Origin of the sequence: Pedobacter gandavensis, from assembly GCF_032678745.1 — a bacterium.
Lineage (GTDB): Bacteria > Bacteroidota > Bacteroidia > Sphingobacteriales > Sphingobacteriaceae > Pedobacter > Pedobacter gandavensis_C.
This window is the reverse complement of the sequence record NZ_JAVTST010000008.1, coordinates 57,672-115,342: the sequence shown is the minus strand read 5'-3', so window position 1 is coordinate 115,342 and position 57,671 is coordinate 57,672. Positions and strand designations below refer to the sequence as shown.

General features: G+C 40.7%; 44 protein-coding genes and 2 tRNA genes (1 of these 46 only partly in view). 26 read left to right on the top strand and 20 right to left on the bottom strand.

What is annotated here, in order from left to right:
• The first annotated feature begins 155 nt into the window (after nucleotides 1-155).
• Nucleotides 156-1,184: a quinone-dependent dihydroorotate dehydrogenase gene (locus tag R2S10_RS20820; protein WP_316842345.1), complete on the top strand. Its 1,029-nt coding sequence runs from the start codon at nucleotides 156-158 to the stop codon at nucleotides 1,182-1,184.
• A 403-nt stretch (nucleotides 1,185-1,587) separates the two neighbouring features.
• Here R2S10_RS20820 and R2S10_RS20815 read toward each other — a convergent pair whose 3' ends face one another.
• From R2S10_RS20815 to R2S10_RS20805, 3 genes are all read right to left on the bottom strand, one after another.
• On the bottom strand, nucleotides 1,588-1,764 hold the full coding sequence (locus tag R2S10_RS20815) for a hypothetical protein (RefSeq protein WP_062550053.1): 177 nt from the start codon (nucleotides 1,762-1,764) through the stop codon (nucleotides 1,588-1,590).
• A gap of 37 nt (nucleotides 1,765-1,801) precedes the next feature.
• Nucleotides 1,802-1,872, bottom strand: a tRNA-Cys gene (locus R2S10_RS20810).
• Nucleotides 1,873-1,922: 50 nt separating this feature from the next.
• Nucleotides 1,923-2,672: an RNA methyltransferase gene (locus R2S10_RS20805; RefSeq protein ID WP_316842344.1), complete on the bottom strand. Its 750-nt coding sequence runs from the start codon at nucleotides 2,670-2,672 to the stop codon at nucleotides 1,923-1,925.
• Between R2S10_RS20805 and R2S10_RS20800 the strand changes: the two genes are divergently transcribed.
• A complete protein-coding gene (locus R2S10_RS20800) occupies nucleotides 2,663-5,068 on the top strand; it encodes a BamA/TamA family outer membrane protein (RefSeq protein ID WP_316842343.1) in 2,406 nt (801 codons plus the stop codon). The genes R2S10_RS20805 and R2S10_RS20800 overlap by 10 nt on opposite strands.
• 60 nt (nucleotides 5,069-5,128) lie before the next feature.
• Here R2S10_RS20800 and R2S10_RS20795 read toward each other — a convergent pair whose 3' ends face one another.
• Together R2S10_RS20795 and R2S10_RS20790 are read right to left on the bottom strand one after the other, a co-directional pair.
• Complete coding sequence (locus R2S10_RS20795) at nucleotides 5,129-5,659, bottom strand: hypothetical protein (RefSeq protein ID WP_316842342.1); 531 nt, start codon at nucleotides 5,657-5,659, stop codon at nucleotides 5,129-5,131.
• 79 nt (nucleotides 5,660-5,738) lie between these two features.
• Nucleotides 5,739-6,215, bottom strand: a complete 477-nt coding sequence (locus tag R2S10_RS20790) for a TspO/MBR family protein (RefSeq protein ID WP_316842341.1) — start codon at nucleotides 6,213-6,215, stop codon at nucleotides 5,739-5,741.
• A 141-nt stretch (nucleotides 6,216-6,356) separates the two neighbouring features.
• On the opposite strand from R2S10_RS20790, the gene R2S10_RS20785 reads away from it, so the two are divergent.
• The 4 genes from R2S10_RS20785 (at nucleotide 6,357) to R2S10_RS20770 (ending at nucleotide 10,739) form a co-directional block, all read left to right on the top strand.
• On the top strand, nucleotides 6,357-7,037 hold the full coding sequence (locus R2S10_RS20785) for an HAD-IA family hydrolase (RefSeq protein ID WP_316842340.1): 681 nt from the start codon (nucleotides 6,357-6,359) through the stop codon (nucleotides 7,035-7,037).
• Nucleotides 7,038-7,044: 7 nt separating this feature from the next.
• Nucleotides 7,045-8,382 carry a DUF5690 family protein gene (locus tag R2S10_RS20780; protein ID WP_316842339.1) on the top strand — a complete coding sequence of 446 codons (1,338 nt, stop codon included), beginning with the start codon at nucleotides 7,045-7,047 and terminating at the stop codon, nucleotides 8,380-8,382.
• Between the two features lie 26 nt (nucleotides 8,383-8,408).
• On the top strand, nucleotides 8,409-9,575 hold the full coding sequence (locus R2S10_RS20775; RefSeq protein WP_316842338.1) for a TIGR03364 family FAD-dependent oxidoreductase: 1,167 nt from the start codon (nucleotides 8,409-8,411) through the stop codon (nucleotides 9,573-9,575).
• 99 nt (nucleotides 9,576-9,674) lie between these two features.
• Nucleotides 9,675-10,739 (top strand): META domain-containing protein, encoded by a 1,065-nt coding sequence (locus R2S10_RS20770; protein ID WP_316842337.1) that lies wholly within the window; start codon nucleotides 9,675-9,677, stop codon nucleotides 10,737-10,739.
• An 89-nt stretch (nucleotides 10,740-10,828) separates the two neighbouring features.
• Here R2S10_RS20770 and R2S10_RS20765 read toward each other — a convergent pair whose 3' ends face one another.
• Nucleotides 10,829-11,803 (bottom strand): GlxA family transcriptional regulator, encoded by a 975-nt coding sequence (locus tag R2S10_RS20765; RefSeq protein ID WP_316842336.1) that lies wholly within the window; start codon nucleotides 11,801-11,803, stop codon nucleotides 10,829-10,831.
• 134 nt (nucleotides 11,804-11,937) lie between these two features.
• On the opposite strand from R2S10_RS20765, the gene R2S10_RS20760 reads away from it, so the two are divergent.
• The gene (locus R2S10_RS20760) at nucleotides 11,938-12,357 is read left to right on the top strand and encodes a VOC family protein (RefSeq protein ID WP_316842335.1); all 420 of its coding nucleotides are present in this window, start codon (nucleotides 11,938-11,940) and stop codon (nucleotides 12,355-12,357) included.
• A gap of 9 nt (nucleotides 12,358-12,366) precedes the next feature.
• Here the strand turns inward: R2S10_RS20760 and R2S10_RS20755 are convergent, their stop codons facing one another.
• A complete protein-coding gene (locus R2S10_RS20755; protein ID WP_316842334.1) occupies nucleotides 12,367-14,742 on the bottom strand; it encodes an ABC transporter permease in 2,376 nt (791 codons plus the stop codon).
• A gap of 110 nt (nucleotides 14,743-14,852) precedes the next feature.
• Nucleotides 14,853-15,197: a hypothetical protein gene (locus R2S10_RS20750; RefSeq protein ID WP_316842333.1), complete on the bottom strand. Its 345-nt coding sequence runs from the start codon at nucleotides 15,195-15,197 to the stop codon at nucleotides 14,853-14,855.
• A gap of 248 nt (nucleotides 15,198-15,445) precedes the next feature.
• Between R2S10_RS20750 and R2S10_RS20745 the strand changes: the two genes are divergently transcribed.
• On the top strand, nucleotides 15,446-15,826 hold the full coding sequence (locus R2S10_RS20745; RefSeq protein ID WP_316842332.1) for a DUF1801 domain-containing protein: 381 nt from the start codon (nucleotides 15,446-15,448) through the stop codon (nucleotides 15,824-15,826).
• Nucleotides 15,827-15,950: 124 nt separating this feature from the next.
• Here the strand turns inward: R2S10_RS20745 and R2S10_RS20740 are convergent.
• Nucleotides 15,951-16,022: transfer RNA gene (locus R2S10_RS20740), tRNA-Arg, on the bottom strand.
• A gap of 401 nt (nucleotides 16,023-16,423) precedes the next feature.
• On the opposite strand from R2S10_RS20740, the gene mgtE reads away from it, so the two are divergent.
• Complete coding sequence (gene mgtE / locus R2S10_RS20735) at nucleotides 16,424-17,797, top strand: magnesium transporter (protein ID WP_316842331.1); 1,374 nt, start codon at nucleotides 16,424-16,426, stop codon at nucleotides 17,795-17,797.
• 132 nt (nucleotides 17,798-17,929) lie between these two features.
• Here mgtE and ychF read toward each other — a convergent pair whose 3' ends face one another.
• Entirely contained in the window at nucleotides 17,930-19,024 is a 1,095-nt protein-coding gene (gene ychF / locus R2S10_RS20730) for a redox-regulated ATPase YchF (protein ID WP_316842330.1), read from the bottom strand.
• Nucleotides 19,025-19,125: 101 nt separating this feature from the next.
• Here ychF and R2S10_RS20725 point away from each other — a divergent pair, with 101 nt between their 5' ends.
• Nucleotides 19,126-19,596: a DUF5362 family protein gene (locus R2S10_RS20725; RefSeq protein WP_316842329.1), complete on the top strand. Its 471-nt coding sequence runs from the start codon at nucleotides 19,126-19,128 to the stop codon at nucleotides 19,594-19,596.
• Nucleotides 19,597-19,698: 102 nt separating this feature from the next.
• Here the strand turns inward: R2S10_RS20725 and R2S10_RS20720 are convergent, their stop codons facing one another.
• Together R2S10_RS20720 and R2S10_RS20715 are read right to left on the bottom strand one after the other, a co-directional pair.
• Nucleotides 19,699-20,388, bottom strand: coding sequence for an SRPBCC family protein (locus R2S10_RS20720; RefSeq protein ID WP_316842328.1), 690 nt, complete (start codon nucleotides 20,386-20,388; stop codon nucleotides 19,699-19,701).
• The gene (locus tag R2S10_RS20715; RefSeq protein WP_316842327.1) at nucleotides 20,385-20,636 is read right to left on the bottom strand and encodes a hypothetical protein; all 252 of its coding nucleotides are present in this window, start codon (nucleotides 20,634-20,636) and stop codon (nucleotides 20,385-20,387) included. Before R2S10_RS20715 ends, R2S10_RS20720 begins: the two co-directional genes overlap by 4 nt.
• A 192-nt stretch (nucleotides 20,637-20,828) precedes the next feature.
• On the opposite strand from R2S10_RS20715, the gene R2S10_RS20710 reads away from it, so the two are divergent.
• Nucleotides 20,829-22,253, top strand: coding sequence for an alpha-L-fucosidase (locus R2S10_RS20710; RefSeq protein ID WP_316842326.1), 1,425 nt, complete (start codon nucleotides 20,829-20,831; stop codon nucleotides 22,251-22,253).
• Nucleotides 22,254-22,256: 3 nt separating this feature from the next.
• Here the strand turns inward: R2S10_RS20710 and R2S10_RS20705 are convergent, their stop codons facing one another.
• The 5 genes from R2S10_RS20705 to R2S10_RS20685 all read right to left on the bottom strand — a co-directional run bounded on the left by R2S10_RS20705 (nucleotide 22,257) and on the right by R2S10_RS20685 (nucleotide 29,956).
• The gene (locus R2S10_RS20705; RefSeq protein WP_316842325.1) at nucleotides 22,257-25,373 is read right to left on the bottom strand and encodes a CusA/CzcA family heavy metal efflux RND transporter; all 3,117 of its coding nucleotides are present in this window, start codon (nucleotides 25,371-25,373) and stop codon (nucleotides 22,257-22,259) included.
• Nucleotides 25,374-25,401: 28 nt separating this feature from the next.
• Nucleotides 25,402-26,496 (bottom strand): efflux RND transporter periplasmic adaptor subunit, encoded by a 1,095-nt coding sequence (locus tag R2S10_RS20700; protein ID WP_316842324.1) that lies wholly within the window; start codon nucleotides 26,494-26,496, stop codon nucleotides 25,402-25,404.
• 49 nt (nucleotides 26,497-26,545) lie between these two features.
• Nucleotides 26,546-27,814 (bottom strand): TolC family protein, encoded by a 1,269-nt coding sequence (locus R2S10_RS20695; protein ID WP_316842323.1) that lies wholly within the window; start codon nucleotides 27,812-27,814, stop codon nucleotides 26,546-26,548.
• Nucleotides 27,815-27,901: 87 nt separating this feature from the next.
• Nucleotides 27,902-29,260, bottom strand: coding sequence for a sensor histidine kinase (locus tag R2S10_RS20690; protein ID WP_316842322.1), 1,359 nt, complete (start codon nucleotides 29,258-29,260; stop codon nucleotides 27,902-27,904).
• Nucleotides 29,261-29,272: 12 nt separating this feature from the next.
• A complete protein-coding gene (locus R2S10_RS20685) occupies nucleotides 29,273-29,956 on the bottom strand; it encodes a response regulator transcription factor (protein ID WP_316842321.1) in 684 nt (227 codons plus the stop codon).
• A 221-nt stretch (nucleotides 29,957-30,177) separates the two neighbouring features.
• On the opposite strand from R2S10_RS20685, the gene R2S10_RS20680 reads away from it, so the two are divergent.
• Nucleotides 30,178-30,624 carry a KTSC domain-containing protein gene (locus R2S10_RS20680; protein WP_316842320.1) on the top strand — a complete coding sequence of 149 codons (447 nt, stop codon included), beginning with the start codon at nucleotides 30,178-30,180 and terminating at the stop codon, nucleotides 30,622-30,624.
• 78 nt (nucleotides 30,625-30,702) lie between these two features.
• On the opposite strand, the gene R2S10_RS20675 is transcribed toward R2S10_RS20680, so the two are convergent.
• Complete coding sequence (locus R2S10_RS20675) at nucleotides 30,703-31,017, bottom strand: pyrimidine/purine nucleoside phosphorylase (protein WP_316842319.1); 315 nt, start codon at nucleotides 31,015-31,017, stop codon at nucleotides 30,703-30,705.
• A 332-nt stretch (nucleotides 31,018-31,349) separates the two neighbouring features.
• Here R2S10_RS20675 and R2S10_RS20670 point away from each other — a divergent pair, with 332 nt between their 5' ends.
• From R2S10_RS20670 to R2S10_RS20655, 4 genes are all read left to right on the top strand, one after another.
• Nucleotides 31,350-32,306 carry a transporter gene (locus R2S10_RS20670; RefSeq protein ID WP_316842318.1) on the top strand — a complete coding sequence of 319 codons (957 nt, stop codon included), beginning with the start codon at nucleotides 31,350-31,352 and terminating at the stop codon, nucleotides 32,304-32,306.
• Between the two features lie 673 nt (nucleotides 32,307-32,979).
• Nucleotides 32,980-33,438 carry a GNAT family N-acetyltransferase gene (locus tag R2S10_RS20665; RefSeq protein ID WP_316842317.1) on the top strand — a complete coding sequence of 153 codons (459 nt, stop codon included), beginning with the start codon at nucleotides 32,980-32,982 and terminating at the stop codon, nucleotides 33,436-33,438.
• 11 nt (nucleotides 33,439-33,449) lie between these two features.
• Complete coding sequence (locus R2S10_RS20660; RefSeq protein ID WP_316842316.1) at nucleotides 33,450-33,917, top strand: VOC family protein; 468 nt, start codon at nucleotides 33,450-33,452, stop codon at nucleotides 33,915-33,917.
• Between the two features lie 56 nt (nucleotides 33,918-33,973).
• Nucleotides 33,974-35,779: an alpha-L-fucosidase gene (locus R2S10_RS20655; RefSeq protein WP_316842315.1), complete on the top strand. Its 1,806-nt coding sequence runs from the start codon at nucleotides 33,974-33,976 to the stop codon at nucleotides 35,777-35,779.
• Nucleotides 35,780-35,837: 58 nt separating this feature from the next.
• Here R2S10_RS20655 and R2S10_RS20650 read toward each other — a convergent pair whose 3' ends face one another.
• Nucleotides 35,838-35,984: a hypothetical protein gene (locus R2S10_RS20650; RefSeq protein ID WP_316842314.1), complete on the bottom strand. Its 147-nt coding sequence runs from the start codon at nucleotides 35,982-35,984 to the stop codon at nucleotides 35,838-35,840.
• 239 nt (nucleotides 35,985-36,223) lie between these two features.
• Here R2S10_RS20650 and dinB point away from each other — a divergent pair, with 239 nt between their 5' ends.
• From dinB to R2S10_RS20630, 4 genes are all read left to right on the top strand, one after another.
• A complete protein-coding gene (dinB, locus tag R2S10_RS20645; RefSeq protein WP_316842313.1) occupies nucleotides 36,224-37,381 on the top strand; it encodes a DNA polymerase IV in 1,158 nt (385 codons plus the stop codon).
• A gap of 3 nt (nucleotides 37,382-37,384) precedes the next feature.
• Entirely contained in the window at nucleotides 37,385-40,327 is a 2,943-nt protein-coding gene (dnaE, locus tag R2S10_RS20640) for a DNA polymerase III subunit alpha (RefSeq protein ID WP_316842312.1), read from the top strand.
• A 38-nt stretch (nucleotides 40,328-40,365) separates the two neighbouring features.
• Nucleotides 40,366-40,944 carry a GDP-mannose pyrophosphatase NudK gene (gene nudK, locus R2S10_RS20635; protein ID WP_316842311.1) on the top strand — a complete coding sequence of 193 codons (579 nt, stop codon included), beginning with the start codon at nucleotides 40,366-40,368 and terminating at the stop codon, nucleotides 40,942-40,944.
• 280 nt (nucleotides 40,945-41,224) lie between these two features.
• Nucleotides 41,225-41,623 (top strand): PEGA domain-containing protein, encoded by a 399-nt coding sequence (locus R2S10_RS20630; protein ID WP_316842310.1) that lies wholly within the window; start codon nucleotides 41,225-41,227, stop codon nucleotides 41,621-41,623.
• Between the two features lie 69 nt (nucleotides 41,624-41,692).
• Here the strand turns inward: R2S10_RS20630 and R2S10_RS20625 are convergent, their stop codons facing one another.
• Nucleotides 41,693-45,820, bottom strand: coding sequence for a two-component regulator propeller domain-containing protein (locus tag R2S10_RS20625; RefSeq protein ID WP_316842309.1), 4,128 nt, complete (start codon nucleotides 45,818-45,820; stop codon nucleotides 41,693-41,695).
• A 400-nt stretch (nucleotides 45,821-46,220) separates the two neighbouring features.
• Between R2S10_RS20625 and R2S10_RS20620 the strand changes: the two genes are divergently transcribed.
• The 6 genes in view from R2S10_RS20620 to R2S10_RS20595 are tightly spaced (at most 41 nt apart) and all read left to right on the top strand, a layout consistent with a single transcriptional unit that may run on beyond the window.
• Nucleotides 46,221-49,091, top strand: coding sequence for a SusC/RagA family TonB-linked outer membrane protein (locus R2S10_RS20620; RefSeq protein ID WP_316842308.1), 2,871 nt, complete (start codon nucleotides 46,221-46,223; stop codon nucleotides 49,089-49,091).
• A gap of 18 nt (nucleotides 49,092-49,109) precedes the next feature.
• Complete coding sequence (locus tag R2S10_RS20615; RefSeq protein WP_316842307.1) at nucleotides 49,110-50,750, top strand: RagB/SusD family nutrient uptake outer membrane protein; 1,641 nt, start codon at nucleotides 49,110-49,112, stop codon at nucleotides 50,748-50,750.
• A 25-nt stretch (nucleotides 50,751-50,775) separates the two neighbouring features.
• Nucleotides 50,776-53,826: a TonB-dependent receptor gene (locus R2S10_RS20610; protein ID WP_316842306.1), complete on the top strand. Its 3,051-nt coding sequence runs from the start codon at nucleotides 50,776-50,778 to the stop codon at nucleotides 53,824-53,826.
• Between the two features lie 9 nt (nucleotides 53,827-53,835).
• Complete coding sequence (locus R2S10_RS20605; protein WP_316842305.1) at nucleotides 53,836-55,578, top strand: RagB/SusD family nutrient uptake outer membrane protein; 1,743 nt, start codon at nucleotides 53,836-53,838, stop codon at nucleotides 55,576-55,578.
• A gap of 41 nt (nucleotides 55,579-55,619) precedes the next feature.
• Complete coding sequence (locus R2S10_RS20600; RefSeq protein ID WP_316842304.1) at nucleotides 55,620-57,608, top strand: heparinase II/III family protein; 1,989 nt, start codon at nucleotides 55,620-55,622, stop codon at nucleotides 57,606-57,608.
• Between the two features lie 36 nt (nucleotides 57,609-57,644).
• Nucleotides 57,645-57,671: the 5' end (the start) of an alpha-L-fucosidase gene (locus R2S10_RS20595; protein WP_316842303.1), read on the top strand. Its footprint extends 1,413 nt past the window's final position; only the first 27 of its 1,440 coding nucleotides appear in the window; it begins with the start codon at nucleotides 57,645-57,647; its stop codon lies beyond the right edge, outside the window.

Below are 57,671 nucleotides of genomic sequence, written 5' to 3'. Positions count from 1 at the left end.
AGATGGTTTTATGGGCAATGAATTTTATAGCTATTGTTACTGCATTGTTAACATTACTATGTATTTTTGCGTTTTTGGGAGGGAAGATGTTGTGTCTCAGTATACAATAGCATACCGCCCTTTGTCCTATATCAAAACGTTTCTATATTCGTTACATGTACCGTCTAATTAAGCCTTTATTTTTCCAGTTTGATCCAGAAAAAGTACACCATTTTGTGGTGAAACAGTTAAAATGGTTCAATGATCACTTCCCAATGGGGAAAACAATTTTACGCAGCAGCTTTGATGTCAATATCAAAGGACTGGAACGCGAAGTCTTCGGAATTAAATTTAGAAATCCCGTTGGACTAGCAGCTGGTTTTGATAAAAACGGAGAATATATTGAAGCATTGAGCAATCTTGGTTTCGGCTTTATAGAAGTAGGTACAGTAACTCCTTTACCACAACCTGGAAATGATGCACCACGTATGTTTCGCTTGCAGGATGACTCCGCGATCATTAATCGTATGGGCTTCAATAACAAAGGGGTGGATACGCTTGCAGAGCGATTAAGACTGTTGAAAGCTAAAGATAAAAGCATTGTAATTGGCGGTAACATCGGGAAGAACAAGAATACACCAAACGAAGATGCAGTAAGCGATTACATCAAATGCTTTGATCGTCTGTTTGATGTGGTAGACTATTTTGTAGTGAATGTAAGTTCTCCAAATACTCCCGGCTTAAGAGAGTTGCAGGAGAAAGCACCGCTGATGAATCTATTGAATACCTTACAACAAAGAAACCTGACCCATAGTTTACAAAGGCCAATCCTATTGAAAATTGCTCCTGACTTGACTAATGAACAACTGGATGATATTGTTGAGATCGTTTTAGAAACAGGTATTGCTGGTGTCATCGCAACCAATACTACGATTGATAAAAGCGGATTGAATAGTCCGGCAGAACTGAAAGCTGAAGCTGGTGGTTTAAGTGGAAAGCCCCTGACTACACGTTCAACAGAGGTCATCAGGTATATCTCTACAAAATCGAAAAAAGCATTCCCTATTATCGGGGTAGGAGGAATTCATTCTCCACAGGATGCTAAAGATAAGCTGGAAGCCGGTGCGTCATTAGTACAGCTTTATACAGGCTTTATTTATGAAGGTCCGGGTATTGTGAAAAGAATATGTAAAGAACTCGTTTAAACGATTGTTTCGACTTTAAAATAAGGTCTTAAACGACCACAAAAAAACAGCAATGAATTGATTTCATTGCTGTTTTTTTTATGCCTAATAATTTGAGGGCTAACTAAGCTGCAGTAAGGGACATTGAAGAAAATCAGCGAGTCTGTGAGTGGGCCTAGGAAGGTTTGCCTCTTCCGGGCAAAGATTCCAGCATTAGAATAGATTTGCTGATTTTGTGAAGAGCAGGGGGAGACTGGTATAATGAAAGCCCGATGAAACCAGAGACTAATGAAAAAAAAGCTGCATAACAACTAATCCCGGGTTTAATTAAGGTTCCGTAACAACGAAAAACTAAAAAATCATAGCACAAAAAAAAGACCTTAGGAATATCCTAAAGTCTTTCTTTATTTCTTGAAACAGTAACTTATGCTCTAGCAGTAAGTTTGTCTAAAACAGCATTGTTTTTAGCCAATTGATCTGTAGTAGACTGTTTAGAACGGCTACCTAACTCAATGTTAGTCGCTAATTTTAAGTTTTTCACATCTAATTTAGCGAAAGTCTTATTTCTTCTGTCTTTTCTTTTTAATCTAGTAACTGCCATGGTGTAACCCTTTATTTTTTTATTTATTGTAAATCTGAGGTCGAGAGCGGATTCGAACCGCTGTAGGAGGTTTTGCAGACCTCTGCCTAGCCACTCGGCCACTCGACCTTTCTAAAAATTTAGAATGCAAAAGTAGCAATTAAATCTAAGTATGCAATTTATTTTTGAAAATTTCTGCTGATATCTGCGCATAGTATTGCAGCACAAACTGCTACGTTTAAAGATTCTGCTCCGCCAATCCTCGGAATTGTGACAGGTACCGTGATTAAATCCATAATTTCAGGAGAAATCCCCTGGCCTTCGTTTCCTAAAATAACCAATCCTTCAGTTCCCCAATTCACATCATACATACTTTTGCCATCTAATACTGCTCCAAATACCGGAACAGGAGGGGCAGATAGTAGTGGAGCGAGGTCCTGGTAGTAAATATCCATCCTGCTCAAGGAACCCATTGTGGCTTGGACCGTCTTCGGATTATAAACTTCTACCGTATTCGGGGAACAAATGATCTGTTTAAAGCCAAACCAATCCGCAGTACGGATGATTGTACCCAGATTACCAGGGTCCTGTATACCATCAAGGACTAAAGAAAAGTTGTTTTTGAGCTGTTTTGTATCCAGTACCGGGTTTTTAGGCAAATGAACCAATGCCAGGATCCCTTGTGGGGTTTGTAGCGTACTAATCTTATCCAGTTCCGTACTGTTTACTTCAAATAACTTTATATTTGTGGGTAATTCAGGGAGGAGAGACTGATATTGAGCCAGATAATAGATGCTGTGAACCTGGTAGGAAGATTGAATAAATTCTGCAATAGATTTTATACCTTCAATAATAAATATCCCATTTTCTTTACGGTACTTTTTTTGATGTAACGATTTAATAAAACCTATTTGAGATTTTGAAAGCATACTATAATTATAAAAAGAATGTCCAGTTTCTTGCAATATTACTACTTATTATTGTTTTTGTGGCAGGATGTTCTTCAACAAAGTACATCGAACCCTACCAATCCATCGTTAAGAAAGTAAAAATTGACAGTATAGATAAAGCTTTTGAAGAGGAGGCCTATAACTTCATTCAGAAGGATATTCGTCCTACATCAAAGCTAGGAATCAATGTGTTGCTTTATAATATGTTCAATACCAAGGACGGTCATTATAAAACCAATAACATCAAACCTCTGGGAAGTCCGCCGCCAATTTTGGACAGTGCGATTGTAGATATTTCCCGTGACCAAATTGAGAAATATCTAAAAAGTAAGGGTTATTTCAATGCCAAGGTAAAGTCTGATATTAAAGTAAAAGACAAGAAAGCCGAGGTAACTTTTGTGGCAAACACAGGGCCAGCTTTTAAAATATCTAAGTTTACTTATCAGATTCCGGATTCAGCAGTTAAGCAACTTTACTTATCGAGAGGGGATCTGGCTACACATGTAAAAGAAGGAATGCGCTTTGATGATGATTCACTTTCTTTTGAAAGAGATCAGATCTATCAGGTAATGAAGCAGAATGGATATTATGATTTCGCGAAACCTTATGTAAGGTTTGTGGTAGATTCGAATAGTAATGATAATAGAGCAAAAGTGACGCTTTTGATTGATAATCCAATCGATAAAACTCATCATCAAAAATATAATATTGGCGAAATAAATGTGATTATTGCACCCAATTCAGATGGTTATCCCGATTCTGTGACTTTAAATAAAAGGATTTTTAAGGGATTGAGGTATACTGATCTCTCTAAAAAATTCAGAAGAAACCCTATTGTCCGTTATAATTTCCTTCGTCATGGAGAGCAGTACGACATTAGAAATGAAAGCTTGACCTTCGACCGGTTGTACGATTTGAACGTATTTAAGAATGTTAAAATCGATTACCAAAAAGCGAAAGATAGCAGCAATAGTGTCAATCCTTTCATCCAGCTGATCCCCCAAAAGATCATGAGCAATCGGGTAGAAGGAGAGGTGCCTTTTAATGGAGGTACAGTTGGGTTTACCTTGAGTAATACCTATAGTAATAATAACCTGTTTAGAGGTGCTGAACGTTTTGAGTTTCAGGTTAAGGGTGGTTTGCAATCCAGGATAGGTCAGGGAGGTTCTATTTTTAGCGACATTTACCAACGTGATTTTTCGGTAAGTGCCAGTCTTGGAGTACCCCGTCTGATGGTTCCCTTTTTTGCTAAATACATCACTGGAAAGGGTGGAATACCACATACGGTATTCTCAACCAGTTATGTGTATGCATTACAAAAGGATTTCTTTATCAGAAGGGTGTTTTTAAATTCCGTTACCTATGAATTTGTAGAAACAAAATCTAAGCTTCATTCCGTAACACCATTAAATTTTGAGTATAGATTTGGTGACTTGCTATTCAATGCAAAGGATACGGCTCAGAATATTAAGGACCTGGTGAATAATAACGCGTATACCATCAAATTGCTGACAAGAAAGAGCATCACCCTTGGGATCAAATATGCCTATTCCTTAAATGCGAATAAATTGCTGACAGGTGATGATTTTGTTTATTTCCGTGGAAATATAGATATAGCAGGAAATATGCTGCAGGCGGTTACGAAACTTTCAGGAATTAAGACGAATCCGAGCAATGATGAGTTCGGTAATATTTTAGGCGTTCCATTTAATCAATATGTGCGCCCGGAGATCGATGTCAGGTGGTATAAGGGATTAGGACTGGATAAGCAATTCGTAGCCCGGTTAAATCTTGGAGTGGGTTATGCATATGGGAATTCCGTGGACATGCCATTTGAGAAATTGTTCTTTGCAGGTGGTTCTTCTGGAGTGAGGGCATGGCAGGCCAGGACTTTAGGTCCGGGAGACTATAACCGTGGAAAGGCATTGAATACTGAAGAGCTACGTAGAACCCTTTATGGTCTGGATCAGCTTGGTGATATGCATTTGGAGGCAAATTTGGAATATCGTTTCAAGCTGGTCAATAAGTTCTTTGGCGGTAAACTGAAAGGGGCTGTATTTGTAGATATGGGAAATGTCTGGAACATTTCTAAGACTAGTGATACAAGTTCTGTAGGTGTATTTAAACTGAAAAACCTGGGCAAACAGATTGCTATAGGTACGGGGATGGGCTTCCGTTACGATGTACAGTATTTTGTATTCCGTTTTGATGTAGGACTTAAGCTGAAAGATCCACAGTTTACTGGATCAGAGCAATGGGTCATCAATAAATTCTTAAGTGGTGGAAAGGCTTTTAGAGCTGAATATGACGCAATGAATACTCCGGATAGGTACCGTTTCGTGCAGTATAATTTTGGTATAGGAATGCCCTTCTAAATCCTGATTGGTTCCATCCTAACAGAGTCGTTTCTTTCTGATAGGATGGGTTTTTGGCGACTAAAACATTTTCTTTAATCCATCAAAAATGGTCTCAAAGAAGGTGGAAGCGCTTAAGCCATTGCTGTGGTTGAAGTAAAAGAAAACCAGCAATAGGATCACCGCTATAATGATAAACTTCCTGAAAGCAAATGCTAGAAATACCAGAATTAATGGAAATAAAACCAGCCATAAGCTGCTGATGGTATAGGGATTTAAGGTGCCGTCTTTTTTGTATACATAGAGCAATTTACTATGTGTACCCTTGTCATTCTGATGTTTCAGGTATACGAAAGCAGACCTTTCCAGTTGTAATGGCAAGACCGCGATACCGTCATTAAAGGTAATCGGCTGTGTAAAGCCACTCACTGTAAAAGTATATATCCCATTGATTTTCTCTATCGGATTGTTCAGAGAATCCGCCGCGATAATGGCCAGTTTGCTGTTTTTCAATAAGCTTTCTTTTACAATAAAGTTATTGATGTCTGCATGTTGAGCAAAGACAGAAGTGCAGGCCATAAATAGCAAGAGTACTAAGGATAATCGTTTCATTGCGCTAAAAATCATTGATGATATTAATATTTTCAAATGTAGTAAAAGCGGATATGTTTTTTGTAGATCCGCCGATAAATTAACCGTTCAGTGAAAAGATGCTGTAAGTCAGTACGGTTGCAAAACATACCCATAGGAAATATGGAATGAACAATAAACCTGCAGTCTTGTCGATTTTATAAAACATCAGTCCATTGATGACAATAACAATCAGCAGGAACACAATTTCAAATAAGGCAGCGCCTAAAGATTTCGCATAAAAAAACAAGAAAGACCACATCAGATTTAAAACCAGTTGAATGGCATAAACCGCTACAGTTCTTGGGAAATGAACAATCTCTGCGCGTTTTTGCCATACCAGGTACGCTGAAACGCCCATCAGGATGAAAATGCAGGTCCATACCGGTGGGAAGATGCCATCTGGTGGATTAAAAGAAGGTTTAGCCAGGGTAGGGTACCATGTTTTTACAGAAGTTAGGGTGAGCATGCTTCCAAGGGCACCCGCTGCTAAGGGGATCGCCAGATTAATTACAAAAGCAATAGGATTGAATTTCATCTTTTTGTTTTTTGAGTACTGTCAGTTCAATGATTTGATTCCGTTGACGAAGGTAAATGAAATCTAACAATTACTTAACAATAACTTTGTTTAGCATTAATAAACAAAGTTTAGTATTGCAGAACATATAAATGTTCAAAGATGTCTGTAAAATTAGTAGTATTCGACATGGCAGGAACCACCGTAAAAGACAAGAATTACGTGGGACTAGCCTTTCAACAAGCAATGAAAGCTCATGGTTATGAAGTTAGCATAGAAGAGATCAACCCAATGATGGGTTATGAAAAGCCTTTGGCGATTAAAATGATGCTGGAGAAGCATGGCAATGGTGTAGAAGAGATTACGGAAACATTGATTTCAACTATTCACGAAGACTTTGTATCGGCAATGGTTCATTTTTATCAAACTTCTGAAGAGGTACTTCCCCTTCCAAATGTAGAAGATACTTTTCTTCAATTGAAAGCCCAGGGCATCAGGATTGGTTTAGATACCGGCTTTTCAAGAAAGATCGCAGAAATTATTGTCGACCGATTAAACTGGTCTGATCGCATCGATATGCTCGTAGCAAGTGATGATGTGCCGAATGGAAGGCCTTTTCCTGATATGATCCATAAAATGATGGAAGCGTTGAATATCCGCGATACTCAGGAAGTTGTCAAAGTTGGAGATACCGAAGTAGATATAAATGAAGGTCTGAATACCGGTTGTAAATACAGCATCGGCATTACTACCGGCGCCTTTACGCGTGAGGAATTGTTGAAATATCGTCCCACACATGTAATCGATGATATCTCTGAAGTGTTAACAATTATCAGCCAGTAAACCCGGTATGAACCTGTTAGAATACTGCCGGAACAAGGTTGCCGGCTGGTCATACCTGTATATCTCTATACTGGCAGGTTTAGCGGCTTTCGGCTGTTATACCAGTATGTATGCTTTCAGGAAAGCATTTACAGCAGGTACTTTTGATGGGCATGAATATTTGGGGGTTGATTATAAAGTATGGCTGGTGATTGCCCAGGTAATGGGTTACACATTTAGTAAGTTTTATGGCATTCGTTTTATCTCGGAGTCTTCCGGGAAAAACAGAGGTCGCAGTATTCTAAAGTTAATTGGTATTTCCTGGTTCTCATTATTGGGTTTTGCCATCGTCCCCGCGCCATGGAACATTGCTTTCCTGTTTATCAATGGTTTTCCTTTAGGGATGATCTGGGGATTGGTTTTTAGCTACCTGGAAGGAAGAAGAAACACTGAGTTTATGGGGGCTGTGATGTCCGTAAGCCTCATTTTTGCTTCTGGATTTATTAAAACTGTGGCAAGAACAGTGATGGATTTGCTCCCAGTTAATGAATACTGGATGCCTTTCTGCACCGGCTTATTGTTTGTCATTCCCTTGCTTTTATTTGTCGCTTTCCTGGAAATGGTGCCGCCACCAACCGAAGAAGATCAACGTTTAAGGACCAAACGTTTGCCGATGAATGGCAGTCAGCGGAAGAAATTTCTGTTGAATTTCCTACCCGGGGTGGTTTTAACCATTGTCATTTATGTGGTATTAACGGTAATCCGCGACCTTAGGGATAACTTTGAAGTAGAAATCTGGCATGACCTCGGTGTTACCGATAACCATATCTATGCGAAAATAGACGGCTTTATCGCCTTGGTCGTATTGACAATGGTAGGTTTCCTGATTCTTGTAAAGAACAACCTGAAGGCCTTTGTGATCATTCACTGGATGATCATCGGTGGATGCGCACTCACGGGATTGGCAACTTTACTGTTTGATGCCCATTACATCAGTCCGATTGCCTGGATGTGTATGGTAGGAATGGGGCTTTACATGGCTTATATCCCATACAATGCCATCTTTTTTGAACGCATGATTGCTACATTCCATTACAAGAGCAATATTGGCTTTATCATGTATGTTTCAGATGCAATCGGCTACCTGGGCAGTGTCAGTATTTTGCTCTTCAAAGAATTTGGTGATGCTGAGATCAGTTGGGGCCATTTCTTCCGACAAAGCGCTGTCGTTGCAGCAGTAGTAGGTGTGAGTTGTAGCATGGTTTCGCTGCTCTATTTCCACCAGAAAAGTGTAAAGAATAAGAAAAAAGAAAGTAATATTACCCTCTCTGCATTGGCATTAGATGTTAAGGGGGCTGAAAAATAAGATTTAGACCAATAAAAATATTTGAGATGAATACAAAGCATTATGACCTGATTGTAATTGGAGGAGGGATTTTAGGAACCTTCCATGCTTACCACGCTTTAAAGCTGGGTAAAAAGGTGTTGCAATTGGAAAAAGATAATTATCCGGTAGGCGCAACGGTACGTAACTTCGGACAGGTGGTTCCTTCTGGAATGTCGGGAGTATGGTTTGATTATGGTGTCCGCGGATTAGAGATCTACCAGGAAATTCAACAGCAGTTTGATATTTCTGTTCGTAATAATGGTAGCGTTTACATTGCTTCCGATGAAGAAGAACAAAACCTGATCCATGAACTGAAAGCACATTATGATACTTTGGGATATCAGCAGGAGCTTTTAACAAAGGAAGCTGTTTTGGCTAAGTATCCGGCAATCAGAGCGAGTTATGCCAAAGAAGGATTGTTTTTTAAACAAGAGGTTAGCGTAGAGCCAGCGTTGATGATCTACCGCTTGCAGGAGTTTATGCAGTCGAAATTTGAGGGATATACTTTATTAGTTAACTCGCCAGTGATTGATTGTACGCCAACAGGGACAGGTGTAGAAGTTCGTTTGTCTGGCAATCGTACCTATCAGGCAGATAAAGCGGTGCTTTGTAATGGCTATGAGTTTAAACTGTTATTCCCTGAATTGTTCGCATCCAGTGGACAGGTGATTAGTAAACTGCAAATGATGCGTACGGTGCCTATGCCGGAAGTGCCTTTGGAAGGGAATATCTTAACCGGTCTAACCATAAGAAGGTATGAAAGTTTTGAGGATTGCTGTCCTTCATTTAAGCATTTGACCACTCCTGATCATTATAAAGAACTAAAAGAATGGGGTATTCATTTACTTTTCAAGAAAGCAGTGGATGGAAGCTTTATCATCGGTGATTCTCATGAATATGCAGATGTTGCGCATTTTGATGACCTCGGTTTTAATGTGAAACAACACATCAATGAGCTGATGTTAAAAGAAGGAGAGCGCATTGTGAACTTCAACCTCCGCGATATGGGTACCACCTGGGCAGGTTTTTATCCTCAGCATCCTACAGAACGTATTTTGGAATATAATATTGAAGATTGTATTCACATCCGTACCTGTATCGGTGGAAAAGGAATGACCGCTAGCGCAGGCTATACTGAAGCGAGTATGAAGGCTATTTTGGGACTGAAATAAAGCTTGTCTTCACGGTTTTTAAATTTTGGTGTGAGAATTGTAGATACCAGGTGCTGTCGGATAAGACAGTCGTTTAATATCATTTTAAATACACGAAAAATGTTAAGAAGTATCATTACAAAAAAAGGAATTCTATCGCTACTAATCGTTTTTGGTAGTGTGGCCAGTACAATGGCTGCGGATGTGATCAGGCTGATGGTGAAGGAAGACCGTGCCTCCTGTACAGGAGTTGCGCCAATGAATTGTTTACAGGTAAAATACAAAAACAGTAAAAACTGGGAGATGTTCTATAGCGAAATCCAAGGCTTTAAACACCAGGAAGGCTATCGTTATACGCTTTCAGTAATCAGGACAAAGCGGAAAAATGTTCCTGCTGATGCGTCTGCTTATATCTACAAGTTGAAGAAAGTAATCAAAAAGGAAAAGATTTCGGTTAAACCAATAGCTACAAAAGACCCATTGCAAGCTGCAGCAAATCAGAAATGGACGCTGAGCAGGATCAATGGTAAAGCGGTAAATAGCGACCGGGTTTTTATCAGTCTGGATGAAAAAGGGAATAAATTTAATGGTTCTGGAGGCTGTAATGGCATTTTCGGAAGCTTTAGCTACGATGCAAAAAGTAGAAGCCTGACCATTGGGAATATTGCTTCGACAATGATGGCTTGTGCTGATGACAAAGTGAATCAATTGGAGTCTGAGTTTACGAAGGCTTTAGCGGATAAGACCTTTAGACTGGAAACAAGTGGTACTACGCTAACTTTTTATAAAGGAAAAGAGAAAGCTTTAGAATTTAGAACTGAGGCGAATAATACCAATGATATCTGGAATTATATAGGTAAAAACCGATGGAAATTAATCCAGATGGATGGGCTAACGCAACAAAACTCACCGGTTACCATCTCTTTCAACCTTGCTGATCATCGTTTCAGCGGTAATTCTGGTTGTAACAACTACTTCGGTACTTATGAAGCAGGAAGTTCAACTATTACTTTTGGCTCTGCAGCGAGTACCCGTCGTGCTTGTATGGATCCGGCTCTGAGTGAATTGGAACGTAAATTCCTAAATATTCTGGGTACTAAAAACTTTAAGTTTGATGTGGCCGACCAGACCTTGAACCTTTATCAGAATGACCGTTTGGTGCTGATGTTTGGCATCACTAAATAAAATACTTTCCGAAGTTATACCTACAAAAAGGAAGTTATACCTACAAAAAACGGGATCCTTAAAGATCTCGTTTTTTTGTAGGTATTGGGTTAGACTGCCTGTTTGTTGTATTTATTTCGGTATTCTATGGGCGTTAAGCCGGTAATTTTCTTAAACACATCCCGGAAGGCTTTCGTATCTGTATAGCCTACATCATACATCACCTCTGTGATGTTTTTTCTGCTGCGTTCAAAACTTCTTTTTGCAGCTTCAATTTTTACTCTTTGAATGTAGGTGATGACGGTATTGTTAGTGGCTTTTCTAAATCTCCGTTCAAAACTTCTTCTGCCAAGGGCAGACATTTGAGCAAGCTGATCGACGGTGATTTTGTCCTGGTAATTACTTTCTATAAATTCCTGTACTTTTTTTATCTCCAGATCCTCATGGTCTTTCTGGCCCTGAAACATCATAAATGCAGACTGACTTTCCCGATCAATATCAATGGCGAAAAACTTAGAAGCGAGAATGGCCGTGTCTCTATCTGTATATTTTTCCACCAAATAAAGGAGTAGATTCCAGTAAGAATTAGCCCCACCGCTCGAATAAAGTCGTTGTTCTTCTGTAATGATGCTACCATCTACGAGTTCTACATCAGGAAACATTTCGCGAAATTCAGTCGCATGAAGCCAATGGGTAGAACATTGTTTCCCTTTTAGCAGTCCGGTGGAGGCCAGTAAAAATGCACCAATGCATAAAGAGGCTACTTCCGCGCCTTTATGGTAATGATCCACAATCCAGGGCAAAAAGTCTTTGTTTAAACTTAAAGCTGTTTTTAAAGAACCACTCAATGCAGGAATGAAAATAAGATCCGTTTGCTTTACTTCGGATAAAACCCGATCAGGGTGTACAGAAAACAAACTGTTGTTCAGTCGGACTTCTTTTGATAAGCCGACCAGTTGTATCTGAAATAAAGGTGCTTTCCCCGAAGATTCCAGGAATTCATTGACCATCCTGAACAAATATCCAGGATCAGCTATGGATTCAATGACTGCAGTTTCAGGAACTAAAATTGAGATATGTTTCATTGATAAGGCTAATGGTGCTATTCAAATATAAATGGTTTTTGTGTCGCATACAACCCCCTTAATTGTCGTTTTTGCACAAGATGTTTACGGAGTAAGGCTAGTAGATTTGTTGTATAAACAACAATTTAACAATCATGATTGCTATTAGCCCTTACTTCACTTTCAATGGGAATTGTCGGGAAGCAATGACCTTTTATCAGGGCTGTTTTGGTGGAACACTGAGTTTTCAAAGTGTTGCTAATGCCCCATTATCAGAAGAGCTTCCACAAAAAATGAAGGACTGCATCTTACAAGCCAGTTTAACCAATGAGCATCTGGTTTTATTGGCAACGGATATGGTTGCTGAAGAAGGCTTAACCAAGGGGAATTCCATTTCCGTCTTCCTCAGTTTTAATGAGGAACAGGAAATCAGGGAATGTTACCAGAAACTTTCCGAAGGAGGGCAATGTAGCCATCCTTTGGAAATGAATTTCTGGGGTGGTTTATTTGGTGCTATTATCGATAAATATGGGAACTATTGGTTGTTGAACTATCCACAAGTCCAACAGCCCTAAGTGTTTTCTTTATTCATATTTTAGAGCATCAATGGCATTTGCCTTTGCTACTTTGAAGGTTTGCATGCTTACGGTTAATATGGAGATGAGTAAGGAGATCATGGCGGCAATGAGAAAAGGCCAGATTGATATTTCAACCTTATAATCATACTTGCTGAGCCAGTTTTTAGCCAAAATATACGCCAGAGGGAAAGCAATTATATTAGAAATGAAGACCAGTTTCATGAAGTCTTTGTTTAAAAGCACCAGGATGTTTTGTAAATCGGCACCTAGTACTTTTCTGATACTGATTTCTTTACTCCTTTGTTCGGCCATGTATAAAGCTAGTCCAAGCAGGCCAAGGCAAGAGATGAAAATGGCGAAACCACCGAATATATTCGACAATACACTCAGGAGTTTTTCAGTTGTTAATTGTTTTTCCATATCCTGACTAGTGAATTTTAAAGCCAGAGGATAAGCAGGATTTATTTGCGCACTGATCTTATTGACTAAAGCTACAGACTTGTTTAAAGGCAAGGCTGGATTTAAACGAAGTAACAAAACTTCGCTTTTTGCCGGTCCATAATAGAATAGCGTAGGTCTTGATTTCGAGCCAATAGCTTCATTGGCATAATCTTTTACGACCCCAATAATAGTTAGTTTTGGGTTGTCACCCCAGGTGATCTGCGTGCCAACAGGGTTTTTAAGTCCCATAGTTTGCACTGCACGTTCATTGATCATCACAGATGTGGCCGTATCTGCAAGGAATTTCGGGCTAAATTCTCTACCTGCAATTAACCGGGTGCCTACCGTATTTATAAAATCATAACCGGTGCTTCTATAGTCAATAATGGAGTTGTCGTTTGCAGCTTTTCCTGGCCAGCCGATGTTACCGGTGATGCTACCGCCCTCCGTAAAAGAATTGGCAAATTCCGTGGCATGTACAATTGCTCCGGCCTTTTTAAGCTCCTCTTTAAAGCGCGCTATGACAGCAGGTTTAACCCATTCTCCTTCAATATCCAGCTCTACCAGATTGCTACTGTCGAATCCTAATGGCTTATTCTTCATGAATTGAATTTGAGAATAGATCACTATTGCACAAATGATCATACAAACTGATAAACTGAATTGTACCACAACAAGGATTTTACGGATAGATAGCGAATTCGCGCTATTCCCTTTAAAGCCTTTCAGCACTTTAATCGGACTGAATGAAGACAAATAAAACGCGGGGTAGCTACCGGCGAGTAAGCCAGTAAACAATACCAGTACCAGGAGTGTAGTCCAGAAGGGGTAAGAATGATAGTCAATGTTGATTTGGATGTTCAACAAGTTGTTAAAGTAAGGTAAGCTCAGTTCCAGCAAGACAAAGGCAAGGAGTAGGGCTAAAAAAGACAGGAATAGCGATTCCAGGATAAATTGTCCCATGAGGTTGAATCGGGTAGAACCCATGGCTTTTCTGATTCCCACTTCTCTAGCACGCTTCTCAGAACGTGCGGTAGAAAGGTTCATATAATTGATGCTGGCAATCAGCAATACACAAAAAGCAAGAAAAAGAAAAAGCCTGACCTGGTCAATTTTTCCACCTGAAGGTTTCCCATTGGAAAACTCGTCATAAAGGCGGACTTTAGCGTAAGGGAATAGGAAAGCTTCGAGGTCTGTGTCTTTATCATGAGCAGCAATCAATTTCCTCATAGAGGCATCTGCTGCTGCGAAATGCTGCGCATCTTTTAACTTAATGATGGTTACACAGCTGATTGCACCCCAGTTGGTTTCTTTTTCCTCAGGTTTCTCCTGTTCGAAAAGTGCCCAGCTTTGTAAGGCATCAAATTGAAAACTTTGGTTTTTAGGAAGGTCTTCAATAACTGCGGCAACTTTTAAAAGCTTGCGGTCATCCCATTTTACGGTTTGTCCAAGTGGATTCTCATTGCCAAATAAACGTTTGGCTGTACTGGCAGTCAACAGGATGGAGTTTGGCTCTTTTAGCGCCTGATTCGCATCGCCATAAATGAATTTATAATCAAAGATCTTTAACAGGGATGGATCTACAAAAAGGCCGTTCAGTTTATTATTGTTCTCTCGGTAACTAAAGAGCTTATCTTGAGTACTCATTGCTACTCTCGCAGCTTGCTCTACTCCTGGTACTGTCTCTACAGCAGTTTCTGCCAGTTTATTAGGAACAGCAACGGTAGTGATCAGCTGTCCGTTGATTTTTAGATTTAACTTGGTGATGTAAATTCGATCAATGTCCTTCAGCTGTTTATCATAAGTCCATTCATAATTTACATACAGCAGGAGCATCAGGCAACAGGCCAAACCAATTGCTAGTCCACCGATGTTGATCAGGGTAAAGCCTTTGTTTTTCCAAAGGTTTCTTATGGCGATTTTTAAGTTGGTCTTGAACATCTTTCTATTTTATTTTCCTGGTTTTGACCAATAGCATGCCATATTTATTAAAGCCTTTAAATCGCCCTATTTAGTGCTTTTCTCAGTTTAATGTCCATTAACGAACAGTTTTATTGTGCGTAATCGCACAGCGATTTTGAAAAAACAGGTACAGCAGTGCTAAAGCTTGCCACATAGATTATATCTGTGCCAGTACTGTTGTATGATGTTAATTTCGGCACTGACCCTGCTCCAATCAAATCAGGAGGAGCATTAAAACCCTGTGGATTAAAATCAGCTTTGACCACTACTTTACTGTATCCCGGTGCTGTGGTATTAGAATGGTAACTTTTAGGCTTAATTTTTAGCACATACGTATGGATTAAAGGTATAGAATGTTTAGCAGTTTGCTGGTTTTCAAACTCATTTTGTAATGCTAAGAGCTGCCCTGCTATAAAATCGTGTAGATCTTCCATGGTTCATCTATTTAAAATAAGTGATTTGACCTTTTTTGGTAAGCCTTATCCTCAATTACTGGGAATAAACCTTAAGCATTAGGATTAAAAGAAGGTGCTGGTCTAATATTCTTATTTAATTCCAGTGTAACAACTTTGGCGACTATTTCGTCGTTTGGTGTAGCCTGTTTTATTCAGTAAATTTGGTGTAATAGTTAGCGGAATAAAGCGCAGAGATTGATTTTTTAATCGCCGTAAAATAGGAATTCATGTTAGAAGAGCTTCAAAACTACTATTTAAAGAAAGAAGAGCCGAATAAAAGTTGCTTACTTGCGCTTCGGAGTATTATTCTTGAACAGGATGAAAGCATTACCGAAACGCAGAAGTATGGAATGCCCTGCTTTTGCTATAAAAAGAAAATGTTTTGCTATTTGTGGACGGATAAAAAAACGGAGGAACCTTATCTGCTGATGGTAGAAGGTAAACACCTGGAGCATCCCCAACTGGAAACCGGTGATCGTTCCCGAATGAAGATTTTCAGGGTTAATCCAACTAAAGATTTACCCATAAAGGCCATTAACAGTATTTTACAAAATGCATTGGACCTATACAGGAAAGGGATAATAGCAATCAAACATACGTCTAAATAGATACGAGAAACAATTTGCTGATAAATAATAAAAGCCTTTAGAAATTAATCCAAAGGCTTTTATTATTTATCATTATATCCGACATAAGAACGCTCGGATTATCTTCCCATATTAGGGGGATTTGTGTTCCCGAAGGGATTCGAACCCCCATCTGTTGAACCGGAATCAACAATTCTATCCATTGAACTACGGAAACATTTCGGCAAATATATCAATTAGATTGGTTATTCCTTAATACTCTTCAAATTTCCATCTTTTCCTGATTTTACGGCCTGCAAAAGTAGGAAAAGAGGGGAAATAAAGCTTCCAGGCGAAAAAACGCCATTTATACTCAAATAAATAAATCAAATCCCAGCTTAAATCTGTTCTCTTAAAATCTGATAATGAATCGGATAGCTGGGCTTACACTTTTAAAAGGAAGCACTGGACTTAAAAGACAATAATAATCAGTTATAAAGGCTGTTTTTCAAAAATAAAAAGGCACTTTTGCAAAAATGATAAATGCCGCCAATAGGGGATTACTGATCAATAAATCAGCTCATAAGGAGTTCGGCATTAAAAGAATACATTAATGAAAATCATGTAAAGAAGGGGCGTATGGAAGAAATGATTGTTGAAGAGATCGAAAAGCTCTTAGAGCAGGAAGACAATACACAATTAAAGGAATATTTAGACAACCTGAATATTTCGGATGTTGAACACCTCATAGACGAACTTCCCCAATACGCAGTCACATTTATAGATACGTTGTCCATCAAAAGGGCAGTTAACGTATTCAGAATTCTAGACTTTCCAACTCAGGAAAGAATCATTAAAAAACTTCCCGGTAATAAACTAGCTGAGTTAATCAATCTGTTGCCTCCCGACGACCGTACCTCTTTATTCTCCGAACTTAGTGGCGAGGCGGTAAAGAAACTGATCATCCTGCTACCAGCAAAAGATAGGGTGGAAGCACTTTCTCTTTTAGGTTATGAAGAAGACAGTGTAGGAAGGCTGATGACCCCCGATTATGTGGCGGTTAAAAAAGACTGGACGGTAGCAAGAGTGCTGGAACACATCAGACGTTATGGTAAAAACTCCGAAACTATCGATGTGATTTACGTTATTGATAAAGATGGAACTTTACTGGATGACATCAGGATCCGAGAAATCCTCCTGGCAGATCCCGATGCGAAAATTGGTGACCTCACCGATCGCCGTCTGATTGCATTAAAGGCAAATGACCCTCAGGAAGAGGCTATCAACATTTTTAGGATGAACAATCGTGTGGCCTTACCTGTTGTTGACGACCATAATGTGTTGTTGGGTATTGTTACCGTAGATGATATCCTATGGATTGCAAATGAAGAATATACAGAAGATATGCATAAGATAGGGGGTACTCAGGCACTTGATGAACCCTATTTAGATATGCCTATTTTCGGACTGTTTAAACGTAGAATCGGTTGGTTAGTGGTGCTTTTCCTTGGAGAAATGCTGACGGCTACTGCAATGGGACATTTTGAAGCAGATATTGCCAAAGCAGTAATTCTGGCCATGTTTGTACCTCTGATCATTTCAAGTGGTGGAAATAGTGGCTCACAAGCTTCTACATTAATCATTCAGGCGATGGCATTGGGCGAGATTACGGTAGGAGACTGGTGGAGAGTAATGCGACGAGAAATCATTTCCGGACTCATGCTCGGTGTGGTATTGGGTTGTATCGGTTTTCTAAGAATCTTTGTCTGGACCTTTTTCACCCCTATGTACGGTCCACATTGGGTACTTATAGGCGTTACAGTTGGCGTTTCATTAGTCGGCGTAGTTTTATGGGGATCATTGGCAGGCTCTATGCTGCCCTTAATCTTGAAGAAGCTGGGTGCAGACCCTGCAACCTCTTCTGCGCCCTTTGTAGCTACGCTGGTAGATGTAACTGGATTGATCATTTACTTCTCCGTAGCGGTGATGTTCCTAACCGGGGTACTCCTCTAAAATATAAAATACCAGCTGGTTACTATTTCATGAAAAATAGCAGGCATAAAAAAACCGGATGTTTCTTTTTCAGGAAGCATCCGGTTTTTTCTTTTAACCTCTTTTCAAGCGTCAATAAACGCTTAAAGATATTTATACGTTAAAACGGAAGTGCATGATGTCGCCATCTTCCACCACATATGTTTTTCCTTCTACAGCTAATTTACCTGCTTCTTTACAAGCAGCTTCAGAGCCTAAAGTAACGAAGTCATTGTATTTGATTACCTCTGCGCGGATGAAACCTTTTTCAAAGTCTGTGTGGATCACACCAGCAGCCTGAGGTGCTGTAAATCCTTTAGTAATCGTCCATGCACGTACTTCCTGAACACCAGCGGTGAAGTAAGTATATAAGTCCAACAGACGGTAAGCAGCAACGATCAGTTTGTTTACACCTGATTCTGTTAAGCCAAGGTCAGCTAAAAATTCCTGACGCTCTTCATAACTTTCCAGTTCTGCAATTTCTGATTCGATTTTAGCAGAGATCACCAATACTTCAGCTTTCTCATCTTTTACAGCTTCTTTTACGCGATCTACATAAGCATTGCCATTGATCACAGAGTTCTCATCAACATTACAAACGTACATTACTGGCTTCTGAGTCAAAAGACCCATATCCTGAATAAACTCAAAATCTTCTGGAGCTACAGCTGCAGAACGAACAGATTGTCCAGATTCAACATGTGTTTTGATCACGCTTAAGATATCGAAAGTTCTTTTGGCATCCTTATCGGTTTTAGCCATTTTTTCTACTTTCTGAATGCGTTTTACTATAGTGTCAAGATCTTTAAGTTGTAACTCAGTATCTATAATTTCTTTATCGCGAATCGGATCTACTGAACCGTCAACGTGAATCACGTTTCCGTCGTCAAAGCAACGCAATACATGGATAATGGCACTTGTAGCCCTGATGTTACCCAAAAATTGATTGCCTAGTCCTTCACCTTTGGAAGCACCTTTCACTAAACCTGCAATATCAACAATCTCAATCGTATTTGGAACAATACGGTTTGGCTGTACCAATTCAGCTAATTTAGTTAACCTCTCATCTGGAACGGTGATCACACCAATATTAGGTTCGATTGTACAGAAAGGAAAATTAGCTGCTTGAGCTTTTGCGTTAGATAAACAGTTAAATAAGGTAGATTTTCCAACATTTGGTAAACCAACTATACCACATTGTAATGCCATGAATGATTTTTTCTAGTTTTGCCGCAAAGCTACCAATTTTTTAAAAATAATCTTTATGTTTAGGGTATCTAAAAAGTAATTAACGTTTAAATCAAAGCTATATGGAAGAATTCGAAGAAACAAAACCTGATCACACAGAGGTTGAAACACTTATCGTTACGGAAGATATTCGTAGCCACATCTATGAAACGGCTAAATGGGCGAAGTTTTTATCGATTGTTGGATTTGTGGGTTGTGTTATACTCATTATAATAGCTTTATGCTTACCTATGATCCTCTCAGCGATGACGACAATGGGTAAAAATCCAATGATGGGCGTAACTAGCAGCGCAATTTCTGCGGTCTACATCATTTTTGCACTGATGTATTTTTATCCAAGTTTAATGTTATTTAAATATGCGAATTCAGCAAAAAAAGCTGTGCTATTTATGGAACAAGAAAGCTTAGGAGAAGCATTCAGTAAGATGAAATCATTCTTTAAATTCTTCGGCATATTAACCATCGCTATACTTGGTTTATATGCGGTAATATTCTTATTGAGTATCGTTACTGCAATTGGTGCGGCGAGCTAAGCATCATAAGAAATAAAATGTATCCCATCAAAAAAGGGCTTTCATCATTGATGAAAGCCCTTTTTTGATGAAAGTCCAGCGGTGTTAAATCCCTGCTGAATCTCAAATGTATACCGGAGTTCTATTTTCAATGGTATGCTTAAAACTTTTCATTTCCTTTTTCAATAAACCCTCCAGATAAGGGTTCATTAATTTAGAAATACCGATTCCTACGCCTCCTCCAACCGGACGATAAGACAATACGACCTTCAATAAGGTCTCTTTTCCATCTTCAGAAGGCGTAAATTCTACCCTACCTACATGATGAATTAAGGAGCCGACAGCAGATTTCCAGCCGATCAAACGTCCCGGCTCTTCCTTAACAATTTCTGCATCCCAGTTTAGGGAAAACAAATTGCCAATCACCTTGGATTTCCAGGTCGACAAGTTTTCGTCAATTACTTTCACATCCAAAAGATGCTGGATACTTCCCGGAAGATTATTCAGGTTGCGCCAATATAAAAACACCTCATGTACCGGTTTTTCAATCACAAACTCTCCCCGGATATTTATTGCCCTTGGTCTGCGGGCATCAATGCCCAATTGTTCATAAAGCAAACACCGCCCGGTTGCCGCACGATAGGCCATATATGCACCATATAGAAACTTAGATTTAGACGGACGTCTTAGACCCCAACTGATCAAAGCGCCGCTCAAAAACATCGATACCATGCGTTCCGACCAGCCGATATTCTCATACTGGTGCTTCTCAATTGAAAATTTACCAGATCTTAATGCTAAAGGACTACTCATGATTTCTGACGCCGATTAATTTCTTTACCAATGGAATCGACCATCCAATGGTCTAGTATCCCCCATATTTGTTCCCATTTCCCATCCATTTCTTCCCGCAGTTGGGTAATCCTGTCGGGACCAATATAGCAGACAAAATAACGGGCACCATCGCTGGTTTCTTCCGGTTTCACGGTAATGATGGTATCTGCGCCATCTATATCGAGATGAATGTCAAACTCGTCCGGACTTGATTCAGTGTCTTTCATGTTTGCGGGGTTTAATTACCGGTTATATAACACTTAAACCCGCTTAGTGTTTGCAGATGAATGTGTTTAGTGTGTGAGTATTGAAGTTGTTTCCGCCAAAATCATTTAATTTAATGGCAAAAAAAAAGAACTTACAGCCGCTTATATATTGCAATTTAGAGGCAATACCTAACCATAAATGAATTTAACTGTATGAATAAGTCTTCCTTTTTCTTCTTGTGTTCTTTTTTGCTGAGTACAAGTGCTGCTTTCGCACAAAAAGCACCTGCTCCATATGGAGCTGTTCCAAATAAAAACCAGTTGGCATGGCAAGACATGGAATATTACATGTTTATCCATTTTGGACCAAATACCTTTACTGATAAAGAATGGGGGCATGGGGATGAAGATCCTAAAGTTTTCAATCCGACCAAACTGGATGCGCGTCAATGGGCACGTACCGCTAAAGCTGCGGGAATGAAAGCCATCATCATTACGGCAAAACACCACGATGGTTTTTGCCTGTTCCCAAGTAAATACAGTACCCATACGGTAAGAGAAAGCGCCTGGAAGAATGGTAAAGGAGATGTGTTGAAAGAACTTTCAGAGGCTTGTAAAGAATATGGGTTGAAATTTGGAGTATACTTGTCGCCATGGGACCGCAACCACCCTAAATATGGAACTCCGGAATACAATGACGTATTTGCCAAAACACTGACGGAAGTTCATACGCAATACGGCCCTGTCTTTGAACAATGGTTTGACGGTGCAAAAGGAGAAAAAGAGAAAAATCAGGACTATGATTTTAAGCTGTTCAACAGCATCGTTAGAAAGCACAACCCACAGGCAGTTATTTTTAGTGACATTGGTCCGGATGTACGCTGGATGGGCAATGAAAGAGGTGTTGCCGGTACCACCAACTGGTCTACCTTAAACACTGATGGCTTTGGCGTAGGAGCAGACGCTCCGGCAGCCAGCGTATTGAATAGTGGAAATGAAAATGGTAAATACTGGATTCCTGCAGAAGTAGACGTTTCCATCAGACCAGGATGGTTCTACAGTCCTAAAACTGATGATAAAGTGAAAACTTTAAAAGAACTGGTATCTATATATGAAACTTCTATCGGACGCAATGGCAACCTTTTATTGAATGTTCCGATAAATCGGGAGGGCTTGATTCATCCAAATGATTCAACCCGTTTGATGGAGCTTAGAAAAACCATAGACGCCAGTTATAAAACAAACCTTGCGAAAGGGAAGAAAGTATCAGCTAGCAATACCAGAAAAGGAGCGCAATTTGCAGCATCTCGCTTAACTGATGGGAATCCGGCTACCTATTGGGCTACCGATGACCAGCAGAAAACAGCAACAATTACACTGGATCTGGCTAAGCCAACTGAGCTAAACCGAGTAGTTCTACAAGAATATATTGCCCTCGGACAACGGGTGAAATCATTTTCTGTAGAATACCTGGATGGCAGTACTTTTAAAACAATAGACCAGCAAAGCACAATTGGTCATAAACGAATACTTTCGTTCCCAAGGGTAAAAACAACAAAAATTCGCATCCATATTCTGGAAGCAAATGCCTGTCCGGTGCTATCAGAGATTGCAGTATATAACGCACCGGACTTATAGACATTAAATTAATTGATTCAGCTTTTTCTGGTATGCCCAGTAGAATACTATTGGGTATACAAAAAGGTTGAATAGTGTATTGGTAATTAAACCGCCAATCACCACGATTGCTAAAGGTTTTGAAGCTTCAGCACCTATTCCTGTAGACAATGCTGCGGGCATCAGGCCAATAGCTGCCATCAATGCGGTCATAATTACGGGACGCATCCTACTTGCAACCCCATCTTTTATAGCATCTGCAAATGTCCAATCCGGACGGTGTTTCAACTCGATGATATTCTGTTTAAACTTGGTAATCAGGATCACCCCATTCTGCACACAAATTCCAAATAAGGCGATAAAGCCAATCCCCGCAGATATATTGAAATTGATGCCTGTAGCGAGAATGGCTAAAATCCCACCCACCATAGCAAAAGGCACATTGTTCAAGACCAATAATGAATCTTTGATGTTGCCAAACAGGACAAATAAGATGAAAAATATGAGCAATAAACTGATGGGAACCGCTTGTGATAATCTGCTGGTTGCCCTTTGCTGGTTCTCAAAATCACCGGCCCATTCCAGCTTGTACTCCTTCGGAAGCTTGATTTTCTCATTTACTTTAGCCTGAGCTTCTGCAATCACACTGCCCATATCTCTTCCCCTGATGGAAAACTTAATGGCGCCATAACGTTGGTGTTTGTCGCGATAAATGATGCTGGGACCCGTGATTTTTCTAATGCTGGCAATCTCTCCTAAAGGAACTTTCGAACCAGAAATGGTAGGGATGCGCAGTTTAGCAATGTCGCTTTCGTCTTTTCTGAAATCTTCCGGATAGCGGATGATCAGGTCGAACTTCCGTTCTCCCTCATAAATCTGTGTGGCAGCTTTTCCACCAATTGCCATCTCAATAACTGCATTGGCATCCGCAGTACTGACACCATAGAGCGCCATTTTCTTTTGATCTAAATTGATCTGTAATTCCGGCTGACCGAGGTTCCTCAGGATTCCTAAATCTTCAATCCCTTCCACAGTTTTCAAAATGTTTTCAATCTTCTCTTCCTCTTTTTCCATGAACTGGAAATCATTGCCGAAAAGCTTCACTACAATAGATCCTTTTACCCCGGAAACAGCTTCCTCTACGTTGTCGGAGATGGGTTGTGAGAAGTTGAGACTAATCCCTGGAAAACTCTTCAACTTCTCCTGCATCCTTTCAATCAGTTGCTCTTTCGTCTGTTTTCGCTTCCAGTCCTTCTTCGGGTAAATATCTACATGGAATTCCATGTTGTAAAAACCTGTGGCATCAGTTCCATCGTTCGGACGGCCAGTTTGCGACATCACCTGCTTCACTTCCTCAAAGCTTAAAAAGATCTTTCTTAACTCATTTGATAGCTTTTTTGTTTGCTCCAATGAGATACTGAGTGGCCCGGTAGCACGAACATAAATTGAGCCTTCATCCAGCGTAGGTAGAAATTCTGTCCCCATAAATTTATAACTGAACAAGCCGGCAACCAGGATCGCCATGGAAATACCAAATGCCAGTTTTCTGAATTTAAAACACTTGTCGAAGAAAATGATCACATACTTAGTAAGGAACTCTAAAAATATATTGTGTTTCTCGCGTACATTCTTCCTCAGCAACACGCTTGCCAGGGCAGGAACCAATGTGAAGGTAAGGAGCAAGGCTCCCAGTAAAGCAAAACTTAAAGTCCAGGCCAGAGGAGAGAACATTTTTCCTTCCACCTTTTCGAAAGTAAAGATGGGCAGCAGGCCGGTAATGATGATCAGTTTTGCAAAGAAAATACCTTTTCCATTTTCTAAACAAGCTTTCTTGATCAAGCCGAGCTTACTTAGGCCATTGAATTTCTGCATGCCTACTTTTTTGGCTTTGTGATCAAGGGCCACAAAAATCCCTTCTACCATGACCACCGCACCATCGATGATGATTCCGAAATCTATAGCCCCCATAGACAATAAATTGGCCGACATCCCTTTCATTTTTAAACAAATGAATGCAAATAACAAAGCTAAAGGAATGATAATGGATACAATCAGTGTGGTCCGCCAATCGGCCATAAAGAGGAATACAATCAAAGTCACAAAGATGATCCCCTCCATCATATTGCCCATTACCGTGTGTGTCGCATAGTTGACCAGGTCTTCCCGATCATAGAATGGGCTAATCTTTACATCTGCTGGTAAGATGTTTTCATTGATGTCTTTAATCTTTTCTTTCAGATTGCTGATAACCTCGCTTGGGTTCTCTCCTTTGCGCATCACCACGATCCCTTCAACCACGTCGGGATCATGGTCCCGGCCTACCTGACCTAAGCGAGGCAATGCCGATTCTGCGACTTCTGCGATCGTCTTCACGTAAACCGGAGTCCCGTTAAAGTTATCAACCACCACATTTTTAATTTCTTCAATATTGTTTAAAATCCCGATTCCGCGGACTACATAGGCTTGTCCGGCCTGAACAATCACATCCCCGCCAACATTGACATTACTCTTGGAAACCGCATCGAATAATTCGGTTGCACTCACGCCGTATTGTATCGCTTTTTGCGGATCCACCGTGATCTGGTAAGTCTTTACTTCTCCACCAAAACTCACCACATCGGCAATGCCAGGAACGGAAAGTAATTCCCGCTGGATGACCCAATCCTGCAAGGTTTTTAACTCCCTGACCGATTTAGTATCACTACTTAAGGTATACCGGAAAATTTCTCCTGTTGGCCCATAAGGTGGTTGTACTTCTGGCCTTAGCCCCTCGGGCAAATCGGCTTCTTCAATATGGTTGTTCACCTGAACCCTGGCTTCCGCATAATCTACATCGTCTTCAAACGTGATTTTCACGATAGACAGTCCAAAGAGAGAAGAGGAACGAATACTCGTTCTTTTCTGGGTCGGGTTCATGGCAATCTCTAAAGGTCTGCTCACAAACTTTTCTACCTCTTCCGCACTTCTTCCCGGCCATTGGGTGATGATGGTGATATTGGTATTGGTGACATCAGGAAAAGCTTCAATCGTAGTGTGCTTGAAACTGAGGTATCCTGCCAGTATCAAAATGAAGGTGGCAAAGAAAATAAAGTATTTGTTATTTAGCGAAAAGCCAATAACGGTCTTAATGAATTTATTCATTACAGCTGTTTTTTTGTTGAGGAATGGATTAGTTTTTCAGGCTTTCATATAAAAAGACCTGCTTGGACGCAATCACCCGATCGCCAGCCTTTAATCCTTTGCTGATATACGCTTTATCAGCGGTTTTACGACCGATTTCCACTTCCTGAATGCGAGGTTTATTTGCCTCATCTAATACCAGTACATAGTTTTTATTCTCATCGAAGATGATCGCCCGGGAATTAACTACCGGCAAATCAATTCCTGATTTTGCAGCAATCATCACCGTAGCCATCATACCTGGTTTTAACAGGTAGCCTGGATTGGCAATGGTGACCCTGGCATTCATCACCTTACTTTCATTGTCAATCATATTATAGATCTTATCAATCTTTCCTTTGAAAGCTTTTTCCGGATAGGAGAGGCTCGAAAGCTGAACCTCATCGCCCTCCCTGATTCTGGAAATATCAGATTCATAGATATTGACCATCGCCCATACCGTAGAAAGATCCGCTACCGTAAACAGGTTGTTGTCATTATCCGGGCGCACCTGCATGTTTGCATATACATTTTTCTCAATGATGAAGCCAGATAAAGGGGATTTAATGGTGTAATTGCCCGTACTATTTCCCCCATTTAATTTAAGGGTAGCCAGAGCTCGCTTATTTTCTGCCTGTTTAATCAGGAAGTCGTTTTTGGCTTCTTCCAATTCCTTGGCGGAAGATAAGCCGCTTTTATAAAGCGCTTCCAGTTGTTTTACCTGTCTTTCTGCATTTCTCAATTCTGCAGCGGCGCTGATCACTTCTTTATCAAATCCGGCCATTTCTGCACTGCCCATTGTGGCGAGTACCTGACCCGCGCTCACCTGATCGCCTAACCTAGCCGGAACACTGCGTACCATGCCGCTCAACATCGGGAAAATCTCCGCTTTACGCTCTTCATTTGCTGTTATTTTTGCAGAGAAATTTAGGTCTGTTCTGTTGTTGGCCTGTTGTACCGTGTCGATTAATAACCTATTGATGAGCGAGTCGGTAACCGCAAACTTTTCTGATACCGGGGCTTCTTTTGAGCTGGTACAACTCTGACTGGCGATGACCAATCCAATCAAACTGAGTTTGCTGATGTTTTTTATAAAGATTTGCATGGGGCTAAAATTTAAATGGGCTTGTAGCTTATTTTGAGAATAGGCTAGCTTATTTGAAAATGTTGGATCCGGTAACGTAATTGATTTCTTCTTTTGCTTTCATCCGTTCATACTTCAGCTGGTTCAATTGCAACGTATTTTCTTTGTAAGCATCATAGAAATCAAGAAACTCGATCAAGCTAATGTTCCTGCTGCGGTAGTTTTTGGTGACTTCCTGAATGAGCTTTGTGAAATCTCCACTGAAATTGTGATCCAGACTTTGGTAGAGGCTTTCTGTTCTTAAAGCAGATTTATAACTGTTGTACACTTCGTTTTCCAGGGTATTTTCTTTTTGCCTGAAATTGATATTCCCTGCATCAATGGCAATCCTGGCCTTTTTGATCTCTCCTTGATTTCTATTGAAAAGAGGTAAAGGGATTTTAATTCCCAATCCTGTGTATTTTTCTGGGTAATTCCCTTTCAGGTCATAACTTAAAGACAGTTCAAGATCTGGAATGGCGTTGGCTTTTTGTAACCTGAGGTTCGTTTCTGCAAAGTTGATGGTCGTTTGAGCAAGTTGCAAATCCGAACGGTTGGCTTTTGCACTTTCCAGCAGTTGCAAGTAGGGCTGTTTTTCTAATGAAAAATCCTGCTCATCTTCCGGGGATAGGTAGAGCTGTAAAGCCACATCAGGTTTGATATTGGTCATCAATTTTAATGAGCTTTCCATATCTTCAATGTCATTGCTTAAACTAGTATACTCTCCTTTTAAATTGTACACCAAAGATTTGATCCTGATCAGATCTTTAACAGCGATATTCCCCAGTTTAAGTTGTTGCTCGGAAGCGAGGAGTAGCTGTGTTAAGGCATTGATTTGTTGCTGATAGATACTTGCGGACAGCTGTGCATAGTAGGCCTTGTAAAAATCACTGCGCAATTGGTAGCGTAGGCTTCGCATCAGGTCGAAATATGCGTACTCCGCTAGTTTTACACCGGCATTGGCCAACTGGATGTTATTATTTCTCTTTCCTGCCAGTTTAATCAGCTGCGAAATCTGCGCACTATATTGGCCGGTAGCTTTAGAAGTTTCCAGGAACTTTTTGGTTTCATGATTGTAGAAAAGATTCTCATAGCTCAGCTCTGGATTGTCGAAAAGTTTGGCTGTAATGATTTCTGCTTTCGCTTGTTCCGTTTGGTAATTCTGGGCAATGAGTTCGTAATTCCCCTTGATAAATAATTGCTCGGCTTCCCGGAGACTGAGTTTTAGGCTGTCTTGAGCCATACCAACCGAGCTGAAACCTATAAGTAGCAAACTGCTCAGAATTAATTGTCTTTTCATCTCCAGCAAAGCTATCCGGAGGGAATTAAACCCTAATTAAAGAGAAATTAAAAGGAGATTAAAATTGAGAGGGCTAGGGTAGCCAGGTTAAAACTTAGGGAAATGTAGAATAAAAGTAGTTCCCTGACCATCTTCGGTACGAAATGCTAAAGTCCCTTTAAACAGGTTGATGATTTTATGTGCCATATAAAGTCCCATTCCATTACCTTCATGACCGCTTTCTGCACTAAAGCTATAAAAGGGTTTAAAAATCTCCGATTGAATCTCTTCTGGAATGCCTGGACCTTTATCTGTGATAGAAATGATGGTTTCATCTGGCTGGATATCCAGCAAACAATGTACATCCTGATTGCCGGAAAATTTGAACGCATTGGAGATGATGTTGTTTAAGGCGATGCCCAATAGGGTGGGGTTGGCCTTGATCAGCAATTCCAATGGATCTTCAGGCATATTTTTAATGTCTACGATCAGCTTAGCCATTCCTTTTTTGTTCCATTCTGCGGAGATTGCCCAGAGCGTTTCGTCTATCCTGATGTCCTGTAGTTCTGTAGCACCGAATTCAAGATCGGCCTGTGCCAGATTGAGCAGACCCGTAATGATGTTGTCCATCTTTTCAGAATCTTCCATCACAGAAACCAGGGCTTTTTTATAGTCTTCTATTTGCCTTTCCTGTGATAAAGCGATTTCTGCACCAATCAGCATTCTGGTTATTGGCGTCCTCAATTCATGTGAAGCATTAGCAATAAAGGTTTTTTGTAGGACAAATGCTTGTTCCAGATGCTCCATCAGGTTGTTGAAATTTTGAGCAAGCAGGTTAATCTCATCCTTATTTTCGCCTTCCTGTACCCTGAAATGGAGGTTACTCGATTTGATTTGTTTTACTTCTTCAATAAAAAGATCAAGAGGTTTTAATATTTTTTTAGCAATCCATCTTCCGGAAAGCAATAATCCAATAAAGATGAAGACAAAAATCATCACCATGATCCTTTGTAATTTCTCTATTCTGACATGCGTACTTTGATCTATTCCAGAAGCAAGGATCACAAAATCACCCTGGTTGTCTTTATAAAAAATGCCGACTACTTGCCTATTGCCATCAATAAACTGGATTTTCTTGTTTTTTCTAACCTTCTCAATCGTTTCATGACTCCAGTATTGTTGGTCATCGCCAATAAAGGTGGCGCTGTTATTGGCATTGTAAATCCGGATCACCTCCCCATTTAAGGCCTCCAGGTATTGATTTCTAACGGTATTCAAGGAATCCGCAGAGATCTCATCCGCTTCGAGGTAGAGTTTAGCCGTCACCATAGTCCGGTCGGTGAGGCGGTCAAAGAAATCTGCTTCTAAAAATTTAATGAAGGTGAAATAAACCGCGCAAAGTACCGCCAGCAGGGTTAAAGTGCTGATGAGGGTGAAATATAAAGAAAGGCGGTCTTTCAGTTTCATAATCAGCTGAGCTTATTTCAGGATATATCCCATCCCGATTTTAGTATGGATCAGTTTTCTGGCAAAGCCTTTTTCTATTTTCTTACGTAGGAAATTGATGTATACATCAATTACATTGGTTCCGGTATCAAAACTAATGTCCCAAGCATTTTCTGCAATATATTGTCGGGAAAGGAGACGATTCGGGTTGCGTAAAAATAATTCTAAAAGGGTATGCTCTTTTGCTGTCAGCTCAATCAGGATTCCAGCTCTTTTTACTTCCTGGCTATAGGTATTCAAACTGATGTCGTCGAAGCTTAAAATATGCTCTTCAGCATTATTGCCCATAACGCCATGTTGCCTGCGCAATAAAGCTTCAATCCTGGCGAGTAACTCCTTGAAATGGAAGGGTTTCACGAGGTAATCATCAGCTCCGGAATTTAATCCTGTCACCTTATCGTCAATTGTTCCCAATGCGGTGAGCATCAGAATCGGTAGATTTTTGTCGGTATGGCGTAAGGCTTTACAAACGGCAATGCCATTTAACCCAGGCATCATAATATCCAGAATCACCAGGTGAAAGTCTTGATCCTTAAAGGTTTTGAGTGCTTGTTCCCCATTGGATTCAATGGTAACGAGGTATCCCTGCTCTTCTAACCCGGTTTTTATCAGTCCGGCTATTTTAAGGTCATCTTCTGCTAATCCGATTTTAAACATACCTGAAAAATGGTTTTTGTTGAAGGCACAAATGTAAATTAAAAATAGTCATCCTGCTTATTTCTTCCTATCTCTCAGGGTATCAATTGATTTGTTAATACAATCTTACTCTTTCTTTCACATAAAAAAGCGTATCTTTGCAAAATATTGTTTCAAGTAGCAGGTTCACCTTAAACAAACAGGCTGCTTTTCAAAAACGATAATTGCCATTAAAAATATTTATGAAGAAGATTGTTGACTACAGAAAACTATTAGGTGTACAAAAGGATGCCGAATTAAAAGAATTGAAGACCATTTACAGGAATTTGATGAAAGATTGGCACCCGGATAAATTCCAGGATAGTGAAGAAGCTAAAGCGGAAGCGGAAACTAAAAGTAAGGAGATCATTGAAGCATATCATTTCTTAGTAAGTATTGCTCCAGAAACATTAGAGCTTTCTATTGAAGAATATACGCAAACTACTGCAACTTGCGGTATTGCTGACTATACCTGGGCAGGTCTGGTTTTAACTGTTCATTTCCTGGATGGTAGCGCTTATGAGTACTTCGGTGTTCCTAAAGCTATCTACGTGAAATTGGTTAATGCTGATTCTCCAGGTAGATTCGCACGTCGTCATATCTTCAATTCATTCCCATACAGAAATATAGCAAAACTACAAACTGCATAAGCGCAGCTTTTAGTGACATTATATATTTAATTTCCTTAAAAGGGGTTACAGGCAGGGTGCTTGTTAACCCCTTTTTTATTAGGCGTAATAGCAGATGTAGGCTACATCCGCATCGCATTTAACCTCAAAAGAGCTTCCTGCCTCAACGTCAAAAGAATCCTGAGCCTGGTATTTCTTGAAATCAGTGCCGCTTATTGCAACTTCCATACTGCCTTCAATTACCAGCATCTTTTCTGCTGTAGAGGTAGAAAAGGTATAATTTCCTTTTTTCATCACGCCAAGAGTGGCTTTTCCTGTTGCTGTTTCCATTCCAAGGCTTTGGACCTTCCCTTCAAAATAAACATGATGGGATACGGTTTCTACAGTTGGAATGGCATTGATCTCATTACTCATTTTTCTCTTTATTTAACGTATTAATTAATCGTGGTTCTTTTAATTAGGATTGTTTTTACTTTAATCCGGTCTTTTAAGCCAGGTTTTTAAAGGGCTAAGTTGATCCTCTGGTTAATGTATTTAAAACATTTGTATTGAACAAGATTGCAATAAAAATTAACACTGAAAATAAATGTGAATTTTCTTAAAAAAATCTGTTTAAAACCACAAACAAAGTTTATCAACCGGTGTTTAATCAATATTGTTGTCATATAGATGGAGGCTTGGTTTTTTAACAAAATCGTCGTTGTATGTAAGCAGAATCCAATAAATTTCAATAAAAACCTACAACTATGAAAAAACTATTTACTTTATTATTAATGGTCTTCTCCTATGTCTCCGTGTTTTCGCAAGGCCATTATAATGGCTCTTCGTTTAACCCTGGTGACTATTTTGCGCCACACGCTGGCTTTATCATCCCGGTATGGTATGGCTTTGCCGATATGAACTATTACAATGGAGAAGGGAAACAGTCTGATCGTCTGATCAACCCGGCACCAGGAAATCCAACTACGCTAGACATTAAACAGAATGTAAAAACCCACTCTTTTATCCTGATGGCAATTTATGGTGGTAAAGGGAAAATATTGGGCGCAAACTGGGGGATGATGGCCATCCCGATGTTAAATAGCCCAACAGCAAACATTGCATTGGATTATTACTCTAGTCAAACAGGAGATGGAAGCTACGTTTTTAAGAATAAAACCGTTGGTTTTGGTGATATGTATGTGCAACCGGTATGGTTGTCATGGACTAAAGAGAAATTCAGTTATGCCTTTAATTATGGTTTCTGGGCGCCTACAGGAAAGTTTAAACCACATGGATTAGATAACGGAGGTTTAGGATACTGGTCGCACAACATCAGAGGGGCAGCAAGGTACAAGCCAAATAAAAAAGTTGGGTTAACAGTAGCGACTACTTTTGAGATCAATCAATGGCAAAAAGATATTGACTTTAAAGAAGGAAGTCACCTGACCATCGATATAGGTGGTACTTATTTATTAGATAACAGAGGGGATGAAGTAGGCCTATTTGCAAACCATGCTACCCAAATCAGCGATGATAAAGGTACGAACGGTGGATTTGTATCCGACAGGATCTATGGTATCGGAGGTTATGGCTCTTACTGGATCACTCCGAAAAAAATCGGACTGATGGCAAGGGTGACTCAAAACTTTGGAGCTAAAAACAGATTCTCAGGTATTGCGGTTCAGATGGGCGTAAATATTCTGATCCCAACAGATCACTAATACATTTTATATTGGAGCTTTAGGGCTCCAATGTGTTGAATAGTAATTTTATAGCAAAATGGCTGAACCATTTAATCCATATCCCGGATGAAATGATTCAGCCATTTTTTTGTACCCGATATCCAGCTGGGTCCAGCTAGCAGAAAGCGCCTGATGTCTGGGAATACAACGCATCTGGATCAGTTTGTAAATTGCCTGAAGGAGAGTTGAATTAATTATTAGTTAACTGTAGTTCACTCCCCAATACCTTACTTATACTCCATTGTTTTCCTTTTACTCTTGTTCTGCTCTTCTTTTGTTCTAGTAAAACAGGAGCAAAAGAAAAGCAAAAGGAAAGCAAAACAAGAGCAAAACAAGTAGCGGATTTTATAGGGATATAATAGCCTTGAAATTAGGCTTTTGATGGGCTGTATTTTTGTCTGCATAATCCAGATGCCTGAATGTTTGCGTGTTATTTTGTCATTTTGATCAAAATTCAAGAAGAAATATGTTTTTCTTGTAAGTTTTGTAATTATCTTTATTTGATGTATCTCTGGTTGCCCCTGATTTTGAGCCTTGTCTACAATTAGTCCGGTATTTTTAGGAATATGAGTTCGATTCGTTGGCGAATTGAAATATTGCTGTATTTTTACTTTTACCGAATAACCAAGCCAGACCTTATTACCTTCCAAGTATGGACCACATCAACATTAGATTACATCAGGCTGCAGATAGGCCTCATTTGCTTAATTTACTTAGGTTAAATACACCGGCGTATTTTTCTCCAACGGAAGAAGCAGATCTGATTGATTATTTAGACCATTTCGCAGATCATTACTATGTATTGGAGGTAAATGGTGAGATTCTTGGCTGTGGAGGCTTCAACTTATCTGAAGATGGAGCAACCGGAAAAATCTCCTGGGACATCTTTCATCCCGATAGTCAGGGAAAAGGCTTGGGTACGGCATTAACGAAGTTTAGAATTCAAAAAATTAAAGAAATTGAAGGGGTAAAAATCATCTCGGTCAGGACTTCGCAAATGGCTTATAAATTCTATGAAAAATTCGGACTGGAACTCAGAGAGGTAGTGAAAGACTATTGGGAAATCGGTTTTGACCTTTATAGACTAGACAGAGATATTCACTTAATCTAAAACAATTAATAATGAAGCTTTTAACCCTAATCCTTGTTTTTGCCATGACCCTCCATTCTTTTCAAGACAGTAAGGCACAAGCCCCGAAAAACAATGCTCCTGCGGTGTTAAATCATATTGCAGTTTATGTAACTGATCTGGAGAAATCCACAGACTTCTATAAACACACATTTGAGTTTAAGCAAATTCCTGAACCTTTTCATGATGGGAGGCATACCTGGTTTAGCCTGGGGGCTATAGGACAGCTTCATTTAATTAAAGGGGCAAAGGGGAAGGGGAATTTCGATAAAAACGAACACTTGTGTTTTAGTGTGGCCTCTATTGATGCCTTTATTGAAAAGCTCAAAGCCCAAAATGTTGCTTATGAAGATTGGGCAGGGGCCGCTCAAAGCATCACGTTAAGAGTAGATGGGATAAAACAGATTTATTTTCAGGACCCTGATGGGCATTGGCTGGAAGTAAATGATGACCATAAATAAAAACCTCAGGCAAATATCGGCCTGCTATTGACCTTAAAACCAAACACAACACACAAATGAAAAAAGTAACTGTAATGGTCGCCATGCTCTTAACCGCAGGGAGGCTATCTGCTCAGGTGGAATCAAAACCCTATGAGGGAGTGCCAGGCTGGGCGGAGACCAAAGATCAACGCATGAAGTGGTTCAATAACGCCCGTTTTGGGATGTTTATTCACTGGGGATTGTATAGTGCTGCAGGAGGATCCTGGAAGGGTAAGCAATACCCGCAACATTATGCGGAGTGGATCCAGACCTGGGCACAGGCACCTAGTAAAGAATATGCAGAAGAACTTAAACCAAAGTTTACCGCCTCAAAGTTTAAAGCGGATGACTGGGCAGCATTGGCAAAAGAGGCGGGTATGAAATATATGGTGATCACTTCCAGACACCATGAAGGTTTTAGTATTTTTAACAGTAAACAGCCTTATTCCTTAAATAATGAGGTAACCGGTGGCACCAATATCTCTCCAAAAGGAAGAGATTTATACGGTGAAACTGTTGCTGCCTTTAAAAAAGCAGGCTTAAAAACGGGTGCTTATTATTCTTTGTTAGACTGGCAACATCCGGATTCTTACGATAAGTTTGCCGCGAATCCTCCGAAGGAAAATCCCAATTACGAAGTCTACAAGGATTACCTGTATGGACAGATTAAAGAACTGGCCAATAATTACGGTAAAATGGATATCCTTTGGTTGGATTTTAGCTCGAAAAACAGACAGGGAGAAACCTGGGGCACTAAACGCATCCTTACAGATCTGATCAAATGGCAGCCAGGTGTTCTGGTGAACAACCGTTTCTGGGATGGACTGGAAAATAAAAACGGGGATATGGGGACGCCTGAAAAATACGTTCCACCAACAGGATTACCTGGAATGGATTGGGAGGTAAGCCATACTACAAATGAGAGTTATGGCTATAGTGCGCATGATAAAAAATGGAAGTCTTATGATAAAATGATGCACCTGTTTATTGAAACGGTGAGTAAAGGCGGGAACTTTTTGCTAAATGTAGGTCCTGATGCCGAAGGGGTAATTCCTGAACCAGCAGTTGCGATATTAAAGCAGATCGGCAGTTGGATGAAGGTAAACAATGAGGCTATTTATGGAACTACAGCAAGCCCATTCCAGCCTTTAGACTGGGGCTATGCTACACAGAAGCCAGGAAAACTTTACCTGGAAGTATTTGAAGTACCAAAGGATGGTGCTTTGGAAGTCCCTTTGTCTAACGCAGTTTCCAAAGCCTATATCTTAGGCAGCAAAGGAAAAACGTTAACGGTAAAGACCACGGAAAAAGGAAAAGTAGTTCAATTACCGGCAGATTTCTCCGGGCCTAAACCTATGGTAGTGGTGCTGGACATCAAAGGAACACCAGCAGTTTTAAATAACCGTGTAAGCTCATTGGCTGATGGAAGGATTGTATTGACCGCAAATCAGGCAAAGCTGATTGGAAATGGTGGTATAAAACTGAAGGGAGCATCAACGCATGATCCGAACAGGCCAAATACGATTGCTTTCTGGACCAATAAATCAGATGGGGCACATTGGGATATGAAAGTTCAGCGTCCGGGCAAGTATAAGGTCATGATCAATTATTTTGCAAATGCCAATACTGCTGGAGAACTGAGTATTTCTCTGGAAAAAAACACCTTAAATTATACGATTCCTGCTTCGGAAACCGCTGGATTCAAAGATGCAGAGGTAGGAGTGATTGATATTTCTCAACAAGCGATTGGCGCTGAATCTTTAAGATTACAGCTAAAGCTTTTAAGTTTAAAAGGGCAGTCTATGGGCGAAATTAGCAGTATCACGCTAATTCCTATGTAACTATTTCCTGAATTGAGATGAGCTAAAAGGGCTGGAAATCTAACGATTTTCAGCCCTTTTATTTAGTTTTATTTTCTCGGTTTGGAATGATTTTTAACAGATAGTTGAGGAGTATCAGACTCAGGAGCGCGGTAATCAATAAACCACCGAACAGCCAGAAATAGAAATCGGCGGTTAAAATAGTCATAATGTTTAATCGGTTCATTGGTTGATATTTTTGTGTTTTTTAAAAGGTATTCCCTAATGAAGGCTAAAATACCAGGTCCTTTTGTTGCATAGGAAAGTAATTGACGAGCAGTAGGTATCATTCCATCAAGGGTTGTTTTAAGCAGATGACCATATGGAATAGGATATCCATACAAATCTTATTACTAAAATAATTAGTAATAATATAAAAATGGTAATTATTTTAGCATAACTTTGTGTTCATCTAAAATTTATTTCATGACTACAAACAAACACATCATCCATATGGATCAGGATGCCTTTTTCGTGTCTGTGGAGGTTCGAAAAGATCCGACTTTAATAGGAAAGCCGGTGATTATTGGCGGAACTTCCGATCGGGGGGTGGTGGCCTCCTGTAGTTACGAAGCCAGGAAATTTGGGGTGCATGCAGCAATGAGTTCCCGAATGGCAAAAATGCTTTGCCCTCATGCGATATTTGTGAAAGGGAATATGGATGCTTATTCTGAGGCTTCTTTTGAAATTACAGAGATCTTAAGGGAACGCGTGCCTTTAATAGAAAAAGCAAGTATAGATGAGCATTATATTGACATGACGGGAATGGACCGCTTTCATGGGACATTACAATATGCCCATGAGTTGCGTAAAACGGTAATCAAAGAAACTGGATTGCCCATTTCTTTTGGCCTTTCGGTCAATAAGACCGTTTCTAAGATGGCTACCAATGAATGCAAACCAAATGGGGAACTGAATGTGGCGCAGTTTGAAGTGCAGGATTTTTTAAATCCTTTATCCATTAGGAAGATCCCTGGACTTGGAGAAAAGACCTTTGTGAAGCTGAGTGATATGGGGATTAAAAAGATCCATACCCTGACGCAGATCCACCCCGATCAAATGAATAGTATTTTAGGAAAAAATGGGCTGTCGCTTTTACAAAAGGCAAAGGGTATCGACAATTCGCCGGTGATTCCTTACCAGGAACAGAAAAGTATAGGTACACAATGTACGTTTAAAGCAGATACCATTGATGTGGATACGATTAATAACCTGATCACCTCGATGGTGATGGATCTGGCTTTCGATCTCCGTCAAAAGAAAAAACTGGCGGCCTGTATTACGGTGACCATTCGCTATGCGAATTTCGAAGATGTGACCAAACAGGCTACCATTGCTTATACTTCTCTGGATAGTGTACTGATGCTTAAAGCAAAGGAATTATTTCGTCAGGTATACCAGAAACGAATGTTATTGCGCCTGGTGGGCGTCCGGCTTTCTAACCTGGTGACTGGTCATGAACAGATCGATTTATACAGCGAATCTCAGGAACAATATAGCCTGTATCAGGCACTAGATAAGATTAGAAACAGATTTGGAGATAAATCCATTAAGCTGGCTTCTACCTTGAACATAGATTTATAGGCCATGTATTTAAATGTCCATTCTCAATATAGCCTGCGTTATGGAACGATGTCTATTCCTAAATTGATCGCAGAAGCGCTGTCTTTTGGCATCACTCAATTGGTGCTCACGGATATTAATAATTCTACCGGCATCATGGAATTCATACGTATCTGTGATGAAAAGGGGATTAAGCCAATTGGAGGAATAGAATTCCGACGCGATAAAAAACTGCTTTATATCGGCATTGCCAGGAATAAAGAAGGAATGAAGGAGCTAAATGATTTTTTAACGGTACATAACCTGGAGGAAAAAGCCTTGCCGGATACGGTTCCGGAAATGCAGTATGCCTATATCATTTATCCCTTTGCCTATTCAGAACCGCTGAAAACCAACGAATATCTGGGCATTCATTTTGAAGAACTCCCGCTGTTATACCAGAAAGATCTGACTGCGATAAAAGACAAACTATTGGCCTTGCAGCCGGTATTCGTATCCGATAAACTGGAGTATCGCCTGCATGAATACCTTCGTGGAATAGACCTGAATGCGTTGTTAACCATGGTAAGTCCAGAGGATAAATGCAGAAATACAGATCGTTTTCTTCCTCCGGGAGAACTGGAAAGCCGTTTTAATAAATATGCTTTTATCCTCGATAACACCCGGAACCTGATGAATACCTGTGTGATGGATTATCCGAAAGGGAGGGTTAACCTGAATAGAAGGACTTTTACAGGAAAAAAGGACGATGATAGGGCCCTGCTGTATAAGCTGGCAATGGAAGGTCTGGTGTACCGCTACGGTAAAAATAATCGCGCTGCACTAAATAAGGTGAAGGAAGAGTTGAAAGTAATTGATGACCTGGATTTTTGTGCTTACTTTTTGATTACCTGGGATATTATCCGCTATTCCATGGCGAAAGGATATTACCATGTAGGCCGCGGTTCTGGTGCCAATAGTACGGTGGCTTATTGTCTGCAAATTACAGATGTAGACCCGATTGAGCTGGATCTTTATTTTGAACGGTTCCTCAATGCACAGCGAACTTCTCCTCCGGATTTTGATATTGATTATTCCTGGGATGAAAGGGAAGATGTGCAGGATTATATATTTAAGCGGTATGGGAAGGAACATACTGCACTGCTAGGGACGATGTCTACTTTCAAAGACCGGAGTGTAATCCGGGAAATAGGGAAGGTGATGGGTTTGCCTAAAGCGGAGATCGACAGCTTTACCGACCGTACACAGCTGATCGCCAATCAGGATCATCCTACTTTTAAAAAGATCATGGCCGCGTATGCGATGATGGCGGATATGCCAAATCAGCGTTCTATTCATGCAGGAGGGGTGCTGATTTCGGAAGAGGCAATTACCTATTATACGGCATTGGATTTACCGCCAAAAGGGATGCCTACCGTACAATGGGATATGTATGAAGCTGAAAAAATTGGCTTTGATAAATACGATATCCTGAGTCAGAGGGGGATTGGACATATCAAAGAAGCAGTGCGTTTGGTGGAGGAAAATCTGCAGCGAAAAATCGATATTCATCAGGTGAAGACATTTATGGTAGATCCCAAGCTCAATATGCGTTTGCAAACGGGCAACACGATTGGCTGTTTCTATATTGAATCTCCTGCCATGCGGCAATTGCTGACGAAGCTGCGCTGTGAAAACTATATGACACTCGTAGCCGCAAGTTCTATTATTCGCCCCGGAGTGGCACAATCGGGCATGATGAAGACGTATATTCAGAGTTACCACGACCCTAAAAATGTGAAATACCTCCATCCGGTGATGGAAAAGACCCTGGGTGATACTTTTGGCGTGATGGTGTACCAGGAAGATGTGATTAAAGTATGTATTCATTATGCAGGAATGGACGGTACCGATGCCGATATTCTGAGAAGAGGAATGAGTGGGAAATACCGCTCCAGAACAGAATTTGATAAGCTGGTGGAGAAGTTTATGGAAGGTTCAAAGGCTTTGGGCAGGCCAGAAGAAATCACTAAAGAGGTATGGCGACAAGTATCGTCTTTTGCCGGCTATAGTTTTTCTAAAGCACATTCTGCAAGCTTTGCCGTAGAAAGCTACCAGAGCTTATACTTAAAAACATATTTTCCGAGGGAGTTTATGGTAGGAGTACTCAACAACTATGGTGGGTTTTATTCCAGATGGTTGTATGTGCATGAGCTAAAAAAAGCAGGTGCAGAAATTCATCTGCCTTGTGTAAATCATAGCTCGGAAGTGGTTTCCATCAATGGAATAGCAGCCTATCTGGGCTTTATTGGTATTCAGGGGCTGGAGAATAAATTTATTGCCCTGATTCCTGAAGAAAGAAAACGCAATGGGGATTACCTCGGATTGGAAGATTTGGTGAAACGCACAGGAATTGGTTTGGAACAAGCGATTATCCTGATCCGGATAGGGGCATTGCGCTTTACCGGCAAGAGTAAGAAAGTATTGCTTTGGGAGGTACACTCGTTATTGGGTGCAAAGAACAAGCAGGTTCAGGGAGCCGAATTGTTTGAGGTATCGGCAAAGCATTATGCGCTTCCCGTACTACTCAATACGCTATTGGAAGATGCTTACCATGAGCTGGAACTGCTGGGCTTTCCGCTGAGTCTGTCTATGTTTGATTTGTTGCAAACCTCTTATCGCGGGGATCTGTGTACTGCAGACTTGAACAAGCAGCTCGGGAAAACAGTGAAAATGGTGGGACAGTATGTCTGTGAGAAAACCGTTCAGATGAAAAACAATAAAAAGATGTGGTTTGGAACCTTTCTGGATGCTGAGGGAAACTTCTTTGATACGACGCATTTTCCAAACAGTACGCCTGTTTATCCCTTTAGAGGAACAGGTTGTTATTTGATCCTGGGGAAGGTGGTTTCTGACTTTGGTTTCCCTAGTGTAGAAGTTATTCGTTTTGCGAAATTACCCATTGTTGGCAATCCGGTAATGGCCTAAAAAATGTAGATTTGGGCTTACCTTAATTAAAATTACCTATGATTAATGATGTGAAGATCCTGGAAACTGAAGTGCTTTCCGATAACTGGTACACCCTGCGAAAAATAACTTATGAGTACCTGAAAAAAGATGGTAGTAAACAGGTTCAAAGCCGTGAAGCTTACGATAGGGGGAATGGTGCAGTGATTTTACTTTACAATAAAGAGCTGCATAAGGTGATTTTAACCAGACAATTTCGTTTGCCTACTTTTTTAAATGGCAATGAATCAGGGATGCTGATCGAAGCTTGTGCAGGTTTGCTGGATACGGATAACCCGGAAGATTGTATCAAAAGAGAAACAGAAGAAGAAACCGGCTACCAGATTACGGAAGTAAAAAAGGTTTTCGAAGCGTATATGTCGCCAGGTTCTGTGACAGAAATTCTATACTTTTTCGTAGCAGAATATAACCAGTCGATGAAGGTAAATGAGGGCGGTGGACTGGAACATGAAGAAGAAAATATAGAAGTATTGGAAGTGGACATAGAAAAAGCGTTACAGATGGTAGAAAATGGAGAAATTAAAGATGCGAAAACCATTATGTTACTGCAATATGTAAGGTTACATCAATTGATGTAGTTTTCTGGAAATCGAATGAGTTAATCATTTATGCGTTTTATTTAGTTTTTTTACTCCTTTTTTGAGATAATGTTATTACTTTCGTCACGAATATTAATGCTGTCGTCTCAAACAGGTTCTTTTTAAAATGTTTTTGTTTACTGCAAATTAATAATTCTAATTGATAAGGCTATTTTGATCGCCTTATTCATGGATTAAAACGATCTGTAGTCTAGTAAACAGAATAAAAAACGGGGCGATACCGAAAAGCCATAAGAGTAGGGAACAAACTAACCATACAATGAAAAAAATTCTATCCATTTCTGCATTATCCGTTACCCTACTTTTCTCTAGCTGTGCCACTATCTTTACAGGTTCGAAACAAACTGTTCAAATTCAATCTACGCCTCCGGGAGCAGATATTGAAGTTGATGGTATTTCTGCCGGTGTTACTCCTGCTGCAGTGAGGCTGAAAAAAGGCTTTTCTGGCCAAACAGTGAGTTTGAAAAAAGATGGTTATGAAGCTAAATTCTTACAACCTGCTACTACTTTCAATCCAGTTGCAGTTTTAAACTTATTCGGTCTTATTGGCTGGGGAATTGACGCAGCTACTGGTGCAATGATGAAATATGATCCTAAAGTGATTGATGTGAAATTAACGCCTGCAAAAGACGCTAAAGAAACTGCAAAAGCGAACTAAAAATAGTTACGATTCTTAAACAGAAGAGTTGAAAAAGCTGAAGATGGAATGTATTCCTCTTCAGTTTTTTTATGCATCATTCTGTAGGTTCTGAATAAACACTTTTGGTGTCAGGCCATATTGCTTTTTAAACTCTCTGCTGAAATATTTAGGATCATTGAAACCAATGAGATAAGAGATTTCGGAGATGGTATAAATCTTATGTTCCAACAGTTGCGCTGCTTTTTTCAAACGGATGGTTTTAATAAAATCATTTACGGATAGGTCGGTAATGGCACGTATTTTTTTATACAATATAGGCTGGCTCATGCCGAGTTCGTTAGCAAGCTCCGGAACACCAACTTCTTGATTCGCCAGGTTTGCTTCAATAAATTGCATTACTTTTTCAAGAAAGGCCTGATCTGTAGCTCCGATGACAATATTTTGTGGCTGTAAGGTAATTTGACTCGCATATTTCTGACGCATCATTGCCCTGGACTGCAATAGATTTTTGACATGTAATTCCAATAATGTCGTACTGAAAGGTTTAGTAATATAGCTATCTGCACCAGTTTCTAAACCGCTGACCTGGTGTACATGCGAGGATCTGGCCGTCAGTAAAATCACTGGAATGTGACTGGTACGCTCGTCTGTTTTTAATCTCCGGCACAATTCTAAACCGTCCATTACAGGCATCATAATGTCGCAGATGATCAGATCTGGTAGTAATTCTATCGCTGCCTCCCAGCCTTTTAGTCCATTGACGCTTTCTTCCACCTGATATTGTGGTTTCATCAGGCTCACCATCAAGTCTCGGATTTCCGGATTGTCTTCTACAATTAATATCGTTTCTTTAGCTGTGATATTTGATTCCCTGACTTCAATAGTTGCTGAGGCGGCAGCTTGCGTTTGCGGGGCCGCTGCTGCAGTCGAATCAGTAGCTCTGCCCAGGGAGGAGGGCTGTTCCTGACTGATGTTCTCCTGAAGTTCGCTGGCTTTGAAATGGGCTTTGCCTTTTTTTAGCTTTACAGTAAAGCAGGTGTCTCCAGTTTTTTGGGCAGTTGAGGGATGACTTTCAATTCCGATTTCGCCATGATGTGCCTCCACGACGCTCTTCGATAGTGCCAGGCCAATCCCAGACCCAATATGATTGGAACCCTGCTCATCGACCTGAAAAAAATTGCTGAATAGTTTATTCTGACTTTGATAAGGAATACCTTTTCCATTGTCACGAACCTTGATCTCTACCTCTTGCACATGATCTTCAATAGAAAAGGAGATGCTACCCCCATCATCTGTAAATTTAAAAGCATTACTAAGCAGATTGAACAATACCTTTTCCATCTGGACTTTATCAAAATACATTAGGATGTCGTCTTTGCTACTATCAAATGTGTACTGAATATCCTTGCTGATGGCCAGGTGCTGAAAGGCAAAAAAGATCTCTTTGCTGAAGCTGACTATGTTTTCCTTGCTGATATTGAGTTTTAGATAGCCAGAGTCGGCTTTCCTGAAATCCATCAGTTCAGTAATCAAACGCATCAATCGATCGGCATTATTTTTAATTGGAAGCACTTGTTTATGAAGGTCAAGATTATCCTGAGTACTTTTTAAGAGGTTCTCCAGCGGACCAAGAATTAGGGTAAGTGGCGTTCGTATCTCATGGGATATATTGGTGAAGAAACTCAGCTTCATCTGTTGGATATCTTCAGATCTTTTGAGCAATGCACGGATAATCAGGTAGCGGACACCGAGAAAGAGCATCACTGAAAATATCAATGCATATGCACAGTAGGCCCACCAGCTGGCCCATATTGGTGGAAGGATATGGATGTCTATGCTGGCCAGACTACCACCTGGAGTTCCGTCGTTATTCTGACCTTTGACCAGGAAAGTATAAGCCCCGGAAGGTAGGTTGGTATAGGTCGCAAAAGGACTGCTCAGCTCATTCCATTCCTCATCATAGTTTTCCAGTTTATAGCTATACCTGTTTTTCTCAGGCTTGATGTAATTTAATAGTGCAAAGCCAATGGTGAAGTGGTTTTGATCATGTTTAAAAGTGATGCTTTTAGTACTGCTGATGTCTTCTTTTAAAAGCTGATCCTCTCCGTTTACGGCTACAGGTTTATTGAACAGTTTCAATCCGGTAAAAATGATCGGACTGGTTTGGCGGTTGATTTCTATTTGTTTTGGGTAAAAGGAAGTCAGGCCGTTGTAGCCACCAAAGTAAAGCTCACCAGAACTATCTTTGAGATAAGACCTCACATTGAAATCATTACCTGCAAGACCATCACTCTTGGTATAGATCCTGAAGGTTTGCGTCTTTTGATCTAGCTTTGATAAGCCATGATCGGTGCTGATCCATAGGTTGTGACTGTCGTCTTCAATCACTCCCAATACATTGTTATTGGAAAGACCTTCTTTTTCGCTATAGGTTTTAAATTTCCCTGTTTTCTGATTATAAATACTTAAACCACCAAAATAGGTGCCTATCGCCAGATTTCCATTGGACATTTGTAAGATGCAATTGATGTAATCTGATTGCAGTTGAGTAGGATTTGCTTTATCCTTAAAGAAAGAACGGAGCTTTTTTGTTTTCAAATGATAGGCGTGTAATCCAGCCTGAGTACCTATCCAAAGATGCTGATCACGATCCTCATAAAGGAACTGGATTCTTTTATTCTGTAGTTTACTTTCTATCGGGCTTTTGCTGGTTTGTGCCGCATAATTGCCATTTATCATTTTCAACAGATTGAGCCCGCTATAAGAACCGACCCAGATATTTTGATCACTGGTTGAACAAATGGCAATAATTTCGGCCGTGCTTTGGGTGTTGTTATTGTCTTTAATATTGATGATGTGGCGGAAAGTTTTTGTACTGGTATTGAAAATGTTTAATCCACCATGGTGTGTTCCGATCAGTAAATTACCCACCTTATCCTTGCAAATTGTTTTTATTAGGTTGGAGCTTAGGCCTTCCTTGTTGTTCAGGTTGATTTTATAGGCTGTATAGGTATTTTTGCTGCGGTTGAAGTAGTTTAGACCACCACCTTCTGTTCCAATCCAGAGATTGTGTTCTGCGTCTTCGACGATAGAACTTACAATATTACTGCTGATGCTAGGCCTTATCCTGCTGTTTTTGAAGGCATGGAATTGTGTAGCAAAAGGATGAATCAGGTTTACACCGCCGTAAAATGTACCGATCCAAATGGTATTGTTGCGGTCCTGGTAAATGCTATGGATGGAATTATGACTCAAACTGCCTTTTTGCTCTGGATTATGTAGGAAATTGCTGAATGTTTTTTGCTGTGGATCAAAGACACTTAATCCTTCCTGAGTACCAATCCATAATTTTCCATCCTTGTTCAGCATAATTTCCCTAATGTCGTTGTGTACAATAGAATTGCTGTTTTCGCTGTGCTTATAGGTGGCAAATGATTGACTTTCCGGCAGGAAAAGGTTTAGGCCATTGTCTGTGCCTACCCATAGGTTCTGCTGCTGGTCGGTTTGCAGGCTGGTAATATAATTAGAGCTGATGGTACCTGCTTTGCCGCCCTGATAATGGTAAACCTGGTAGCTCATTTTCCCCTGTTTAAGGTTCATACGGATTAAACCATTGAGGGTAGCCAGCCAAACCGTTCCGTTTTTCTGCCGGAGTGTGGAGTAGATATTATTGATCCCTCGGCCATTTAGGGTATCCTTAAATATAAAGGACTGAAATTCATTCTTATTGCGGTCTGTAAGTAGGTTTGCCCCACGTAAGGTAGACACCCAGATGTTCCCCTGAGGATCTTCATAAATATGTTCTATGCTATTACTGCTGAGGCTTTTCTTACTCTTTGGATGGTAGTAGATGCGTTGGAAGGCATCTTTCTTTACATCGTATCGGTTGAGACCATTTACTGTCCCCACCCATAATGTACCTTTTGAATCACTTAAAACTGCGGTAATCTCATCGCTGGAAAGACTATTTGTGTCTTTAATGTTGTTTTTGTAGACTTTAAACTGGTAGCCATCGTATCGGTTTAGTCCGTGTTTAGTGCCAAACCAAAGCAGTTGTTGCTGGTCCTGGCTGATAGACATGACCGAGTTTTGGGATAAACCATTTTCCAGGGTCAGGCTGCTGAAACGCAGCTGCTCCTGAGCGCAGACCATAGCCGACCATAAAACAAGAAAGGAAAGCAATGCCATGCAAAAGCTCCTTTTAATGAATCTCATGTTTGTTCCCTCCCCCGGGCTTTATTATTGGTTAGTATTTAATAGCGTGAATATCTGATTATTCATCCTTATTCGCGATGAAATATTGATCAATTATAGTTAAATGCCCTTATTTTTTGATTTTTCTACCCTTTCTTTTAGAATAATCATCTTTTTAAAAATAATAATCCGACAGCTTTGGTTCAACCAAAAAACTAAAACCAAAAATGAACAGATCCTCTTTTAACCACCATTTTCTTCTATTCAGAAAGTAATCACGATACGTTTAGGTTGGGATACCCTTCGTCTGTTGTGTGGTAGCAACAACGAAGGGGTATTTTTTACCTACACGGAAATCTCTGTGGGCGACAGCCTTTTCTGAGCCGGCAGCTACCATCAACTATAACCTAAAACCAGATATATGAGAGAAAAACTACGCTATTCATTTAGAAATTTGGGACTGTGTGTACTCTGCTTTACCGCAGCGAGCGTTCATCAGCGCGCATCCGCACAAACCCAGGACAGTACTTTCCTGAAGAAAGCACTAAATGACTCTGTCCGAAAGGCGGTTAAGAGTTCCTATACCTACCAACAGCCAGGAGCTAAAATTCCGGTATTGTTTGGGACGCAACGCAAAGATCAACTTTTGCAATCACAGGCGATTATCAGTGGCGATGAATTGCTGAGCTATCCTGTTGCACAATTGGAAGCCGCATTATATGGTAAATTCGCCGGTCTTTATTTATCGCAGGGTTCTGCAAAACCAGGTGACGATGCGCCATCAGTTTCTTTAAGAGGCCGGGTACCATTGGTGTTGGTAGATGGAGTGCCAAGGAATTTAAGCAGCATCAATCCAGAACAGATTGCTTCGGTATCTGTGTTGAAAGATGCCCTCGCCAGTGCGATGTATGGTATGAGAGCTGGTAATGGTGTGATTTTAATTGAGACTAAAAGAGGCAGCATTGCGCCAAGGAAAATCTCTTTTACCGCACAAACAGCCATTCAAAAACAGTTAAGTACCCCTTCATTTTTGAACTCGGCAGATTATTCAACGCTTTTTAATGAAGCCCTGATTAATGATGGTAAACAACCGGTTTATACCGCTGAAGCGATAGAGAAATACCGCAATGGTTCAGATCCTATTGCCTATCCCAATGTGGACTGGTATGATGCCATTTTAAAAAATAAAGCTTCCTTACAACGCTATAACCTAAACTTTTCTGGTGGCAATGAAATCGCGCGTTATTTCGTAGACCTGGATTACCTGAATCAGGATGGTTTCTTCGTATCTGATGCCAAAAGAAATCGATATGAGACCAATAATTCCTTTAAGCGTTATGGCTTCAGAACGAATATTGATGCAGATCTGACCAAAAACCTGTTGCTGTCGCTGAATATCTTTGGCAGAATCAGGAATGGCAATGAGCCGGGGGCAATTGACGGCAGTTTGATTGGGATTACTGGCTCGGATTTGATTTATTCAAGTTTATTGAGGACGCCTAATAATGCGTATCCGATACTCAATCCTGATGGCTCTTTTGCTGGAAATCAGCAGTTCAATTATAACCTGTACGGACAGGTGGTAGGCTCTGGCTATAGACCAAGTTATAACCGTAACCTTGGGGTAGACCTAAGTTTAAGACAAAAACTAGATGGACTATTGGATGGCTTGTACATCAAAGGAAAAGGTTCATTTAATACTTATTATTCAGAACTGATCAACAGGAGTAAGTCTTTTGCAGTGTATGAATACCGTGCTAATCCAGGAGGCGCTCCCATCATTAATAAATACGGAACAGATGGTTCTCAAAATAATAGCTCTTCGATTGAGTTGACCAACAGACAGATTTATGCGGAGATGTTATTGGGCTATGACCAGGTTTTTGGAAAGCACGAAATCAATGCTTCTTTGAATTTCAATAGTGACAACCTGATCACGGGATCAGATCTAAGCCTGACCAATAGTGCCATTGCAGGAAGATTCCAATACAATTACAGCAAAAAGTATTTTGTGGAACTGGTTAGCTCCTATATGGGGATGAACAGGTATCCTAAAAATCATCAATGGGGCTTCTTTCCCGCAGCAGGACTGGGATGGGACATCTCAAAAGAAGATTTCCTGAAATCTGTAAGCGCGTTAAATCTGCTTAAAATCAGAGGTAGTTACGGGAAGAGCGGCGATAATAACGGCGCTGGTTATTACGTATACGACCAATTCTACAATAATTCTGGCAGTGTGTACTTTGGAAGCCCGGCAACCAGCAATAGTTCTATGATAGAGGCACAATTGGCCAATCCTAATATTACCTGGGAAAGTGTCAATAAACTGAATGTAGGATTAGACATTGCCGCTTTCCAGAATAAATTACAATTCACAGTAGAGTATTATAAAAATGCGTACTCGGATCTGTTACAACAGCGAGGTACAAATGCAAGTGCGATGCTAGGCAATAGCAGGCCGGATGAAAACATTGGGAAAAGAACGTATAGTGGCCTAGAATTAACTGCCGGTTATTTTGGGAAAACCGGAAATGTAAACTGGTTTGTGAATGGAAATGTTTCCTTCAGCAAAAGCAGGGTGGATTTCATCGATGAGGTGATCAGACCTTACGACTGGATGAAAAGAACGGGACTGCCGGTGGGTCAAGCTTTCGGAATGGTGGCTGATGGGTTCTTTAACAACCAGGCAGAAATTGACAGTTCTCCAAAAATTGATGGATACAAAGCTGTTCCTGGTGATATCAGGTATAAAGACCTGAATGGCGACGGAGTGATCAATGTGTTTGATGAGCAGGCGATAGGGAGTACTAAGCCACTGGTTTTTTACGGACTTACTGCAGGCTTCAATTATAAAGGTTTTGAATTCTCCATGGTTTGGAATGGGGTAGCCAATAGAAATGTTTATGTAAGTGGTCCTGGTACCTATGAATTCCAGTCGGTAGGAATAGGTGGTTATGGACAAGCATTTACGCATCATCTTGACCGTTGGACACCGGCTACCGCTGCTACTGCAACCTACCCGCGTTTAACTGTAGGAACCAATATGAACAACCAACGTCCCTCTTCTTTTTGGTTGAAAAATGGCAGTTATCTCCGCCTGAAAAATGCAGAACTGGCTTATTCCTTACCACCGCGCTGGATCAGCTTTGTGAAAATCGACAAGGCCAGAATCTTTGTAAACGGAACCAACCTGCTCACTTTTACAGGCCTTGATCGGGTAGACCCTGAAGTAATCTCCTGGGATTATCCAAACCAACGTGTATTCAATCTTGGTATCAACCTACAATTTTAAACCTACGAACCGAACGTAATGAAGAATGTAAAACATATAATTACAGGACTTGGCCTGGTGGTCATGCTGGCTTCCTGCTCAAAATCAGTGGAAATTGAACCGCTGGAAAGAATTAATGAAGACCTGGTCTTCGATCAGATCGATAAAAATGCAGATTATGCCAAGCAGTTTCTAAATGGTACGTATCTGCAATTACCGGATGGATACAACCGTTTGCTGGCGACTTTTTTGGATGCAGGAACGGATGATGCGGTATCTTCTCAGGATGGTAGTCCGGTAGAAGGGTTTAGAACTGGCCTGGTTTCCGGTCAGAATGTGCCGGATAACCAGTGGGCAAGAAACTATATGGGGATTCGTAGGGCGAATATATTCCTGAGTAAAATTGATGTAGTGCCAACTACGCCCGCATTGAAAAGTCAGTGGAAAGCAGAAGCCCGATTCCTGCGTGCTTATTTCTATTTCGAGCTGTTGAAACGTTGGGGAGGAGTTCCACTACTTGGCGACAAAGTTTATGGCCTTCAGGACAATATTAATCTGAAAAGAAACACTGTGGAAGAATGTTATGATTATATCCTTTCAGAAATTGAAGCGGTAAAAGAGGTATTGCTTCCTGCGGTGGTTGCTGATCAGAATATAGGAAGAGCGAATAAAGGGGCAGCATTAGCCTTAAAATCAAGGGTGCTTTTATACAGAGCCAGTCCTTTATGGAATCCTAATGGAGATTTACAACGCTGGACTGCTGCTGCGAATGCTGCAAAAGATGTCATGTTATTGGGCAATTACAGCCTGGGAACAGACTTTATTGCCTTGTTTAATTCCGTAAAACATGCGGAGATCATCTTCATGAAAGAGCAGGGACAAAATCAGAGTGTAGAAATATACAATGGGCCTATTGGTTATATCCAGGGCACTGGAAATACCAGCCCCTCACAGAATCTGGTCGATGCTTTCCTGATGAAGAATGGTAAAATGCCTGGGGAAGCAGGTTCTACCTATGATCCGGCAAATCCTTATGCCAACAGAGACAATAGGTTTGCAGCAACCATTATGTACAATGCCACCAAATGGTTAAACAGGCCTGTGGAGACTTTTAACGGGGGTTTAGATCGTCCAGGAGGGAGCAGAACACAAACAAAAACCGGTTATTACCTGCGTAAGTTCATGGGGAAATTCGAAAGTTCAGGAACTTATAGCAACCAGAATCACCATGTGATCTTGTTCCGTTATGCGGAAATGCTATTGAACTACGCGGAGGCCTTGAATGAGGCTAGCGGACCGGTTAAGGAGGCTGTAGATGCGATTATTGCGATCAGGAAACGTGCAGGAGTAACGGCAGGTTCGGATAGCCGATACGGTATTCCGACAGGTGTTGATCAAAACCAACTGCGTATACTCATCAGAAATGAACGACGTATTGAAATGGCTTTTGAAGAACAGCGTTTCTGGGACATCAGAAGGTGGAAGATTGCTGAGCAGGTGATGAATAGCCCGGTAAAAGGAATGAATATCGTTAAAAATGCAGACGCCACATTTAGTTATACCATTCAGGATATCGCGCCATCTGTATTCGATGCTTCGAAAAATTACCTCTTCCCGATCCCTTATGCAGAGATCCAGACGAATCCAAACATGACTCAAAATCCAGGATATACTTATTAATTCCTCTCCAACAAACCTAGAAATAATGAGAAAGATAATTCTTTTATGCTTTATACTTTGCCTGAGCCAGATCGCATTTGCACAACAGATCGTGGTGACTGGCAAGGTGACCGATACGGACGGTGGCCCGATTCCCAATGCTACAGTTAAGGAAACGGCAAATCTTAAAAATGGGGCCTTTACCGGTGGTAATGGTACATTCAGTTTAAAGATTAATAGTAAACAAATTACGGTATCGATGATTGGCTATGTGTCGCAAACGATCACTATAGGAAATAACCGGGCGATCAATGTGAAACTGCTTGAAAATAACTCCGAGATGGAGGAAGTGGTGGTAGTTGGTTATGGCAAGCAAAAGAAAATCAATAGTAGTGGAGCAATCTCTACTATTAGTGGTAAAGAATTGCGCCAAAGTCCGGCGGCAAGTATTCAGAATTCCCTTGCAGGTAGATTGCCTGGTTTATTCCAGCAACAGACCAGTGGACAGCCGGGTAAGGATGCTGCCAATATCTACATCAGAGGGATCAGCTCTTTTGCGGGTAATGCCAACCGTCCATTGGTGATTGTAGATGATGTGGAGTTTCAATATGACCAGCTGAATCAATTAGACCCTAATGAGGTGGAGAGTCTTTCCATCCTTAAAGATGCAGCAACCACTGCAATTTATGGAATTAAAGGGGCAAATGGCGTAATTGTGATCACCACCAGAAGGGGTAAAGAAGGTCCGGCGGTGATTACCTTCCGCACAGAAGCAGGTTTGCAAATGCCTACGATATTAAGGAAGTCTTTGGGTTCATATCAGTCGCTTCAATTGTTAAAAGAGCAAGCCATTAATGCTGGTCAGGATCCTAATGTTGCTTTTCCAGGATTGGTGAGCGACGAAGCATTGGAGCATTTTCGCTTAGGTGATGATCCATTCCGCTATCCAGATGTGAACTGGTATGATGAGGTGATGAAAAAATCTGCGATACAACAACGCAATAATATTGATATCAATGGAGGTACAAATACGCTTCGATATTTTATCTCTGCAGGTTCCATCTTTCAAAACGGAATCCTTAAAGATGTACCAAGAAAAGAGAAATTAGATAATAATTACTACCTAAAGCGCTACAATATCCGCTCTAATGTAGATTTGGATGTCAATAAGAACTTAAGTCTAAAGTTAGACCTTTCTACCCGTTTCAGTGAAATCAATGAGCCTAATTTACCAGATCCGATGGCTGGTGGTGCATTGCCTTTCTGGCGTAGAATTTCCAGCGGATTACTTGGTCCATGGGTATATCCAGTTAAAAATGCCGATGGTAGCTATGGTGGTATAAAAGCAGGCTCATTAAATCCTGTTGGCGCCCTGGAATATGGTGGATATAAAAGAAGTTACAGCAACGACCTGAACCTGAATTTAAGTGCAGATCATAAGCTGAACTTTTTAACGGAAGGCTTATCTGTAAAAGGAGTGATTGCCTATACCAACAGGTCTTCCTTCAGCAGAGAATTAACGAGGGGTCGTTTTCCAGTATATTCTTTGATTCCAGGTACAAATACCTTAGATCCTGTGTATCCTGAGCTGTTGAGAATTGAACCTTTAGTGAGAAGCAGTAATTATGCAGTTCCTTTCAGAAGGGTCAATTTACAGGCTATCGTAAATTACAGCAGACAATTTGGCGATCACAACGTATATGGTTTGGTGTTGAACAATCGTACCCTTGATATTGAAGGTGTAGGAGAGCCGGCGAAGTTCCAGGGGTATGCCGGTAGGGTAGGATATAACTTCAAATCCCGTTATTTAATTGAATTTAATGCAGGTTATAACGGTTCCGATCGTTTCAAATCTAAAAATAGGTACGGCTTATTTCCAGCAATCTCAGGAGGATGGAACATCAGTGAAGAGTCTTTCTTCAAGGATCATATCAAGGCGATCAATTACCTGAAGATTAGAGCATCTCATGGTACAGTAGGTAGTGATGAAGTGCAGGGAAACAGGTATCTATATGAAGAGGTGTACACGGTGAATAATGATGGTTATTACTTTGGAGAAAATCCAACGGGACAACCTAAAGTAACACCGGGAACATTGGCTAACCTGGATGTAAGGTGGGAAAAGGAGCGTAAAACGAATATTGGTATAGACATGAAGCTATTCAATAGCAAGCTGGAGATCACGGCTGATTATTTTAATCACTTACGTTATGACATCCTGACCGCCAGAGAAACTGTTCCAGCTTATTCTGGTCTGAGTTTGCCTCCGGTAAATCTGGGAAGGGTAAGTAACAAAGGATTTGAGTTAGAGTTGAACCATCGCAATGCGGTCAATGATCATTTCCAATACTTCATTCGTGCCAATGCTTCTTTTGCCAGAAACAAGATTCTTTTCCGTGATGAACCGGAAGGAGTGGCACCAAACTTAAAGAAAACCGGACGTCCGGTAGGGCAGTTGTTTGGTTATGTGGCTCAGGGATTTTATTATGACGAGGCCGACATTGCAAACAGTCCGAAGGTATTGGGGAAAACAGTTAAACCGGGAGACCTGAAATATGAGGATGTAAATGGTGATGGGATCATTGATGGAAATGACATCACCGCGATCGGTAAACCGGAAACTCCGGAGCTTAGCTTTGGTTTCTCTGCCGGATTTACGTACAAGGACTTTGACTTTTCATTCCTGTTACAAGGTGCTTCCAGAAGTAGTATCAGTTCAAATACGCTGTTGCAAATTGGCAATGTGAATGGGATTCCAGCTGCGATTCACTTGAAACGCTGGACACCAGAAAACCGCGACAATGCAGAGTATCCAAGATTGGGTGGTGTAAGTTTTGACGCTTCGACCTTCTGGTTGAGACCTGCAGATTACCTCCGATTGAAAAATGTGGAGCTGGGTTACCATATTCCTAAGGCATTTACGCAACGCTTAAAACTGAAAGACATTCGTTTATATGCCAATGGCTTAAACCTATTAACCTTTAATAAGCTAAAAATCTATGATGTAGATCCTGAATCTAAACGTGGAAGTGTGGAGGCTTATCAGAATTATCCTCAGATGAAGATCATCAACTTTGGTTTACAAGTAACATTTTAAGAAGAAAGCATGAAGAATCTAATTAAATATATAATGATCACTGCAAGTATTGGGCTTGCAGTGTGGAGTACAGGATGTAAAAAAGCATCAAGCAGTGGTTTCCTTGATCCGACAGACATTGGGCAGATCAATGAGCAAACTGTATTTGCAGACAGTGCGCTAAGTATGCAGTTTTTAAACTCTGTGTATGCTGAACTTCCTAAAACCTATTTCATGCAAAATGGAATTACTGGTGGTGGAATCTGGTCTTTCGCCGATGCTTCAGACGATGGAGAAGCACGCTGGTCCAGTGGTTTCTCTCAGGGGTATAATATGGCCAATGTTGCTGGTGGTTCTGATAACTCCTTTAGCTTGTCGACCTGGAGTGGCTGTTACGGAATGGTAAGAAGGGTGAATGTGTTTTTATTCAATATCGATAGAGCGCCCCTTTCCGCAGCAAAGAAGACAAGGCTGAAAGCAGAATCCAGATTTCTAAGGGCCTATGCTTATTATCATTTGCTGAGAACTTTTGGTGGTGTTCCTCTGCTGGGAGATGCCAAATATTCGCTGACGGATAATTTTATGTTGCCAAGAAGCAGCTTTGCAGCCACCCTGGATTACATAGAAAAAGAGCTGGATGCCATTACACCTATTTTATCATTGGATTATCCACCTGAAGATTTCGGACGTCCAACAAGAGGGGCTGTTCTGGCGGTTAAATCCAAATTATTGTTGCTGGCAGCGAGTCCACTTTACAATGAAAGCAACCCGAATACAGGGCCGTTGAAGGCCTTATTAGGTTTTGAAAGCGGCGATGCCAATCGCTGGAAAAAAGCTGCTGATGCAGCTAAAGCAGTCATGGATCTGGGTTTATACCATCTGGTAGAAGACAATACCACGGCACCTGGTTATGGGTATTATGATATGGGAATTCAGCGTAAAAATTCTGAGTACATCTTTCAGATCATGATGAACACCGGGCGTTTTTACGAGCAGTATCTTTTACCAGCTTCCAGAGGGGGACAGAATTATGGAAACCCTACTCAACAACTGGTGGATGATTATGGCATGGCCAATGGTAAACTGATTACAGAAGCCGGATCAGGATATGTGGAGACTACTCCTTATTTGAACCGTGACCCAAGATTTGGTTACACGATTTTATTCAACCAGTCGCTTTGGTTAGACAGAACAAGTTTAACTAAAAAGCCGGTAGATTTATATATGCAAGCCCCAGGGGATGGGATGAGTACGGCACCTTATAATACGGTGACCGGATACCTCTGGAGAAGATTTTGTAATGAAAATGCGGGTGGTAATTTTGGCGTATCCAGTCAGATTGGTCTGGTGGTATCAAGATACGCAGATATCTTGATGTGTTATGCCGAGGCTTTAAATGAGTTCCAAGGACCGGGTCCAGAAGTTTACAATGCGGTAGAAGCGATACGTAAACGTGCCGGTTTGATGCCTTATGCATTGGCTACAGGATTGAACAAAGACCAGATGCGTACCATCATTCGCCATGAACGACGCATTGAATTTGCCAACGAAGAAGGACACCGCCTGTTTGATATTTACAGATGGAAAGTGGCGGAGAATTTACTGAATGGTCCTATGGGCGGCATGAGGTGGACTAAAACTGGTAGTAACTTCACTGCAGCACGCATTGTTTTTGAAACCAGAAAGTTCAATAGTCCGCAAATGTATTACCATCCAATTCCATTAAAAGAAATCAACAAGAATAATCTGTTACTTCAGAATCCGGGTTGGTAAAAAACGATAAATTAGTAATCCCTGACCTTAACCACCAAACGATGATCAAGCACAAAAACAGAACCTACAAATCTCCTGATGAATGTCAATTGAGTAATTCCTGGAAACCCTTTAAAAAAGCCTTGGTTATCGTTTGGTGGTTAACAGGATTTCATGCTGCATTTGGACAAGCAGAAAGTGCCAGAAACTGGCTGAGTACCGAATTTACAAAAGGTGTAGATTTTAATCATATCGAAGCATGGCGTCAGCAAAAGCGATCGGAGACTTTAGGCAAGATTGCTGCTTTGCCGGATAGTATCAAAAGCACTCTCCTGAAGCAAGGGGAGCAGGCCAATAGTTATGTCTGGCCTGCTTTGCCAGCTACACTTTACCTGGATTATAAATTTACCGGTACGCGGACTAATTATGAGCAGTTGCAAGGAGAAAGGCGTAGGAAACTAGCTCAGCTAGCGATTGCTGAGCTGATAGAAGGAAAGGGCAGGTTTATTCCTCAAATCGTAAATGGGCTGTGGTTGGTGATGGAGGAGAGTACCTGGGTGGCGCCTGCACATATTGTGGTGCAGAAAGCGGGTTCAGGTCTTCCTGATCCAGCAGAAGGATATATAGACCTGAATGCGGGGCGTACTGCGGTTAGCCTGGCCATGATTTATGATTTATTGGGTCCTGAACTTGATGAATACTCTAAGGTGATCAACCGCAGAATAGTTTCTGAACTGGAAAGACGAATTTTTCAGCCTTATATGCAATACAATCACTTTTGGTGGATGGGTTTTAAAGGGAATTCTGTGAACAACTGGAATGCCTGGGTGAATACCAATTGCATGCAGACCGCGCTATTGGTGATGAAGAACCCGGATACGCTTCATCGTTTCACAGAGAAAATCCTGCGCAGTACCGATCATTTTATCAACCAATATCCATTGGATGGAGGTTGTGACGAAGGTCCGAGCTATTGGAATGAAGCAGGAGGAAAACTGATCCGGATGTTAAGTTTATTGAATAGCGCCTCAAAAGGGCAGCTGGACTGGAAGTATAAAACCTTAATTCATGATATGGGCAGCTATATTTATAAGATGCAGATCGCGGATCAGTACATGGTGAACTTTGCAGATGCGACGGCACTTTCTACGCCCAATTTCGAAAGTGTTTACCAATACGGGACTTTCTTTGATGACCCTGCTTTGAAACAATTTGCAGCTTTTCAATTTAAACAGAATCAGTATAAAATTCCATCGGGAGACCTGACAGACTTTGTTGCTGCGGTCAATATTTACGCCGAGCTGATGGCTACAAAGGCTTTGGCGCCATATCCTGCGGTTTCCTTGTTTAAGGATTTGCAGGTGTTGACGATGCGGAGCAATGCAGGAAATACCAAAGGAATGTTTGTCGCCATAAAAGGTGGGAATAATGCGGAAAGTCACAACCACAATGATATTGGCAATTTCATTATTTATATGGATGGGAAACCTGCCATAATCGATGTTGGTGTGGGCACTTATACGAGCAAAACCTTTAGCAAGCAACGCTATGAATTGTGGAATCTGCAATCGCAATGGCACAATTGTCCACAAATTAATGGACAGCAACAACAGGATGGAAAATCATTTGCCGCCAAAGATTTCTTGTATAGTCATAAAGGAGATCATGAAAGTTTACAATTGGACCTGGCTCCGGCTTATCCGAAAGCTGCTATGGTAAACAACTGGACAAGAAAACTGGATTTTTATCCGGAAAAGGAAGTGTTGACCTTAACGGAGTCTTATCAGTTAAAAGCTTACCATCAGCCTTCGGCTTTAACATTCATGACTGCAGAGCCGGTTGTAGAAAGTAAAGGAGCCCTGACTTTTGGGGATTCTGGCTTAGCGATGGAATATGATCCTGCTCAATTCCAGCTGAAAATAGAAACAAGGGTGATTGATGATGATCGCCTGAAGAAAAGCTGGGGAGAAAAAGTATACCGGGTACAACTGATGCTGAAAAGTAAGTCGCTCAAAGACCAGTTGGCCTTGAGATTTTATAAGAAAAAGTAATTACCTGCCGAAACCAAAACACACAAAACTGAAAGAATGAAGAAATTATTGATTGCAGGATTA

Coding starts and splice junctions, on each gene's coding strand:
- R2S10_RS20820 (WP_316842345.1), top strand. CDS start 156: ATGTACCGTCTAATTAAGCCTTTATTTTTCCAGTTTGATCCAGAAAAA.
- R2S10_RS20815 (WP_062550053.1), bottom strand. CDS start 1,764: ATGGCAGTTACTAGATTAAAAAGAAAAGACAGAAGAAATAAGACTTTC.
- R2S10_RS20805 (WP_316842344.1), bottom strand. CDS start 2,672: ATGCTTTCAAAATCTCAAATAGGTTTTATTAAATCGTTACATCAAAAA.
- R2S10_RS20795 (WP_316842342.1), bottom strand. CDS start 5,659: ATGAAACGATTATCCTTAGTACTCTTGCTATTTATGGCCTGCACTTCT.
- R2S10_RS20790 (WP_316842341.1), bottom strand. CDS start 6,215: ATGAAATTCAATCCTATTGCTTTTGTAATTAATCTGGCGATCCCCTTA.
- R2S10_RS20785 (WP_316842340.1), top strand. CDS start 6,357: ATGTCTGTAAAATTAGTAGTATTCGACATGGCAGGAACCACCGTAAAA.
- R2S10_RS20780 (WP_316842339.1), top strand. CDS start 7,045: ATGAACCTGTTAGAATACTGCCGGAACAAGGTTGCCGGCTGGTCATAC.
- R2S10_RS20775 (WP_316842338.1), top strand. CDS start 8,409: ATGAATACAAAGCATTATGACCTGATTGTAATTGGAGGAGGGATTTTA.
- R2S10_RS20770 (WP_316842337.1), top strand. CDS start 9,675: ATGTTAAGAAGTATCATTACAAAAAAAGGAATTCTATCGCTACTAATC.
- R2S10_RS20765 (WP_316842336.1), bottom strand. CDS start 11,803: ATGAAACATATCTCAATTTTAGTTCCTGAAACTGCAGTCATTGAATCC.
- R2S10_RS20760 (WP_316842335.1), top strand. CDS start 11,938: ATGATTGCTATTAGCCCTTACTTCACTTTCAATGGGAATTGTCGGGAA.
- R2S10_RS20755 (WP_316842334.1), bottom strand. CDS start 14,742: ATGTTCAAGACCAACTTAAAAATCGCCATAAGAAACCTTTGGAAAAAC.
- R2S10_RS20750 (WP_316842333.1), bottom strand. CDS start 15,197: ATGGAAGATCTACACGATTTTATAGCAGGGCAGCTCTTAGCATTACAA.
- R2S10_RS20745 (WP_316842332.1), top strand. CDS start 15,446: ATGTTAGAAGAGCTTCAAAACTACTATTTAAAGAAAGAAGAGCCGAAT.
- mgtE (WP_316842331.1), top strand. CDS start 16,424: ATGGAAGAAATGATTGTTGAAGAGATCGAAAAGCTCTTAGAGCAGGAA.
- ychF (WP_316842330.1), bottom strand. CDS start 19,024: ATGGCATTACAATGTGGTATAGTTGGTTTACCAAATGTTGGAAAATCT.
- R2S10_RS20725 (WP_316842329.1), top strand. CDS start 19,126: ATGGAAGAATTCGAAGAAACAAAACCTGATCACACAGAGGTTGAAACA.
- R2S10_RS20720 (WP_316842328.1), bottom strand. CDS start 20,388: ATGAGTAGTCCTTTAGCATTAAGATCTGGTAAATTTTCAATTGAGAAG.
- R2S10_RS20715 (WP_316842327.1), bottom strand. CDS start 20,636: ATGAAAGACACTGAATCAAGTCCGGACGAGTTTGACATTCATCTCGAT.
- R2S10_RS20710 (WP_316842326.1), top strand. CDS start 20,829: ATGAATAAGTCTTCCTTTTTCTTCTTGTGTTCTTTTTTGCTGAGTACA.
- R2S10_RS20705 (WP_316842325.1), bottom strand. CDS start 25,373: ATGAATAAATTCATTAAGACCGTTATTGGCTTTTCGCTAAATAACAAA.
- R2S10_RS20700 (WP_316842324.1), bottom strand. CDS start 26,496: ATGCAAATCTTTATAAAAAACATCAGCAAACTCAGTTTGATTGGATTG.
- R2S10_RS20695 (WP_316842323.1), bottom strand. CDS start 27,814: ATGAAAAGACAATTAATTCTGAGCAGTTTGCTACTTATAGGTTTCAGC.
- R2S10_RS20690 (WP_316842322.1), bottom strand. CDS start 29,260: ATGAAACTGAAAGACCGCCTTTCTTTATATTTCACCCTCATCAGCACT.
- R2S10_RS20685 (WP_316842321.1), bottom strand. CDS start 29,956: ATGTTTAAAATCGGATTAGCAGAAGATGACCTTAAAATAGCCGGACTG.
- R2S10_RS20680 (WP_316842320.1), top strand. CDS start 30,178: ATGAAGAAGATTGTTGACTACAGAAAACTATTAGGTGTACAAAAGGAT.
- R2S10_RS20675 (WP_316842319.1), bottom strand. CDS start 31,017: ATGAGTAATGAGATCAATGCCATTCCAACTGTAGAAACCGTATCCCAT.
- R2S10_RS20670 (WP_316842318.1), top strand. CDS start 31,350: ATGAAAAAACTATTTACTTTATTATTAATGGTCTTCTCCTATGTCTCC.
- R2S10_RS20665 (WP_316842317.1), top strand. CDS start 32,980: ATGGACCACATCAACATTAGATTACATCAGGCTGCAGATAGGCCTCAT.
- R2S10_RS20660 (WP_316842316.1), top strand. CDS start 33,450: ATGAAGCTTTTAACCCTAATCCTTGTTTTTGCCATGACCCTCCATTCT.
- R2S10_RS20655 (WP_316842315.1), top strand. CDS start 33,974: ATGAAAAAAGTAACTGTAATGGTCGCCATGCTCTTAACCGCAGGGAGG.
- R2S10_RS20650 (WP_316842314.1), bottom strand. CDS start 35,984: ATGAACCGATTAAACATTATGACTATTTTAACCGCCGATTTCTATTTC.
- dinB (WP_316842313.1), top strand. CDS start 36,224: ATGACTACAAACAAACACATCATCCATATGGATCAGGATGCCTTTTTC.
- dnaE (WP_316842312.1), top strand. CDS start 37,385: ATGTATTTAAATGTCCATTCTCAATATAGCCTGCGTTATGGAACGATG.
- nudK (WP_316842311.1), top strand. CDS start 40,366: ATGATTAATGATGTGAAGATCCTGGAAACTGAAGTGCTTTCCGATAAC.
- R2S10_RS20630 (WP_316842310.1), top strand. CDS start 41,225: ATGAAAAAAATTCTATCCATTTCTGCATTATCCGTTACCCTACTTTTC.
- R2S10_RS20625 (WP_316842309.1), bottom strand. CDS start 45,820: ATGAGATTCATTAAAAGGAGCTTTTGCATGGCATTGCTTTCCTTTCTT.
- R2S10_RS20620 (WP_316842308.1), top strand. CDS start 46,221: ATGAGAGAAAAACTACGCTATTCATTTAGAAATTTGGGACTGTGTGTA.
- R2S10_RS20615 (WP_316842307.1), top strand. CDS start 49,110: ATGAAGAATGTAAAACATATAATTACAGGACTTGGCCTGGTGGTCATG.
- R2S10_RS20610 (WP_316842306.1), top strand. CDS start 50,776: ATGAGAAAGATAATTCTTTTATGCTTTATACTTTGCCTGAGCCAGATC.
- R2S10_RS20605 (WP_316842305.1), top strand. CDS start 53,836: ATGAAGAATCTAATTAAATATATAATGATCACTGCAAGTATTGGGCTT.
- R2S10_RS20600 (WP_316842304.1), top strand. CDS start 55,620: ATGATCAAGCACAAAAACAGAACCTACAAATCTCCTGATGAATGTCAA.